This window comes from Mesorhizobium sp. IMUNJ 23232, assembly GCF_044326205.1.
GTDB lineage: Bacteria > Pseudomonadota > Alphaproteobacteria > Rhizobiales > Rhizobiaceae > Kumtagia.
The window spans coordinates 54,421-108,743 of record NZ_JBIRCY010000016.1; the positions used below are offsets into that span (position 1 = coordinate 54,421).

At 64.2% G+C, this 54,323-nt stretch carries 60 protein-coding genes and 1 riboswitch (2 of these 61 only partly in view); of the genes, 27 read left to right on the top strand and 33 right to left on the bottom strand.

From position 1 onward, the window contains the following. On the bottom strand, positions 1-208 hold the 5' end (the start) of the coding sequence (locus ACH196_RS14140; protein WP_396647541.1) for a globin domain-containing protein. 233 nt of this gene lie to the left of the window's left edge; the window shows 208 of its 441 coding nt (coding positions 1-208); it begins with the start codon at positions 206-208; its stop codon lies off the left edge, out of view. Positions 209-392: 184 nt separating this feature from the next. Between ACH196_RS14140 and ACH196_RS14145 the strand changes: the two genes are divergently transcribed. The 8 genes from ACH196_RS14145 (at position 393) to ACH196_RS14180 (ending at position 10,212) form a co-directional block, all read left to right on the top strand. Beyond that, complete coding sequence (locus ACH196_RS14145; protein ID WP_396647542.1) at positions 393-1,277, top strand: LysR family transcriptional regulator; 885 nt, start codon at positions 393-395, stop codon at positions 1,275-1,277. Positions 1,278-1,313: 36 nt separating this feature from the next. Then, entirely contained in the window at positions 1,314-1,784 is a 471-nt protein-coding gene (locus ACH196_RS14150; protein ID WP_396647543.1) for a globin domain-containing protein, read from the top strand. Positions 1,785-2,099: 315 nt separating this feature from the next. Further along, complete coding sequence (locus ACH196_RS14155; RefSeq protein WP_396647544.1) at positions 2,100-3,932, top strand: calcium-binding protein; 1,833 nt, start codon at positions 2,100-2,102, stop codon at positions 3,930-3,932. A 73-nt stretch (positions 3,933-4,005) separates the two neighbouring features. Beyond that, positions 4,006-4,083, top strand: a riboswitch (SAM riboswitch). Between the two features lie 54 nt (positions 4,084-4,137). After that, complete coding sequence (metA, locus tag ACH196_RS14160; RefSeq protein WP_396647545.1) at positions 4,138-5,079, top strand: homoserine O-succinyltransferase; 942 nt, start codon at positions 4,138-4,140, stop codon at positions 5,077-5,079. A gap of 151 nt (positions 5,080-5,230) precedes the next feature. Beyond that, positions 5,231-5,524, top strand: a complete 294-nt coding sequence (locus tag ACH196_RS14165) for a hypothetical protein (RefSeq protein WP_396647546.1) — start codon at positions 5,231-5,233, stop codon at positions 5,522-5,524. Between the two features lie 77 nt (positions 5,525-5,601). Beyond that, positions 5,602-6,768 carry an acetyl-CoA carboxylase biotin carboxylase subunit family protein gene (locus ACH196_RS14170; protein WP_396647547.1) on the top strand — a complete coding sequence of 389 codons (1,167 nt, stop codon included), beginning with the start codon at positions 5,602-5,604 and terminating at the stop codon, positions 6,766-6,768. Positions 6,769-6,771: 3 nt separating this feature from the next. Next, positions 6,772-7,548: an esterase family protein gene (locus ACH196_RS14175; RefSeq protein ID WP_396647548.1), complete on the top strand. Its 777-nt coding sequence runs from the start codon at positions 6,772-6,774 to the stop codon at positions 7,546-7,548. Between the two features lie 237 nt (positions 7,549-7,785). Next, positions 7,786-10,212 (top strand): EAL domain-containing protein, encoded by a 2,427-nt coding sequence (locus ACH196_RS14180; RefSeq protein WP_396647549.1) that lies wholly within the window; start codon positions 7,786-7,788, stop codon positions 10,210-10,212. A gap of 93 nt (positions 10,213-10,305) precedes the next feature. Here the strand turns inward: ACH196_RS14180 and ACH196_RS14185 are convergent, their stop codons facing one another. Further along, positions 10,306-11,094, bottom strand: a complete 789-nt coding sequence (locus ACH196_RS14185; protein ID WP_396647550.1) for a DUF1194 domain-containing protein — start codon at positions 11,092-11,094, stop codon at positions 10,306-10,308. Positions 11,095-11,223: 129 nt separating this feature from the next. Then, positions 11,224-11,976 carry a methyltransferase domain-containing protein gene (locus ACH196_RS14190; RefSeq protein WP_396647551.1) on the bottom strand — a complete coding sequence of 251 codons (753 nt, stop codon included), beginning with the start codon at positions 11,974-11,976 and terminating at the stop codon, positions 11,224-11,226. 108 nt (positions 11,977-12,084) lie between these two features. On the opposite strand from ACH196_RS14190, the gene gloB reads away from it, so the two are divergent. Continuing rightward, positions 12,085-12,852, top strand: coding sequence for a hydroxyacylglutathione hydrolase (gene gloB, locus ACH196_RS14195; RefSeq protein ID WP_396647552.1), 768 nt, complete (start codon positions 12,085-12,087; stop codon positions 12,850-12,852). A gap of 26 nt (positions 12,853-12,878) precedes the next feature. Here gloB and ACH196_RS14200 read toward each other — a convergent pair whose 3' ends face one another. The 4 genes from ACH196_RS14200 to ACH196_RS14215 all read right to left on the bottom strand — a co-directional run bounded on the left by ACH196_RS14200 (position 12,879) and on the right by ACH196_RS14215 (position 16,087). Next, positions 12,879-13,550 carry a lysoplasmalogenase family protein gene (locus ACH196_RS14200; protein ID WP_396647553.1) on the bottom strand — a complete coding sequence of 224 codons (672 nt, stop codon included), beginning with the start codon at positions 13,548-13,550 and terminating at the stop codon, positions 12,879-12,881. Continuing rightward, positions 13,547-14,440, bottom strand: coding sequence for a DMT family transporter (locus tag ACH196_RS14205; RefSeq protein ID WP_396647554.1), 894 nt, complete (start codon positions 14,438-14,440; stop codon positions 13,547-13,549). The genes ACH196_RS14200 and ACH196_RS14205 overlap by 4 nt, the downstream gene beginning before the upstream one ends. A gap of 26 nt (positions 14,441-14,466) precedes the next feature. Further along, positions 14,467-15,243 carry a DUF3108 domain-containing protein gene (locus ACH196_RS14210; RefSeq protein WP_396647555.1) on the bottom strand — a complete coding sequence of 259 codons (777 nt, stop codon included), beginning with the start codon at positions 15,241-15,243 and terminating at the stop codon, positions 14,467-14,469. 88 nt (positions 15,244-15,331) lie between these two features. Then, a complete protein-coding gene (locus ACH196_RS14215; protein ID WP_396647556.1) occupies positions 15,332-16,087 on the bottom strand; it encodes an adenylate/guanylate cyclase domain-containing protein in 756 nt (251 codons plus the stop codon). 179 nt (positions 16,088-16,266) lie between these two features. On the opposite strand from ACH196_RS14215, the gene ACH196_RS14220 reads away from it, so the two are divergent. From ACH196_RS14220 to ACH196_RS14240, 5 genes are all read left to right on the top strand, one after another. Next, positions 16,267-16,572, top strand: a complete 306-nt coding sequence (locus ACH196_RS14220; protein WP_396647557.1) for a hypothetical protein — start codon at positions 16,267-16,269, stop codon at positions 16,570-16,572. A 173-nt stretch (positions 16,573-16,745) separates the two neighbouring features. Continuing rightward, positions 16,746-17,048 carry a 50S ribosomal protein L28 gene (gene rpmB, locus ACH196_RS14225; RefSeq protein ID WP_396647558.1) on the top strand — a complete coding sequence of 101 codons (303 nt, stop codon included), beginning with the start codon at positions 16,746-16,748 and terminating at the stop codon, positions 17,046-17,048. 127 nt (positions 17,049-17,175) lie between these two features. Next, entirely contained in the window at positions 17,176-17,856 is a 681-nt protein-coding gene (locus tag ACH196_RS14230) for a queuosine precursor transporter (RefSeq protein WP_396647559.1), read from the top strand. Further along, on the top strand, positions 17,853-18,527 hold the full coding sequence (locus ACH196_RS14235) for a hypothetical protein (protein ID WP_396647560.1): 675 nt from the start codon (positions 17,853-17,855) through the stop codon (positions 18,525-18,527). The genes ACH196_RS14230 and ACH196_RS14235 overlap by 4 nt, the downstream gene beginning before the upstream one ends. Positions 18,528-18,699: 172 nt before the next feature. Beyond that, on the top strand, positions 18,700-19,593 hold the full coding sequence (locus tag ACH196_RS14240; RefSeq protein ID WP_396647561.1) for a DMT family transporter: 894 nt from the start codon (positions 18,700-18,702) through the stop codon (positions 19,591-19,593). A gap of 21 nt (positions 19,594-19,614) precedes the next feature. Here the strand turns inward: ACH196_RS14240 and ACH196_RS14245 are convergent, their stop codons facing one another. The 7 genes from ACH196_RS14245 to ACH196_RS14275 all read right to left on the bottom strand — a co-directional run bounded on the left by ACH196_RS14245 (position 19,615) and on the right by ACH196_RS14275 (position 26,035). After that, the gene (locus tag ACH196_RS14245) at positions 19,615-19,995 is read right to left on the bottom strand and encodes a nuclear transport factor 2 family protein (protein WP_396647562.1); all 381 of its coding nucleotides are present in this window, start codon (positions 19,993-19,995) and stop codon (positions 19,615-19,617) included. Between the two features lie 54 nt (positions 19,996-20,049). Beyond that, complete coding sequence (locus ACH196_RS14250; protein ID WP_396647619.1) at positions 20,050-21,048, bottom strand: esterase-like activity of phytase family protein; 999 nt, start codon at positions 21,046-21,048, stop codon at positions 20,050-20,052. Between the two features lie 230 nt (positions 21,049-21,278). Beyond that, complete coding sequence (gene cobT, locus ACH196_RS14255; RefSeq protein WP_396647563.1) at positions 21,279-23,177, bottom strand: cobaltochelatase subunit CobT; 1,899 nt, start codon at positions 23,175-23,177, stop codon at positions 21,279-21,281. A 14-nt stretch (positions 23,178-23,191) separates the two neighbouring features. Next, positions 23,192-23,593 carry a hypothetical protein gene (locus ACH196_RS14260; protein WP_396647564.1) on the bottom strand — a complete coding sequence of 134 codons (402 nt, stop codon included), beginning with the start codon at positions 23,591-23,593 and terminating at the stop codon, positions 23,192-23,194. Between the two features lie 72 nt (positions 23,594-23,665). Next, positions 23,666-24,067: a hypothetical protein gene (locus tag ACH196_RS14265; RefSeq protein WP_396647565.1), complete on the bottom strand. Its 402-nt coding sequence runs from the start codon at positions 24,065-24,067 to the stop codon at positions 23,666-23,668. Positions 24,068-24,175: 108 nt separating this feature from the next. Further along, positions 24,176-25,162, bottom strand: coding sequence for a cobaltochelatase subunit CobS (gene cobS, locus ACH196_RS14270; protein WP_396647566.1), 987 nt, complete (start codon positions 25,160-25,162; stop codon positions 24,176-24,178). Between the two features lie 255 nt (positions 25,163-25,417). Beyond that, entirely contained in the window at positions 25,418-26,035 is a 618-nt protein-coding gene (locus tag ACH196_RS14275) for a J domain-containing protein (RefSeq protein WP_396647567.1), read from the bottom strand. 138 nt (positions 26,036-26,173) lie between these two features. On the opposite strand from ACH196_RS14275, the gene ACH196_RS14280 reads away from it, so the two are divergent. Continuing rightward, positions 26,174-26,476: a BolA family protein gene (locus tag ACH196_RS14280; RefSeq protein ID WP_396647568.1), complete on the top strand. Its 303-nt coding sequence runs from the start codon at positions 26,174-26,176 to the stop codon at positions 26,474-26,476. A 109-nt stretch (positions 26,477-26,585) separates the two neighbouring features. After that, positions 26,586-27,350 carry a DUF4239 domain-containing protein gene (locus ACH196_RS14285; protein ID WP_396647569.1) on the top strand — a complete coding sequence of 255 codons (765 nt, stop codon included), beginning with the start codon at positions 26,586-26,588 and terminating at the stop codon, positions 27,348-27,350. Positions 27,351-27,353: 3 nt separating this feature from the next. Here the strand turns inward: ACH196_RS14285 and ACH196_RS14290 are convergent, their stop codons facing one another. Both ACH196_RS14290 and ACH196_RS14295 read right to left on the bottom strand, forming a co-directional pair. Further along, complete coding sequence (locus ACH196_RS14290; RefSeq protein ID WP_396647570.1) at positions 27,354-28,970, bottom strand: GMC family oxidoreductase; 1,617 nt, start codon at positions 28,968-28,970, stop codon at positions 27,354-27,356. A 12-nt stretch (positions 28,971-28,982) separates the two neighbouring features. Then, on the bottom strand, positions 28,983-29,417 hold the full coding sequence (locus tag ACH196_RS14295) for a sugar dehydrogenase complex small subunit (protein WP_396647571.1): 435 nt from the start codon (positions 29,415-29,417) through the stop codon (positions 28,983-28,985). A gap of 159 nt (positions 29,418-29,576) precedes the next feature. On the opposite strand from ACH196_RS14295, the gene ACH196_RS14300 reads away from it, so the two are divergent. Further along, positions 29,577-30,464, top strand: a complete 888-nt coding sequence (locus tag ACH196_RS14300) for a DMT family transporter (protein ID WP_396647572.1) — start codon at positions 29,577-29,579, stop codon at positions 30,462-30,464. A gap of 16 nt (positions 30,465-30,480) precedes the next feature. Here ACH196_RS14300 and aroE read toward each other — a convergent pair whose 3' ends face one another. Then, positions 30,481-31,326, bottom strand: a complete 846-nt coding sequence (aroE, locus tag ACH196_RS14305) for a shikimate dehydrogenase (RefSeq protein WP_396647573.1) — start codon at positions 31,324-31,326, stop codon at positions 30,481-30,483. A gap of 269 nt (positions 31,327-31,595) precedes the next feature. Here aroE and ACH196_RS14310 point away from each other — a divergent pair, with 269 nt between their 5' ends. Further along, positions 31,596-31,985 carry a hypothetical protein gene (locus ACH196_RS14310; protein WP_396647574.1) on the top strand — a complete coding sequence of 130 codons (390 nt, stop codon included), beginning with the start codon at positions 31,596-31,598 and terminating at the stop codon, positions 31,983-31,985. A gap of 95 nt (positions 31,986-32,080) precedes the next feature. Here ACH196_RS14310 and ACH196_RS14315 read toward each other — a convergent pair whose 3' ends face one another. The 3 genes from ACH196_RS14315 to ACH196_RS14325 all read right to left on the bottom strand — a co-directional run bounded on the left by ACH196_RS14315 (position 32,081) and on the right by ACH196_RS14325 (position 36,321). After that, positions 32,081-34,675, bottom strand: a complete 2,595-nt coding sequence (locus tag ACH196_RS14315; RefSeq protein ID WP_396647575.1) for a TIGR02302 family protein — start codon at positions 34,673-34,675, stop codon at positions 32,081-32,083. Positions 34,676-34,799: 124 nt separating this feature from the next. After that, positions 34,800-36,065 carry a diaminopimelate decarboxylase gene (gene lysA / locus ACH196_RS14320; RefSeq protein ID WP_396647576.1) on the bottom strand — a complete coding sequence of 422 codons (1,266 nt, stop codon included), beginning with the start codon at positions 36,063-36,065 and terminating at the stop codon, positions 34,800-34,802. A 46-nt stretch (positions 36,066-36,111) separates the two neighbouring features. Continuing rightward, positions 36,112-36,321 (bottom strand): hypothetical protein, encoded by a 210-nt coding sequence (locus tag ACH196_RS14325; RefSeq protein ID WP_396647577.1) that lies wholly within the window; start codon positions 36,319-36,321, stop codon positions 36,112-36,114. Positions 36,322-36,611: 290 nt separating this feature from the next. Between ACH196_RS14325 and ACH196_RS14330 the strand changes: the two genes are divergently transcribed. Beyond that, entirely contained in the window at positions 36,612-36,914 is a 303-nt protein-coding gene (locus tag ACH196_RS14330; RefSeq protein WP_396647578.1) for a hypothetical protein, read from the top strand. Between the two features lie 51 nt (positions 36,915-36,965). On the opposite strand, the gene argH is transcribed toward ACH196_RS14330, so the two are convergent. Next, positions 36,966-38,366 carry an argininosuccinate lyase gene (gene argH / locus ACH196_RS14335; protein WP_396647579.1) on the bottom strand — a complete coding sequence of 467 codons (1,401 nt, stop codon included), beginning with the start codon at positions 38,364-38,366 and terminating at the stop codon, positions 36,966-36,968. 34 nt (positions 38,367-38,400) lie between these two features. Here argH and ACH196_RS14340 point away from each other — a divergent pair, with 34 nt between their 5' ends. Together ACH196_RS14340 and ACH196_RS14345 are read left to right on the top strand one after the other, a co-directional pair. Then, entirely contained in the window at positions 38,401-39,120 is a 720-nt protein-coding gene (locus tag ACH196_RS14340) for a TlpA disulfide reductase family protein (protein ID WP_396647580.1), read from the top strand. Between the two features lie 231 nt (positions 39,121-39,351). After that, positions 39,352-41,178 (top strand): hypothetical protein, encoded by a 1,827-nt coding sequence (locus ACH196_RS14345; protein WP_396647581.1) that lies wholly within the window; start codon positions 39,352-39,354, stop codon positions 41,176-41,178. Between the two features lies 1 nt (position 41,179). Here the strand turns inward: ACH196_RS14345 and ACH196_RS14350 are convergent, their stop codons facing one another. The 5 genes from ACH196_RS14350 to ACH196_RS14370 form a co-directional block, all read right to left on the bottom strand. Then, the gene (locus ACH196_RS14350; RefSeq protein WP_396647582.1) at positions 41,180-42,058 is read right to left on the bottom strand and encodes a 3-hydroxybutyryl-CoA dehydrogenase; all 879 of its coding nucleotides are present in this window, start codon (positions 42,056-42,058) and stop codon (positions 41,180-41,182) included. A 268-nt stretch (positions 42,059-42,326) separates the two neighbouring features. Next, positions 42,327-43,256, bottom strand: a complete 930-nt coding sequence (locus tag ACH196_RS14355; protein ID WP_396647583.1) for an electron transfer flavoprotein subunit alpha/FixB family protein — start codon at positions 43,254-43,256, stop codon at positions 42,327-42,329. A 24-nt stretch (positions 43,257-43,280) separates the two neighbouring features. After that, complete coding sequence (locus ACH196_RS14360; protein WP_396647584.1) at positions 43,281-44,030, bottom strand: electron transfer flavoprotein subunit beta/FixA family protein; 750 nt, start codon at positions 44,028-44,030, stop codon at positions 43,281-43,283. 316 nt (positions 44,031-44,346) lie between these two features. Further along, on the bottom strand, positions 44,347-44,613 hold the full coding sequence (locus tag ACH196_RS14365; RefSeq protein ID WP_396647585.1) for a hypothetical protein: 267 nt from the start codon (positions 44,611-44,613) through the stop codon (positions 44,347-44,349). A 48-nt stretch (positions 44,614-44,661) separates the two neighbouring features. Further along, positions 44,662-45,432, bottom strand: a complete 771-nt coding sequence (locus tag ACH196_RS14370; RefSeq protein WP_396647586.1) for a rhomboid family intramembrane serine protease — start codon at positions 45,430-45,432, stop codon at positions 44,662-44,664. Positions 45,433-45,536: 104 nt separating this feature from the next. On the opposite strand from ACH196_RS14370, the gene ACH196_RS14375 reads away from it, so the two are divergent. Further along, positions 45,537-45,902 carry a type II toxin-antitoxin system HicA family toxin gene (locus ACH196_RS14375; protein ID WP_396647587.1) on the top strand — a complete coding sequence of 122 codons (366 nt, stop codon included), beginning with the start codon at positions 45,537-45,539 and terminating at the stop codon, positions 45,900-45,902. Further along, on the top strand, positions 45,899-46,240 hold the full coding sequence (locus tag ACH196_RS14380; RefSeq protein WP_396647588.1) for a type II toxin-antitoxin system HicB family antitoxin: 342 nt from the start codon (positions 45,899-45,901) through the stop codon (positions 46,238-46,240). The genes ACH196_RS14375 and ACH196_RS14380 overlap by 4 nt, the downstream gene beginning before the upstream one ends. A gap of 17 nt (positions 46,241-46,257) precedes the next feature. On the opposite strand, the gene ACH196_RS14385 is transcribed toward ACH196_RS14380, so the two are convergent. The 3 genes from ACH196_RS14385 to ACH196_RS14395 are packed head-to-tail and all read right to left on the bottom strand — an operon-like array spanning position 46,258 to position 47,971. Then, complete coding sequence (locus ACH196_RS14385; protein WP_396647589.1) at positions 46,258-46,839, bottom strand: cob(I)yrinic acid a,c-diamide adenosyltransferase; 582 nt, start codon at positions 46,837-46,839, stop codon at positions 46,258-46,260. A gap of 43 nt (positions 46,840-46,882) precedes the next feature. Further along, the gene (locus ACH196_RS14390; protein ID WP_396647590.1) at positions 46,883-47,083 is read right to left on the bottom strand and encodes a twin transmembrane helix small protein; all 201 of its coding nucleotides are present in this window, start codon (positions 47,081-47,083) and stop codon (positions 46,883-46,885) included. Positions 47,084-47,104: 21 nt separating this feature from the next. Continuing rightward, entirely contained in the window at positions 47,105-47,971 is an 867-nt protein-coding gene (locus ACH196_RS14395) for an SDR family oxidoreductase (protein ID WP_396647591.1), read from the bottom strand. A 60-nt stretch (positions 47,972-48,031) separates the two neighbouring features. On the opposite strand from ACH196_RS14395, the gene ACH196_RS14400 reads away from it, so the two are divergent. Continuing rightward, positions 48,032-48,883, top strand: coding sequence for a YihY/virulence factor BrkB family protein (locus ACH196_RS14400; protein ID WP_396647592.1), 852 nt, complete (start codon positions 48,032-48,034; stop codon positions 48,881-48,883). Here ACH196_RS14400 and ACH196_RS14405 read toward each other — a convergent pair. Then, positions 48,850-49,737: a DMT family transporter gene (locus tag ACH196_RS14405; protein WP_396647593.1), complete on the bottom strand. Its 888-nt coding sequence runs from the start codon at positions 49,735-49,737 to the stop codon at positions 48,850-48,852. The two genes, ACH196_RS14400 and ACH196_RS14405, sit on opposite strands and share 34 nt — an antisense overlap. A 202-nt stretch (positions 49,738-49,939) precedes the next feature. Between ACH196_RS14405 and ACH196_RS14410 the strand changes: the two genes are divergently transcribed. After that, positions 49,940-50,227 (top strand): DUF6958 family protein, encoded by a 288-nt coding sequence (locus ACH196_RS14410; protein ID WP_396647594.1) that lies wholly within the window; start codon positions 49,940-49,942, stop codon positions 50,225-50,227. Between the two features lie 68 nt (positions 50,228-50,295). On the opposite strand, the gene ACH196_RS14415 is transcribed toward ACH196_RS14410, so the two are convergent. Then, positions 50,296-50,907, bottom strand: a complete 612-nt coding sequence (locus ACH196_RS14415; protein ID WP_396647595.1) for a thioesterase domain-containing protein — start codon at positions 50,905-50,907, stop codon at positions 50,296-50,298. 228 nt (positions 50,908-51,135) lie between these two features. Then, positions 51,136-52,020, bottom strand: coding sequence for a tRNA glutamyl-Q(34) synthetase GluQRS (gene gluQRS, locus ACH196_RS14420; RefSeq protein WP_396647596.1), 885 nt, complete (start codon positions 52,018-52,020; stop codon positions 51,136-51,138). Between the two features lie 72 nt (positions 52,021-52,092). Here gluQRS and ACH196_RS14425 point away from each other — a divergent pair, with 72 nt between their 5' ends. After that, complete coding sequence (locus ACH196_RS14425; protein WP_396647597.1) at positions 52,093-52,752, top strand: DNA-3-methyladenine glycosylase family protein; 660 nt, start codon at positions 52,093-52,095, stop codon at positions 52,750-52,752. Positions 52,753-52,863: 111 nt separating this feature from the next. Further along, complete coding sequence (locus tag ACH196_RS14430; RefSeq protein WP_349007281.1) at positions 52,864-53,421, top strand: HNH endonuclease; 558 nt, start codon at positions 52,864-52,866, stop codon at positions 53,419-53,421. Between the two features lie 325 nt (positions 53,422-53,746). Here the strand turns inward: ACH196_RS14430 and ACH196_RS14435 are convergent, their stop codons facing one another. After that, positions 53,747-54,323, bottom strand: the 3' portion of a protein-coding gene (locus ACH196_RS14435) for a GNAT family N-acetyltransferase (protein ID WP_396647598.1). Its footprint extends 83 nt past the window's final position; the window shows 577 of its 660 coding nt (coding positions 84-660); its start codon lies off the right edge, out of view; it ends in the stop codon at positions 53,747-53,749.

The window sequence follows — 54,323 nt, forward strand, 5'->3', positions numbered from 1 at the left end:
CCCAATTGCCGATCTGGCCGACGATCACCTGCAGCGTCTGCGCCAGCTTCGCGCCCTGCCGGGCAGAGGTTTCCACGAAGAGATGTTGCGTCTCAGGCTGGATGCGGAACAGGTGCCGATAGAAGCAGGCCGCGGCGGCGGGCGAATCCACCGCCAGCGCGCGAAAGCTGCCGACGATCAGCGCCTGCTCCTCGGCGTTTAACTGCATGAGCCTGCCCTCTCCGGCCTGCTGGCGACCGGCCTCCGGGCACAGCATGGCGCAATCCCGCTTCCCTGCCAAGCCGCCGCCCAGGAACGAGTTGAGCGCGCGCTCTCGGCATGCCACACGCCAATCGGGCTTTGCGAAGCGCGCGCGGCGATGCATTGTTGCGCATGGCAGTCGGGGGCGGCCGATGGAGGCGAACTGGGACGATCTGAAAGTGGTGCTGGCGGTGGCGCGCTCGGGCTCGTTGACGCTTGCGGCGGAAACGCTGGGCATGGACCAGTCGACCTGCAGCCGGCGGCTAGGTTCTATCGAGGCGGGCCTCGGCACCATCCTGTTCCTGCGCTCCAAGGGCGGCCTGACCGCCACCGAGAGCGGCGAGATCGTCATCAACCGCGCCGCCGAGATCGAGCGGCGCATGATCCGCATGGCCGAGGATCTTTCGCGCGGGCCAGACGGCCCGGTGGGCGCCGTGCGCCTGGTCGGCAACCCGTGGACGCTGGAACGACTGGCCGGCGCGCCAGCGATGCGATTGCTCGAGAGCCATCCGCGGCTTGACCTGCGATTAATCCCCTATCATCCACGCGCCGCCGCCCGCGCCGATCCGACCATGCAGCTTTGGTTCGAGCAGCCGCCGCGCGACTTCGAATTCGCGGTCAAGCTGGGCGAGGTGCCCTATGCATTCTATCGCGGCCGCGACCACGATCCGGAGCGGCTGCCCTGGGTCACCTTCAGTGACGAGGACTCGCCAAAACTCGCGCATTTGCAAGCACTGGAGCGGGTTCGCCGCAGGGGCGACAAGATACGGCTCACTTCGGGCGACAACCGCGTGCTGATGACGGCCATCGCCGCCGGCGTGGGCAAGGGCCTGCTGCCCATGTGCCTCGCGGCGACGCATCCGAGCCTCGTGCGGCTCGAAGCCGGTCCTCCGGAGCTGGTGCGCATACTGGACCTCCATCTGCACCCGGACACCGTGCAGACCCAGCGCGTGCAGGCGGTGACCCGCTGGCTGCGTGAAATCTTCGTGCAGACCTTCGGAAACCCCGAGATTGCGCAGGAACCCGACAAACTGTAGTATTTGTCTTCAATATCGCGGGGTCGGGGCACCCAAATGGCACTGTCGGACGACGAGGTCGATCAGCTTCATCTTGGATTGCGGCTGATGCAGGAGCGCAAGGAGCTTGCGGCCGCGCTTTTTTATCCGCGTCTCTTTGCGATCGCACCCGATACACGGCCATTGTTCTCGGACGACATCGTCGGCCAGACCGAAAAGACACTGTTCGCCTTCGGCGCGGTGGTAGCGCGCATCCATGAACTGGAGAATGAGGATTCGATGAGCCGCGACCTGGCGCGGCGGCACGTCGCCTATGGCGTGAAACCGGCGCACTATCCGCAAGTCGGCAAGGCGGTGCTGAGCATCCTGGCCGAGGTTCTGGGCGACGAATATTTCACGCCCGAGATGGAGACGGCCTGGCGCAAGGCCTATGACGAGATCGCCCGATCAATGGTGAAGGCCGCCTACGGGATCGAGGTCGAGAACCTGGCCGACCTCGACGAGCCGGTGCTGGAAGCCGCGCAGTAGCGGCATCGCCGGGTCCTTCTCGCAGCGGTATTTCTGCCTGCCGGCGGGACCTTTCCGGAAAATCCGCATGAAGACGATGCAGTTCTGCGGGTTCGCAGGATTCGCCGATAGGGCTATCTCTCGCCCCCGACCGGCTGCGGGCCTTCCGACACTCCGCACCGAATAATCTTAATCAATCCATTTGGGTCGGTGAAACGCTCCGCGGTTCGAGCGAATCGCGGGCGAAACCCTGCGCGCCGAAATTTTCCGGGGCGCGAAACGCCACCGCGACGGTCCAGGCCCGAGAGGTCGGCCCGAGCAATGAGGAGAAATGACATGAGCGACAACAACAATGAATACAGGTCGATACTAGGCACGAAGGGCCACGACACGGCAATTCTCACCCACGCGGCGGTTGCGGATTGGGAGCACACCGAATGGGATGCGGGGTCGTCGGGGACCGTCCAGATATTCTGGGACGGCATCTATGAGGCCCGGGAAGGCAACGACGTGATCATCCGCGATCGGCCCGGACTCTACCGGCTGAACAACGGCGTGGATGGCAACGCCCACATGTTTGGCGGCTCCGGTACCGATACGATCGCCTACGAGCACTACACCGGAGCGATCGACATCGATCTTTCCGTTCCGGGGGGCTATGGCGTCGCCAAGTGGAAAGGATTGTCCGGACAGACAATCTTCGGTGACGACCATCTTTACAGCATCGAGAACGCCATCGGCACCGCCTTCAGCGACGTGATCCGCGGCAGCAACGGCGCCAACACGCTTATCGGCGGCAACGGCGAAGACGTAATCCACGGCGAGGGCGGCAATGACAAGCTCTTCGGCGGCAGCCACAACGACAGGCTCTACGGCGAGTCCGGCAGCGACACCATCAAGGGCGACAGCGGCAACGACTACGCCTTTGGCGGCGCCCACAACGACACCGTCGAAGGCGGTTCCGGCGACGACAGGCTCTACGGCCAGGACGGCAACGACTTCCTGTACGGCGGCACCGGCCACAACGTGCTGTTGGGAGGCGAGGGCAACGACACGCTGCTGATCGAAGGCAGCGGCCTCGCTTTCGGCGACGCCGGCGTCGATGTCCTGGTGGGCGGCGCGTCCGCCGACGAACTGCATGGCGGAACCGGGGACGACACGCTCAACGGCCTCGCCGGCAACGACGAGATCCGTGGCGACGAAGGGCATGACAAGATGCTTGGCGGCGACGGTAACGACGAGCTTTACGGCGGCACCGGCCTCGACGTGATCTATGGCGGCAACGGCAATGATAGGATCGTCGGCGGCGCCGAACGAGACGACCTCAGGGGCGACAATGGCAACGACTTCCTCTACGGCAGCGCCGGTCTCGACGTGATCAACGGCGGCAACGGCAACGACACCGTTGTCGGCGGCGCCAACAGCGACACCCTCAGGGGCGGCGACGGCGTCGACACGGCCGTGTGGGAAGGCTTCGCGCGCGTGGTGATCGACATCGGCCGCGCCAGCATGGGCACGGCGGTGCAGTCGGGCTTCACCGACAATATTGCCGGCTTCGAGAATTTCCGCACCGGCTCAGGCAATGACTTGATCAGCGCCAGCGCCGCGGCGAACGTCATCGACTCCGGCAATGGCTCGGACTGGGTCAACGCGAAAGCCGGCAACGATGCCGTGCTTGCCGGGAACGGCAATGACACGGTGCTGGGCGGCCTGGGCAACGACAGCGTTCTGGGCGGCAACGGTGACGATTTGCTGAAGGGCGAGGGCGGCAACGACACGCTCTCCGGCGGCGACGGCGAGGACTATGTTCGCGGCGGCGCCGGGACGGACATCCTGTTCGGGGGCAACGACGCTGACCAGTTCGCCTTCTCCGGTGGCGACACCGGTACCGATTCCATCCGCGATTTCGTGCTTGGCGAAGACATGATCCGATTCAACGATTTTCTCGCCGACGAGCCGGAGATCGGAGAAAGTTATGTCGGCCGGGTGCTCGCGGTGGAGATGGACAATTCGGTGGCGCTGCTCGCCATGACAGACGACGGCTGGCAGGCCTTCGCCAAGATCGTCGGCAACGGTAACGTGGCGGCGTTCAACCATGCCATTGCCGACGGCACTTTGTTCAACCCGTCGCTGCTCAATGGTGGCTCGCCGGACTGGATCGAATTCTGACGGCAACGAGCCGCCGCCATTCGTGGCGGCGGCTCCCCATTGACGCCCTTGACTGCCGGCAGTATGTCAGCCGTCGAACTTCCGTGGTGATTTGGCCGGTCGGCTTGCAGCCACGTTAAAAAAGTCGCTAAAGGGCCGTCGGCAAATAAGCCGTTTGGACCGGGCGCGACTTTCGCGGCCGGTTTTTTGTTTTGGAGGCAGCGCCATGCCGATCAGGATCCCCAACCAGCTTCCCGCCCGCGACGTGCTGGTGCGCGAGGGCGTCTCGGTGATGGACGAGCGCACGGCTATGCGCCAGGACATCCGCCCTATGCAGATCGGGCTGCTCAACCTGATGCCCAACAAGATCCGCACCGAGACGCAGTTCGCCCGCCTGCTCGGCGCCACGCCGCTGCAGGTCGAGCTGACCCTGGTGCGCGTCGGCAACCACAAGGCCAAGAACACACCCGAGGACCACCTGATTTCCTTCTACCAGACCTGGGAGGAGGTGGCGGACCGAAAATTCGACGGCTTCATCATCACCGGCGCGCCGATCGAGCTGCTGGAATTCGAGCAGGTCGACTATTGGGACGAGCTGACGCGCATCCTCGACTGGACGACGACCAACGCCCATTCCTCCTTCTTCATCTGCTGGGGGGCGATGGCGGCGGCCTGGCACTTTCATGGCGTTCCCAAGCACACACTAGACAAGAAGGCGTTCGGCGTGTTCCGCCACGGCAACAATGCGCCGGCCTCGCCTTATCTCGCCGGTTTCTCCGACGATTTCGCTATTCCTGTCTCGCGCTGGACGGAGGTGCGGGCGGCCGACATTCCCGTTGGTTCGGGGCTCGAACTGCTGATGGAATCGGATGAGACCGGGCCCTGCCTGCTTTCGGAAAGGACCGCCAACCGTCTCTATATCTTCAACCACATCGAATATGATTCCACTTCGCTGAAGGAAGAATACGACCGCGACGTGGCCGCCGGCACGCCCATCGAGGTGCCGCACGACTACTATCCTGACGACGATCCGGCACGCCCGCCGCTCAACCGCTGGCGCTCGCACGCGCATCTTCTGTTCGGCAACTGGATCAACCAAGTCTATCAGACCACGCCTTACGAACTGGAGGAGATCGGCAGGGCCAGCGCGGAGTCTGTCATACAGTAGCCGCCCGCCGGACGGGCCACGCCGCGAACTTTGCTGGCAGGCAAGCGACGTTGTTGCGCGGGCGGTACCTTTGCCTCGAATTTCATTCGCTGCACGCTTGCGTCTGATCGGCAATTCGCTACTTTGACGCGAAATGTCGGGGGACATGGTCTTGAAACGAATCGCAATAATTGCGGTCGCCGCGGTCGCCGCTCTGTCGGGCTGCATGCAGACGCCGAAGACGGCGGCAGAATACATCCCGTGGTGTAGTAAGCGGGTGGCCGGTTGGCGCAGCGAATCGCTGACTGAACTTTCGCAGCTCATGCGCGTCAGCAGGGACAAGGTGCCAGAACTGTTCTGCAAGCGGGTCCTAGCCGGCGTGCAGCAGGGCCGGATCACGGGCAAGGATTTCATGGACGCGCACAGGGCCGGCACGCCACTTTGGAAGGTCATCAAGGGGCAATAACCGCCCCTTCCGCGCCGCCCAAAAATACACGACACTCGGTTTGCCGCGCCCCTTGCGCGGCACGTGGAGGGCGTCGCATGAATTTCGTCTTCTTCTCCCCGCATTTCCCGTCGACGGGGGCGGATTTCTGCGACCGGTTGAAGAAGGCCGGCGCAACGGTGCTCGGCATCGGCGACGCACCCTATGACAGTCTCGATCCGATGCTTTGCGGGGCCCTGTCGGAATACTACCGTGTCGCTGACATGGAGAACTACGACCTGACGCTGCGCGCCATGGGCCATTTCATCCACAAATGGGGCCGCATCGACCGTTTTGAATCGCTCAACGAGCACTGGCTGGAGCTGGAAGCCGGCATCCGCACCGACTTCAACATCTACGGAACCAAGCTCGATTTCGTGAAGAATTTGAAGAAGAAGTCGCGCATGCGGGCCTTCTTCCGCAAGAGCGGCGTCGACACCATCCCGCAACGAAAGTGCTCCGACCGCGCCGGCGCGCTGACCTTCATCCGCCGCGTCGGCTATCCGGTGGTCGTCAAGCCGGACTCGGGGTCCGGCGCCAGCAACACCTTCAAGATCTCCAACGCAAAAGAGCTCGACGCCTTCTTCCGCGACCGGCCGGAGGACGTCACCTTCGTCATGGAGCAGTTCATCGACGGGCTTGTCGTCACCTATGACGGGCTGGCCAACCGCGACGGCGAGGTGGTGCTGGCGGCCAGCACCCGCTACGACCACAGCGTCATGGACGTGGTCAACAAGGACCGGCACCTGAGCTATATCTGCTATCCCTCGATCGACCCGGCGATCGAGGCGGCAGGGCGAAAGATCCTGAAGGCCTTCGATGTGCGCGAGCGTTTTTTCCACCTGGAGCTTTTCCAGACTCGGGATGGTCGCGCCATCGCACTGGAAGTCAACATGCGCCCGCCAGGCGCCTGGATGACCGACGCCATCAACTTTGCCTACGACATCGACGTTTATGCGGAATGGGCGGAGATGGTGGTCAACGACCGCAACCGCGGACCTTTCGAGGGCAAATATTTCACCGCCTATGCCAGCCGCAAGAACCACATCCGCTATCGCCACGACCATCAGGCCGTGCTAGCCGCGCTCGGCGGCAAGATCGTCCGCCACAACGCCATAGAGGACGTGTTCAGCCGCGCCATGGGAAACTACGCCTACCAGTTCCGCTCGAAGGATCTTGCCGAGGTCCGCCAGGCGATCGACTTCATTCACGCGGAAGAGGCGTAAGCGATGCGCATTTCCTACCATAGCATCGACAGCCGCTTTCTTGACCGGCCGATGGAGCACAAGCGCTACGGCCATGCCGGCCGGCCGATGGTGGTGTTCCCGACATCGAAGGGACGCTTCTTCCAGTTCGAGGATTCCGGCGCGGTCAACGCCCTGTCGGAGTTCATCGAGGCGGGCCGCATCCAGTTGTGGACGCTGGACGGAATCGACTGGGAGACGTTTTTCTCGACCGAACCCGATCTCCAGGCGCGCATCGGCCGCCACGACGAATATTTCCGCTACGTCCGCGAGGAGGTCTTTCCGCAGATCACCGAGGAAGCAAAAACCTCGAATGCGGGAAAGCAGTTGAGGCCGATCATGGCCGGCTGCTCGATGGGCGCCTTCCACGCCTCGAATTTCGTGTTCCACTATCCGGAGATGGTCTCCGGCGTAATCGCGCTCTCCGGCGTCTATTCGACCCGCGATTTCTTCGGAACGGCGCTAGACGGCGGCATCTACTACAACTCGCCGCTCGATTACCTGCCCGGGCTGAGCGATCCTACCGCACTCGCCCGGCTGCGCGACTGCCGGCTGGTCTTCTGCTGCGGCCAGGGCGCCTGGGAGGAGCGCATGCTGGCGGAGACCCGCGAGCTTGAACAAATCCTGCGCGAAAAGGACATTCCGGCCTGGGTGGACTATTGGGGAACCGACGTCAGCCATGACTGGCCGTGGTGGCATCGCCAGTTGCAGTATTTCGTCGGCCATTGGCTCGACGATGATGTCCGGGCTCCGCGCGGATGAAGCTGCCGCACGTTTCGCGCGCCCATGCCGTCATGCGAGCGGTGGTCGGCGCCTAGCCCACCAAAATCCGACTTCGGCCGGCATTCACCGATTGTTAGCATAAACGGCAACCAAACCGTGCCTCATGCACGGTAGTTAAGGCAATACATTCCAGGTCGGATAGACTAGCATTCCGCCTACAACAGAACCGGCGCGATGCGGGAACCCTCGACACCGAAACCGACGAAACCCCGCCGGATGCGCCGGGCGCCGAGCCTGCTGGGCCTCATCTGGCCTTTCATCGTCGTTGTCCTGATCCAGACCGCCATCGCCGGCTTCAGCATCTACACGCTGTCAGCCGTGCGCGCCTATGTCGGCGGCGAAAGCCACTGGTCGAAGGGCCAGAAGAACGCCATCCACTTCCTCGGCCTCTACGCCGAGACCAGGAACGACAGCTACTTCCAAGCCTATCAGGAAGCGCTTGCCGTACCGTTGGCCGACCGCCAAGGGCGCCTCGCGTTGGAGCTGCCGGAACCTGACTTCGAGGCGGCGAAGCGCGCCTTCGTCGCCGGTGGCAACCATCCGGATGACGTGGGCGGCATGGTCTGGTTGCTGCATCATTTCGGCGAGGTCAGCTACCTCAGGGAGGCCGTCCGGCACTGGAAGGCCGGCGACGAAATCATCCTCGAGCTCGAGCGGCTGGGCAACGAAATTCGCGCGACGGTCGCCCGCGGAGGGGCCACGCCCGCGGCGATCGCCGCGTGGAAGACCGAGATATTCCGCTTGAACCGGCAGCTTGCCCCGTTGGCCGAAGCTTTCTCGGCAAGCCTGGGCGAAGGGTCGCGCTTCATCAAGAACCTGCTGATCGCCGCCAACGTCGTGACCGCCGCGCTGCTCATCCTGCTTGCGTTCTGGCGCACCGACAAGCTGCTCTCGCAACGGCAGGCAGCAGAACGGGCGCTGAATGCCGAGCGCGAACGCGCCCGCATCACGCTGGCGTCCATCGGCCAGGCGGTTATCTGCACCAACAATTGCGGCCTGGTCGACTACATGAACGCGGCCGCCGAGCGGCTGATCGGTCGGCGGTCGGCCGAGGTGGCGGGCGCGCCGCTGTCGCTGCTGTTCGGTATCGCCGACGAGGCAACCGGCAAGGATTGCATGGCGCTGGTAGACGGCATCGTCTCCGGCAGAGCGGCGGAGACGGACAGCGGCCCGTGCCGCCTGCGACGTCCCGACGGAACGTCGGTGACCGTCTCCCTCGCCGGCCGTCCGCTGCAGGTGGATGGGCGCCCGGCCGGCGCGGTCATCGTCTTCCACGACATGACACGCGAACGCGAATTCATCGACCGGCTGTCCTGGCAGGCGTCACACGACTCGCTGACCGATCTTTCCAACCGTCGCGATTTCGAGACGCGGCTGGAAAATGAACTTGGCCGCCTCGCGCCGGAGGGCTACGGGCATTCGCTGATCTATCTCGACCTCGACCAGTTCAAGGTTGTCAACGACACCTGCGGCCATGCGGCGGGCGATGAGTTGCTGCGCGAGATTTCGGCTTGCCTGAGGCGCCATATCCGCGCCAGCGACATTCTTGCCCGGCTGGGCGGCGACGAGTTCGGCATCGTGCTCGTCGACTGCGGCCCGGATGAGGCGCAAGCCATCGCCGAACGGCTGCGCCGGGGCGTCGAGGAACTGGATTTCCTGTGGAACGGGCGGCGCTTCTCGACCAGCGCCAGCATCGGGCTGGTGCACGTCGCCGATCCCGGAACCTCGCTGGAAGAGACGCTGCGTTCCGCCGACATCGCCTGCTACATGGCCAAGGAGAAGGGCCGCAACCGCGTCCAGGTGCATCGCCCCAGCGACACGGAGGTGCAGGCGCGCTTCGGCGAAATGGACTGGGTCCGCCGGCTGCGGGCGGCTCTCGAGGAGGACCGTTTCTGTCTGTTTGCCCAAGAGATCGCGGCGGTTGGCGCCTATGGGCGGGATGGCGCGCATATCGAAGTGCTGCTGCGCCTGCGCGACGAGGAAGGCCGGCTCGTGCCGCCGAACAGCTTCATCCCGGCTGCTGAACGCTACGGGCTGATGCCGCAGATCGACCGCTGGGTGGTCCGCAGAACCTTCGCGACGCTTGCCGAGCGGGCCGGGCAGCTCGTATCGATGCAGGTCGCCGCTTGCGCCATCAACCTTTCCGGCGCGACCTTCAACGACGAGAGCTTCGTCGGCTTCGTGCGCGACGAATTCACCGCCCACGGCATCGCGCCGGATCTGATCTGCTTCGAGATCACAGAGACGGCGGCGATCGCCGACATGGCGAGCGCCATCCGCTTCATGGACGCGCTGCGCGGCCTCGGCTGCCGTTTCGCACTCGACGATTTCGGCGCCGGCATGTCGTCCTTCGCCTATCTGAAGCACCTTCCGGTCGACTACCTCAAGATCGATGGCGGCTTCGTCAAGGACATGCTGGACGATCCGATCGACCGGGCCATGGTCCAGATGATCAGCCACATCGGCAAGGTGATGGGCAAGCGGACCATCGCGGAATTCGCCGAGACCGACGCCATCGTCGAGGCGCTGCGCGACATTGGCGTCGATTTCGTGCAGGGCTATGCCATCGCCCGGCCCATCCCTTTCGACGCCGCAACTGTGCTGAAGGGGGGACATGACATCTCCCGGCGGCGGGTGGCCTGAAGCGCGACACGCTTCGGGATGAGGCAAGCACCAGTCCCACCGGCCGTTTCGCCGCGCCGAGGGGGCACGGCAAACAATTCCCGGTGCACGTTTCTACCGATCCAGCTCCGGAAAATACGGATCGGAATAAAACCTCCGGTCACGCTCGCCCTTCAGGCAGTCGACCGGCCCGTCCGTGGCGGGGATGATGGTTGCCGGCGGCGACGCTCCGCTGACTTCGAGGATCAGCTTGCGGCGGATCGCCGTGGCGAATTCTTGCGCCGAGCGGATCGGCAGCATGAACGAGCCCGGCCCGCCGATGACGCATTCGGCGTAGTAGCGGTCAATGTCGGGGAAGGTCGGCGACGGCCGGATGACGATCGGCAGGCCGTTGACGACGATGCCCGCAGAGACAGCGCGGTCGCGCGCGCCGGTGACCGGCAGCCCGATATTGTTCGGCCCGTCGCCGGACACGTCGATGACGCGGCGAGACCCGTCCACCGAATTGTTGTCGAACAGCCCATTTCCAAAATCCAGCGCGCCGGAGATCGACGTGCCCGTGTAGCCGCCGAAGGGTCGCGTCGCGAGCAGGGCGGCGAAGGCCCGCGCGCTTTCCGGTCCGTCGATCACCTGCCACGGAACCAGCGATTCGGCGCGCACCGTGCCCGCCCATTCGAAATAGGTGATGGCGATGCGGCCGTTGAGCCCGGCCCGCACGGCGGCGATGAAGTCGGGATGGCGGATCGCCTCGACATAGCCTGCCCGCTGCAGCGAAAACTCCTCGGTGTCCATCGAGCGCGATACGTCGACCGCCAGCACCAGTTCGACGTCGACCGGCATGACTGCCGCCGCAGGCCGCACGTCGCAGCCGAGACAGAGCAGCACGCCGAGCAAGGACAGCATGGGCCGATCCCCATAGAGATGCCGCAGCCGAGACCAGAAACATGGCGGAATCGCGGGCGCGCGGCCGGCCCTCCGCTTTCGCTTCGGGCGTTCGTCACGCGAAAAGCCAAATCTTTGGCTTTTCGTCCGCTACGCGGACCGCTCTTCACTCCTCGCCGCGCGCGCACCCTGTGGGGTGAGCACCGGCACGAACACCCGGCGCGAGGCGCGCTGCGATACCGGGATGCCCTGGTAGAGCCGCTTCTGCGCCTCGGCGATGATCACTCCGGAGAAGATCGGCCAGAAGCGCCGCCCGGCGCGTTCCAGCATCGGCTGCAGCCGCATCATGAAGTTCCGCCGCGACGGCGGGAACAATAGTGCTTCCGACGCGGCCGACGGCGTGAAATTGGCGTCGCGCAAAAGTTCGTTGAGCTGGCTGCGCGAGAACGGCCGGCCGGTGCCGAACGGCGTGTGTTCGAACCGCGCCCAGACGCCGCGCCGGTTGGGCACGACGATGACGACGCGGCCGGCCGGCGACAGCACGCGCCAGATCTCCTTCAGGGTCTCGCGCGGATTTTCCGCATGTTCCAGCGAATGCACCAGAATCATCCGGTCGATCGAGGCGTCGACCAGCGGCAGTTCCTCGTCGAACACCAGCACGGTCGACGACGGCGCCTCGAGCGGCCAGCGCACCGCGCCTTGCGTGCGGGGCATGAAGGCGAAGACCCGCTCGGCATCGGCGCCGAAGCGTTCCAGCCAGGGCAGGGCGTAGCCAAGCCCGACCAGCCGCTCGTTGGGCAGGTTCGTCCACAGCGCCGACAGCGCGACGGTAATCGAGCGCTCCGCCACCTGCCCGAGCGGCGAGGCATAGAAGGAGCGGAGGTCGACGATATCCGAATTCATGGGCGGCGACGGTAGCGGGCTCGCATGACGAGTTCAACATGGACCATCCTGCGGGATGACACCGCCCACACGGCGCTCTATCTAAGCCCACGAAAAAGGAGAGTTTTGATGACGATCGACATCGACCAGTTCATGTGCCGCACCGACAATTTCGGCGTGCTTATCCGCGACCGCAAGACCGGCGACACCGCGCTGATCGACGCGCCGGAGGAGAAGCCGATCCTGGACGCCATCGAGCGGACGGGCTGGACGCCGACGTTGATCCTGACCACGCATCACCATCCCGACCATGTCGAGGCCAATCTGGCGCTGAAGGAACGGTTCGGGCTGAAGATCATAGGCCCGGCGAAGGAGAAGGCGAAAATTCCGGGAATCGACGAGGCGGTCGACGGCGGCTCGACTTTTCGCTTCGGGGACGAGGACGTGCGGGTGATCTTCACGCCGGGCCACACGCTGGGCCACGTCTCCTACCATTTCCCGCACTCGAAGGTGCTGTTCGCGGCCGACACGCTGTTCGCGCTGGGCTGCGGCCGGCTGCTCGAAGGCACGGCGGCACAGATGTGGCAGTCGCTGAAAACGCTGTCGGCCTTGCCACCCGAAACAGCCGTCTATTGCGGCCACGAATACACGCAATCCAACGCCCGCTTCGCGCTCAGCGTCGACCCGGACAACGAGGCGCTGAAGGAGCGCGCCGGCGAGATCGACCGGCTGCGCGCCGACGGCAAGCCCACCCTGCCGACGACGATCGGCCGCGAACTGGAGACCAACCCGTTCCTGCGCCCTCACGATCCAAAAATCCGCCGTACGCTCGGCATGGAAAACGCATCCGACGAGGCAGTGTTCGCGGAGATCCGCAAGCGCAAGGACAATTTCTGACGACGGCGGGGGCCCGCCCGACCTGCTCAGAAACTGATCAGCCCCAGCGTGATCGCCATCTGGCCGAGATAATAGCTTGCCCACACCGCGTAGCGCATCCAGTCGCGCTGGCGCGAGATTGCCGGCAGCAGGAATTTTTCGGTGGCGAGCAGCGTGTCGGAGGCTATGAACAGCAGCGCGCCGGCAATCACCAGCGGTGCATCCAGCGTCAGCGCGGAAATACCCATACAGAGGATCGCGACGATGTAGACCGTTACCGGTCCTCGCAGCGATGGACCGATGCGCCGCATCAGCAGCACGAGCATGATCAGTCCATAGACGACCAGGACTGCGGCCAGGGCACCGCGCCAGGGTGCGGCGACAAGCACGCCCGGCCCGCCGCCGATCGACGCCAACAGCGCGATGTAGGCGAGATGCGCGGCGAGAAAACTCGCCAACCCGGCGAGCAAGGCTCTTTCGCCCGGCCGCGACAGGAACAGGTCGCCGGCGGCGCTCAGCGCCAGCGCAAGGACCAGCAGCCAGTGGCCTTGCTGCATTCCGGCCAGCACCGCCAGCAGCGCAACCGCCAGAGTCTTGACTGCCGAGGCGACGAAGCGCGGCGGCGCGGCAGCCATGGTGCCGTAGAGCAGGGCGGCGGCGCAGGAAAAGATGAAGGTGGCGTTGCCGGGGCTTTCGACCCCGCCCTCGAACGGCATCATGCGCCGGCCTCGCTCCGAGCCCCGCGCGCGCTGGAAAACAGTCTCGGCCGCGCCGCCAGCACGGCGCCCGCCGAAATCAGCAGGCAGGCGCCGATCACGTTCCAGGTCGGCTCGGCGAAGCCGGTGGCGATCAGCACCAGCGTCGACAGCAGCGGCGCGGCGTAGCTTGCCGCGCCCAGCACCTGGATGTTGCCGCGCTTGACCCCGAAATCCCAGGCGTAGAAGGCGGCGCCCACCGGCATCAGCCCTAAGCCCAGCACCGCAAGCCATTGCCCCGCATTCGCCGGCAGCACGGTCTGCTCCAGCGCAAGGTGGCAGATGAGCGACAGGATCGAGGTGGCCGCGCAGAACCAGGTGACGATGCTGGTCGGCACCTCTGCGAAACGCCGCGACAGCAGCGAATAGCTCGACCACAGCAGCGCGCAGACGGCGGCCATGGCGTAGCCGAAAGCATAACGGCTCTCGAACGACAGCCCGCCGCCCTTGGCGATGATCAACACCGTTCCCGCAAGCCCCAGCACCGCGCCGGCCACATGGTTCCAGCGCAGTTTTTCGCCGGGCATCAGCGCCGAGCCGACGACGATCAGCAGCGGCCAGAGATAGGCGATCAGGCTGGCCTCCACCGCCGGCGCGTTGCGCAGTGCGGTGAAGTAGAAGAAGTGGTAGCCGAACAGCCCACCAATGCCGATCAACCAGACAACCGGCGGAATTTTTGCCGGCGCGGCGGGTTTCGGCATCACAAGCCGGGCGCAAAGTCCGACCGCCGTGCCGATGGCAAAAGTGATCGCCGACAGCAGGAAGGGAGGCACCTGGCCCGACGCGTCGGTGAGCAGCGCCAGCAGCGCCCACATCGCCACAGCGGAAAAACCGATCAGCGTTGCCCGTGCCATAGATCCTCCGGCGCGGGCGCGTCCCGCTACTTGTTCGTGTCGAGGCTTTTGGACCTCACGGTCACGGTTCCGATCTGCGTGCCGACGGTCGCGTGGACGGGCGCATATACGCCGGTCGAGCCCAGCGGCGCAAACGCGATCATGATCCTGCTCTGCTTCTCCAGATAGTCGAGCGATTTCCGCCCCTTGCGGTAGCCCGAGACCGGCTTGACCGTGACGCGGCAGGTGACGACGCCGTCACCATAAGCCCTCGCCGCTTCCGAATTCGGCGCGGGATGCAGCGTGGCATTCATGCGGAACTCGCCGTCGAAGAGTTTGAGCGTGCGTCCGCACACTTTGTCCGGGCCAGAGGCCTTGATCATGCCGGCCGACAGCGGATCGCTGACGCCATCGAGGTCGCCGGGCTTCAGCGGCACCCAATGCTTGCGCTTCTTCAGCGGCGGCACGTTTTCAGTGCTGACCACATCGCCGTCCCGGAATTTCAGCGCCGTCATCTGCTTCCGCTTGCCCTCGGTATAGTCCATGCGGAAGGCGTCTGGCTGCGTACGGTCGCCGGCGAAGCCGCCGGAGGCCGAACTCCTGCCCTTGGTGCGGTCGAAGATTTCCGCGATGCCGGCGCTGGCAACCGTACCCTCGACCGAGAACTTGCCGTTCTCGAACCGGCTCTCGAAGGTCGAGCGGGCGATGGTGAGGCCGAGATAGGAGACGGTGTATTCGCCCTTGAATGTTTCGACCTCGGCCCGCGCCACGCCCGGCGCCGCAAGCATCAGTGCAAGCGCGGACAGCGCGGCCCGCCGTGCCACTCCAGTTGTTTTTCGCATCCCGTCGGTCATGCCGATCAGGAAGGCGACAAATCCGGCAGCAATGTGGAGGGGCAGGCGTTCCCGGTACTCAGTGCACGGTCAGCACATGCGCCGGGACCGGCTGATTGATGCCCTTCAGCGAGAGCTTGCGGATAGCCGTCGCCGCCAAAAACTCCGGCGCTTCCGCGGCAGCCTCCGCCGAAACGAGGATTTCGCCGGCCGCCGCCTGTGACTCTAGCCGGGCGGTGAGGTTCACTGCACCCCCGATCGCCGTGAAGTCGCTGCGGAAGGTGGAAAACTCGCCGATTTCCACCTGGCCGGTGTGGACGCCGACGCCCACGCCGAGCGCTCCTGCCTGTGTGTCGATGCCGCGCGCCGCCAGCTTTTCCAGTGCCTCGCCGCAGCGCCGCTGCACCTCGATCGCTGCCTGGATGGCGGCCGCCGCATGGCGTTCGTTCTTGATCGGGAAATTGAAGATCGCCATCAGGCCGTCGCCCATCTGCTTGTTGACGATGCCGTCATGCTCCCAGATCGCCTTCGCGCACTCGTCCTGGAAGATGCTGACGATGTCGCTCAATGCGACCGGATCCAGCCGTTCCGACAGAAGCGTGTAACCGCGGATGTCGGCGAACAGGATCGAGGCCGTGGCAGAGATGTGGCGCTGCTTCTTGACGAAGGTGAAGGCGCGCTCGCAGATCGTGCAGATGTTGGGGTTCATCTTGCTGCGGGTGATGCCGAAGGCCTGGAACGGCAGCGCCAGCGGACCCCGGATCGGGATCGGCATATGCATCTGGTCCCAGCAGCCACGGCAGATGCGGGCAGGGTTGTGGGTGCTCGGTTCCATTTGAGACCTCCCAGCCTGAACGGCAACAGTGTCGCGTCGGCCGACGTTTGGCAACTGCCTAGGAGTAGGTCAGTTCGAAAGTAGGCATTCAAACGGCCCGTCTTTAATCGGGGCGATGATCTAGGCGAATGAAGCGGAAAAGGCGATAGTGCGGTGACCGTTTAAGGGGTGCGAGTAGTATGAGAACTTTGGTCGAGCGTTTGATTGGAAAGTCGATCAAAAGCATCGAAAATGGCGAGCCTGGATATGGCATCGTCATAACCTTCTCGAACGGAGACGCGCTTACGGCAAATACCGAAGTGACTGCGTGCCTGCCTGATGACCACTCGAAACTAGTCGAGCGAGCCACGATCACCAACGAGAAATTGATTATGCATCTAAGCGGAAACGGTTTCGTTGCGGTCTCGGTCGACCGTGACCGCTTCCCGAAGGTGGTTGAAATGTTCGTCTATGGCGACGACGAAGGCTTGGTCGTTGAAAACTAGTCGGCCGGATCAAATGCCAAACTGACTTGCCACGAGGCCGAGCTTTGCCTTGACGCATCGGCCAAATGCCACTATGGAACGCCGACTTTTCCAAGAGGCCGCTCGATAAGACCGCGCGCCAGTGCTGGCGAAGACGATCTGTTGGCCCGATAAGAGAACCGAAGGTTATAAAAATGTCCCGTGCTTGCGAACTGACCGGCAAGGCCGTGCTCACCGGCAACAATGTCAGCCACGCCAACAACAAGACCCGCCGCCGCTTCCTGCCGAATTTGGTCAGCGTCACCCTGATCTCGGAAGCGCTGAACCAGAACGTGCGCCTGCGCATTTCGGCCAACGCGCTGCGTTCGGTCGAGCATCGCGGCGGCCTAGACGCCTTCCTGGCCAAGGCCGACGAGCACGAACTGTCGCAGCGCGCCCGCCTGCTGAAGAAGCAGATCGCCAAGAAGACCGCCGAGCAGGCCGCGGCCGCCGCCTGAGACTTGACGTTTCTTAGGCGGGGGACACCGCCTTCCGGAAGCCCGGCGTCATGGACGGCGGGCTTCGTTTCATTGGGGCGGCCGCATGCTGCGGTCAGCCACTGGTTCCATTACCCAGGATAAAAAAATGCACTTTGGAAAGACCTATCTGCCCTTCGTGGCCGCCATGGCGCTCGTCGTCGTCGCGTCGAACATCCTTGTCCAGTTCCCCGTGCAGGGCATGCTGGGCCGCCTGTCGCTGGCCGATATCCTCACCTGGGGCGCGTTCACCTATCCGGTTGCCTTTCTGGTCACCGACCTCGCCAACCGCCGCCACGGTCCGCTGTTCGCGCGAAAAGTCGTGTTCGCCGGCTTCATGGTGGCAGTGACATGCTCCATCATCGTGCCGCCGCTGCTCTATCGCCTCGGCCTGATCGAGTTCGACACCGCAGCCGGCCGGCTGGTGCGCATCGCCGTCGCATCGGGCGCGGCCTTCCTCACCGCCCAGCTTCTCGACGTCACAGTCTTCAACTGGCTGCGCCGGCAGAGCTGGTGGCGGGCGCCGATCTTCGGCACGCTGGCCGGCTCGGTTGTCGACACGCTGGTCTTTTTCTCCGTCGCCTTCGCCGCTGCTTTCGCCTTCGTCGGCCCGAGCGACGGTTTCGCACTGGAAACTGCTCCGCTGCTCGGCGCGTTGCCGGCGGAAGCGGCGCGCTGGGTGTCGTGGGCGCTGGGCGACCTGTCGGTCAAGCTGATCATCGCGATCTTCGCGCTGATCCCCTACCGGCTGATCGCCGCGCGCTGGAGCCAGCCGACGGTCCTCGCTTGATTCCCTGGGTCCAGCTCGACAGTGCGCCGGTCCCCGGCGGCGGCGAGCTGCGGCTGAAGCAGCGCGGAACGGAATTCTCTATCATGCTCGGTACCAACGAGCTGATGAACAGCCGGCTCAGCGGTTCGGAAGAGACGCTGGCGAAACTGTCCTGCGAACGCATCCGCGGGCGGACGGCGCCAAAAATACTGATCGGCGGGCTGGGCATGGGGTTTACGCTGCGCGCTGCTCTTGCCGAACTCGGCGACGATGCGCGCGTCACGGTAGTGGAACTCGTGCCGGCGGTCGTCGCCTGGGCGCGCGGGCCGATGGCGCCGGTGTTTGGCGGCTGCCTCGACGATCCGCGTGTCGCCGTCGGCGAGGGCGACGTCGGCGACTTGATCCGCTCCGCACGGTCTTCTTGGGACGCCATCCTGCTCGACGTCGACAACGGCCCGGAAGGCCTGACCCGGCAAGGCAACGACGCGCTCTACGACCTGCCGGGCCTGAGCGCGGCGCACGCTGCCTTGAGGTTGGGCGGTGTGTTTTCGGTCTGGTCGTCAGGGCCTGATGCCGGCTTCACTCGGCGGCTGCGTCAGGCGGGGTTTTCGGTCGAAGAGGTCGCAACGCGGGCACACGGAAAGCGCGGCGCCCGCCATGTGATCTGGATTGCGACGAAGCGGGCAGTTTAGTCCGGCGGTCTCAAGCCGCGATTGTCGACATGTTTTGAGCACCCGCTTCGGCCCTTGCTGGACGGCTCATGCCCGGACGCGTGGCGCTATCCACTCGCCCCGCAAGATGCTGGAAAGCGCCGGAGGCAAACGACCCATATCGGGCTGGGACGCCTCTCGGAAAGCGCCCCGCATGGCCACATCAATCGCCGCAACGCACTCGACGTCGGACACGACCAAGGGCATCGTGCTGATGATTGTCGGCGTGCTGACCGTGCAACTGGTCGACGGGCTGGCGAAACATCTCTCCGCCACCTATTCGCCGCTGTTCATCAGTTCTGCCCGCTACGCGATGGCCTCGCTGATCGTGCTGCCCATCGCCTTCGCCATGCATGGACGAAAGATCTTCCCAGCCGAGCAGATCGGCGCCAATGTGCTGCGCACCGTCTTCATCATCGGCGCGATGACGTTCTACTTCCTGGCAATCGCCCGCATTCCGCTGGCAACCGCCATCAGCGCCTATTTCGTCGCGCCGATCGTGGCGGTCATCCTGTCGATGCTGATCCTCAAGGAGCGCATGACGGCGCCCAAGGGCATCGCCCTTGTGCTCGGCTTCGCCGGCTCGATGGTCATCCTGCGGCCGGGCGGCGCAATGGAGCCGGGCATCCTTCTGGCGCTCGGCTCCGGCGTCTTCTTCGCCTGCTACATGATCGCCAGCCGACGCGCCGCGCAGGGCAGCGAGGTGATCAAGATGCTGGCCTTCCAGTGCGTGATCGGCACGGCGCTGCTCGTCCCGCAGGCGATCGTGTTCTGGCAGACGCCGGCACTGGCCGACCTGCCGCTGTTCTTCCTGATTGGGGTTCTATCCACCGTCAGCCACATGCTGACCCTCTATGCCTTCCGGCTGGCCGACGCCTCGACGCTGGCGCCGCTCATTTATGTGGAACTGCTTGGAGCAGCACTGATCGGCTATCTGTTCTTCGGCGACATTCCCGGCCTGACGACGATTTTGGGCGCGGCTCTGATCGTCATTGGCGGACTGGCGCTGCTGCAGCGCCGCCGTGCGCCGATCGTGCCGGCGGTGTAATGCTCCTCGCTTCCGCAGTTCCTACGGCTGCACCAAAGGCGGCAGCGGACCGAAGAATCCGACAATCCGCTCTATCAGCGAACCGTCCTCGTTGAGGAAGACGATGTCTATGCCTTCCGGCAGCGGCGTGCCGTCGGCCTCGACGAGGCGCCAGCCGAAGCGAGCGATGCCATGATGGAGGTCGACGGCGCTGGTCCGCACGATTGTCGCGCCCGGCCGGCTCGCCCGAACCTTCGCGATATGAGCAAGCAGTTCGGCCGGGCCCCGCGTGTCGGCGCGCGGGTCCGTATAGGCCGCGCCGGAAGCCCAGACGGCAGCCAGGAGCGCGGCGCGGCGCTCTGCATCGGGCTCGTTCCAGACTGCGCAGTAGCGGTCGACAAGTTCTGTTACGTCTTGCGGCATTCATTGCTCCCTGCGTTGCGGGCCGACGACACCCTGGGCAAGACGATATGCCGTTCAATCCGCGTGCAGCACGAATTCCAGATAGAGATTGCGCTGCAGGATCGAGTGGTTGTCGTCGGATATAATCGAAACCATGGTGGCGCCGTCGGCGCGCTGCCAGACGTCCAACCCCTCCATATTGTCGATCTGGTAGGCCATGTCGGCGGTGAACAGCACCGGTCCGTCCGCCACCTGCCCCTTGGCGACGCTCTCGCCATAAATGCGCCTCAGCCGCATTTTTACGCCGTCGGCGATGCGGTAGCTGCGCTCCAGAAGCAGCAGGTCGCCGTTCGGCAGGAAGGCGCCGTCGGTGATGTCGAAGTCGCCGCTGCGCTTCACGGTGAAGACGCCCTTGTTCGGCCCCTCTATGATCGCCGCAAAGATGTTGCCTTGCTTGTCCAGGCTCTTTTCCGACACCACCACCAGGCCGCCTTCATGCTGGCCGAAGGGATGCGCGCGCGTCACCGTCTCGAAACCGCGGTTCTGGCGCAGCTCCCTTTCCGGCACCAGGAAATCGAGCTGCCGGAACGGCGCCTTCATGTCGGCGGGATCGATGCGAAACTGCGAGATGCGGTGATCGCGCTCGAAGCCGACGGTGGCGATGCCGTCCTTAACGTCGAGCCCCTCGGCATCCACCAGCCACTTCTCGCTGATCGGATGGCCGGTGTCGTCGACCATCTGCACCATGCGGAAATTCTCGACGCCGCTCGGACGGCCCTGAGCATCGCGCGCGATCGAGCCGAAATACCAGAAGCCGGTATCGGCGACACCGACGAAATCCTTGCCTGGTGTGACGAAGCGGAAGGCCGACAGCGCCCCGAAATCGTTGGCCGAGGCGGTCATCTCCAGCCCGCCGACGAACTCCAGCGGCCCGAACATTTTTTCATCGCGGCCGATGTGGAATTTTTCGATCGGCCGCACGGTGATTTCCATGCGCTCGACGGGCGCGGGGTCGGCGTGGGCTGGCGCGAGAGGCAGGAGGCAGAGCAGAGTTGCGAAGAATGACGCGGCCAGTGTCGCATTCCTTCGCACCCCCCTCTGTCCTGCCGGACATCTCCCCCGCAAGGGGGGAGATTCGCCGGCCGTCTCGATTTCGCCAATCGCCAACGTTGCAAGAGAAGCGTAGGCGGTGAAGCTGCCAATCTCCCCCCTTGCGGGGGAGATGTCCGGCAGGACAGAGGGGGGTGCGAAGGAACGCGGCCTAAGTCGTCCCCAAAACGCCGCCACCCGCAGCAAGCGCATCCTCATCCCGCCCGCCGAAAACCGCCGCCGCGGCGCAGGTCGCGCGGCGTTTCCTCGCCGAACAGCGAGGCGAGCTGCTCGGTCATGGCACCGGCGAGTTCCTCCGCGTCGACGATGGTGACGGCGCGGCGGTAGTAGCGCGTCACGTCATGGCCGATGCCGATGGCGAGCAGCTCGACCGGCGAGCGTGTCTCGATCAGTTCGATGATGGCGCGCAGATGCCGCTCCAGATAGTTGCCCGGATTGACCGACAGGGTTGAGTCGTCCACCGGCGCGCCGTCCGAGATCATCATCAGGATTTTTCGCTGCTCCGGCCTGCCGATCAGGCGGTTGTGCGCCCACAGCAGCGCCTCGCCGTCGATGTTTTCCTTCAGCAGACCTTCGCGCATCATCAGGCCGAGATTGCGGCGGGCGCGCCGCCACGGCGTGTCGGCGCTTTTGTAGATGATGTGGCGCAAATCGTTCAGCCGGCCGGGGTTGGCCGGCTTTCCGTCCTTCAGCCATTTTTCGCGGGCCTGCCCGCCCTTCCAGGCGCGGGTGGTGAAGCCGAGAATCTCGACAGAGACGCCGCAGCGCTCCAGCGTGCGGGCGAGGATGTCCGCGCAGGTGGCGGCGACCGTGATCGGCCGGCCGCGCATCGAGCCGGAATTGTCGAGCACCAGCGTGACCACCGTGTCGCGGAATTTGGTGTCGCGCTCCTGCTTGAAGGAAAGCGGCTGCATCGGGTCGATGACGACGCGCACCAGCCGCGCCGGATCAAGGTAACCCTCCTCCAGGTCGAAATCCCAGGAGCGGTTCTGCTGCGCCATCAGCCGGCGCTGCAGCCGGTTGGCCAGCCGCCCGACAACGCCTGACAGGTTGGCGAGCTGCTTGTCGAGGAACGCCCGCAGCCGGTCGAGTTCTTCCTCATCGCACAGTTCCTCCGCGCCGACCGTCTCGTCAAAGGCGGTGGAAAAAACCTTGTAGTCGATCTCCTTCGGCAGGTTGGTGAAGGGATTGTCCTTGCGCTTGGCCTCGCCCGGCGTCTCGGCATCCGCCTCGTCATCGTCGGCGACGTCGTCCGCGTCCGCATCGGTCGCCTCCATCTCGCCGGCCTGCTCGTCCTCGGAAGAGGCTTCCGTGTCCTCCGGCTGCGCCTGCTCGCCGGCGGAATCGTCCTCGCCGCCTTCCTCGCTGTTCTCCTCGCCCTGCGGCTCGTTGTCGTCGCTGTCGGCCTCGTCGTTCTGCTGGTCGTCGCCGAGTTCCTCCGCCATGTTCATGGAGGCAAGCATGTCGCGCACCAGCCGCGCAAAAGCCTGCTGGTCGTCGAGCTTGCTGGCGAGGTCGTCCAGCGCGCCTTCGGATTTCTCCTCGACCCAGTCGCGCCACAGCGAAACGAGCTTTTCGCCGCTCTTCGGCACCGGCCGGCCGGTCAGCTTTTCGCGCACCATCAACGCCAGCGCCTCTTCGAGCGGCGCTTCGGATTGCTCGCGCACGTCGGCGAGGTTGGCCTTGAGATATTTGTCCTCGAGCATATGGCCGATATTGTCGGAGACACCAGTCATCCGGCGCGAGCCGATCGATTCCACACGCGCCTGCTCGACGGCGTCGAACACGGCGCGCGCCTGCTTGCCTTCCGGCGCCAGCTTCAGATGCACACGGCTGTCATGGCAGGCGCGCTTCAGCGCCATCGAATCGCCCAGCCCGCGCGTCACCGCGATGTCGGTGATGGTCGGCTTCTTCGGCAATTCGGGAAGCCGCGCGCGGCTGCCGGCCAGCGCCGGCTTGTCCTTGGCGAAGCCGACCTCCATCTCGCGGTCGCCGGAAACGGCGCGCATGCAAACCGTCACCGCCCGCTTGAACAGGTCGGTGTCGGCGCCGGTCTTCGGCTTCGAACGTGTATTGTCTCCGGGTCCGGCCAAGAGAACCTCTTATTCTAAATTACGGACACGGCGGTCGCGCCGTTACGGGCCGCATAGGCGTTCTGCAGACTATACAGGTGATATGGCCCGCAGCCACTCGCGATCTCATCGAGTTTTGGCGGCCGCTCCGTCCAGGTCGTCACCCTGTGGCCTATTCTCCAGACCAGGATCTTCGGCCGCGCATCGACACAGTACGCATAGGCGCAGCGAGTCGCCGCCTCGCCCGGCCGCGTCGAGCAGGACGCGCCGTTGCGCTCCAGCATGCCCACCACCCAGCCGCGCTCCTTGATGTCATAGCCCGGCTGGAAGAAGCCCGGTTGGGTCGTGCTGAGCAGATAGTCGCCATTTGTAGCGGGGTAATAGGTGGTGCACCCGCAGGCCAGCAGGCCGATGAGGCTCCACCCAAGCCGCTTCACCGAACGCTCCCGTTCAATTCGGCGCCACGTTCGCCGCGCTCTCCACGTAGATTTTCGCCAGGGCCTGCCACGTCAATTTACCGAACTCGGCATGAATTCCGTGCCACCACGGCTGAGAGCAAATTCACGCTGCCTTTGTCGAAGCGTGTCTTTGTTACGGCATGTGCCGGTCTCGGCAAATGTGTAGTCGATGTACTCGGCTTTTGCGCCATAGGCCCGCCGGTAGAATTCAGGCTCGCTCTGCAAGGCAGCATCGCTTTCGGCAAAGAGCCAGCTAAGGTGCTGCAACGCGTTTCCTTTGCAAAAGAAATAGAGGCACTCGTAGATAGTCGTGTTTCGCTTTCCAGTGTTTAGACCGGTGATGCACGTCGCGCCACGGCGGACCAATTCTTTGGCAATTGCGTTGCCGTTGCCCTCATGCTTGGCTTTGAGGGCTTCCAGGTCAGCCCGCAGATCGGGGCCAGTTTGTATCATCGAGAAGCCGGAACCCTCGGCATGCCAAACAGCGCCAGCGGCGCAGCTAGCTGATATGCTCGCAGCGCAAGTCAATACCAGAACGCCCTTTGACCCTCGCCCAGTCAATCAGCTCAGCACCACATTCGCCGCGCTCTCCGGCAGTTCCTGCCCGAACGAGCGTTGGTAGAACTCCGCCACGATCGGGCGTTCCAACTCATCGCACTTGTTCAAAAAGGTCAGTCGGAAGGCCCAGCCGATGTCGGAGAAGATTTCCGCGTTCTCAGCCCAGGTGATCACCGTGCGTGGGCTCATGACGGTCGACAGGTCGCCGTTCATGAAGGCCGAGCGCGTCATGTCGGCGACCCGCACCATCTTGTTGACGATGTCCTTGCCCTTGGCGTCGCGGTAGTGCTTGGCCTTGGCCAGCACGATGTTCACTTCGTTGTCGTGCGGCAGGTAGTTCAGCGTGGTGACGATCGACCAGCGGTCCATCTGCGCCTGGTTGATCTGCTGGGTGCCGTGATAGAGGCCGGTGGTGTCGCCGAGGCCGACCGTGTTGGCAGTGGCGAACAGGCGGAAGGCCGGATGCGGGCGGATGACGCGGCTCTGGTCGAGCAGGGTGAGGCGGCCCGAGCTTTCCAGCACGCGCTGGATGACGAACATCACGTCGGGGCGGCCGGCATCGTATTCGTCGAAGCACAGCGCCACATTGTGCTGGTAGGCCCAGGGCAGGATGCCGTCGCGGAATTCGGTCACCTGCTTGCCGTCCTGCAGCACGATCGCATCCTTGCCGACCAGGTCGATACGGCTGACATGGCTGTCTAGGTTGACGCGCACGCAGGGCCAGTTTAGGCGCGCCGCCACCTGCTCGATATGGGTCGACTTGCCGGTGCCGTGATAACCCGACACCATGACGCGGCGGTTGAAGGCGAAGCCCGAAAGAATCGCCAGCGTCGTCTGCTTGTCGAACAGGTAGTCCGGATCGAGATCCGGTACGTGCTCGCTGGCGGACGAATAGGCCGGCACGACCATCTTGGAGTCGAAGCCGAACTTGTCTTTCACCGAAACGGTTGTGTCCGGCAGGTTTGCTATGTCGCGGTCGACCTTGTTCATAACTTCTCCACGGGCGAAGCCCCGCTTCGCCGGCACACTATTTATCCGCGCGCGGTCTTAGAGCCTTTTCCAGCCGGAAGAAAGTTGGAAAAAGGTCCCGGCGAGCCACCTTGCCACTTCTGGCCCAACATCTATCCCGCCGGCAAAAACCGTCAGGACGAACCAAAGTCGAACATCGGCGCGCAAGCAGCCAAAATACGTATGAACCTGAGGCGCGAAGACCGCCATTTGCGGCCCGTCCTCACGAACCCTTCATCAGCAGCGGCCCGCCTGTTTCAGCATCTTGTACGCCTGTATCACTTCGCGGAACCGGTCCTCCGAGCCACGGTCGCCGCCATTGGCGTCGGGATGATGGCGCTTCACCAATTGCTTATAGCGGGCCTTGATCGCGTCGCCCTTGGCGCTGGCGTCGAGGCCAAGCGTCTCCAGCGCCTTGGCTTCCAGCGGCCGTGCCCGGCTTTCGGCACGCGGCGCTTCGGCGCGCTGCTGCGAGAACAGGTTGAACGGGTCGCGCACGTTCTTGTAGTAGCCGGCCCGGCCCGAGCGTTTCTGCGAAAAGTCCGGGGCGAAGCGGGTATTGCCGTTGGAGGCGACGGTCCAGGTCGGGCGATGGCCGGTCAGCGCCTCCTTCTGGAAGCGCGCGATCTCGGCCGCCGGCGCGCCGGCGAAATAGTTGAAGCCCTTGTTGTATTCGCGCACATGGTCGAAGCAGAAGCGGAAATATTCGCCCTCGCGCATCCGGCCGACCGGCGCGCGGTGCGTGCCCGCCTCCTTGCAGCCGTCCCACTGGCAAAGCGGCGCTTCCACCTTCGCCTCGGCCATCGGGTCGGGGCGCACGCGGATCTTCTCGAAATATTTCGAAAACGTGCTCATTCGGTCAGTTATGGGGCGTTCGCAGATGCGAAACAAGAATTGACATTTCGGGAAGGATGGCCCTAACCGCTGAATCGCGGATTAATTTTGGCCCTCGGCACCCCTCGCGGTGCCGGTTTGGCGCCTGGAGCTGATATAATGTCCCTGCAGACCGATATCGAGGCCAAGCTGACCAGGACCTTCGCGCCGGAGCGGCTGGACGTCATCAACGAGAGCCACCAGCACGCCGGCCACCACCATGTCGAATCGGGACATCACGCGACTTTCGACGGCACCGGCGAGACGCATTTTCGCGTGCGCATCGTGTCGGCCGCCTTTGCCGGCAAGAGCCGCGTCGAGCGCCACCGCGCCGTCAACGAGCTGCTTTCCGACGAGTTGAAGCGCGGCGTCCACGCCCTTGCCATCGAGCCGGCGGCGCCCGGTGAGAAGACCCGGTGGTAGCAGGTTTCGCGCGCCAGGCCGATGCGATAGCGACAGGACGCGTGGAGGCGGCATCGCCTTCCCCGATCCGATGCGATAGCTTGCGCCGCGTATCTTCGGGGGCCGCGCTTTGACTTCACTTGTGCTGGGCGGAATCGTCTTCTTCTGCCTGCTTGTGGCAGCGCTGTTTGGCATTTGGCTGCGCGGGCGGCTTCCGGTGCATCACCTGAGTTCCGATTCGAAGGATGCGATACGGCTGTCCACCGCCATCATCGGCACGCTGGCCGCGCTGGCGCTCGGCCTGCTGATCGCCTCCGCAAAGAGTGCCTATGACGACGCAGAGAGCGAGTTGAGGACTTCGGCGGGGCGTATCGTGCTGCTCGATCGGGTTATGGCTCACTACGGTCCCGAGACGGCCGCAGCCCGCAAGCAAATGCGCGGCTTGCTGGAGGCCCGGCTGCGCCAGAGCTGGACGGTCCGCGATGTCGGCAGCGACCCGCTCGACATCATCGGCGACGATCGTGATGTGGAAAGCATCCAGGATGCGCTGCGTGCGCTGGTTCCGGCCAATGACGGCCAGCGCTGGCTACAGGCGCGGGCGCTCAGCGTCAGCGGCGAGGTCGCCGAAGCCCATTGGCTGCTGGTGGCATCCGAAACCGAGGGCCTGCCGGGCGCCTTCGTCATCGTGCTGGTCTTCTGGCTGGCGCTGCTTTTCGTGTCCTTCGGCCTGATGGCGCCCGGCAACACGACGGTGATGACGACGCTGTTCCTGTGCGCGCTGTCGGTCGCAGGCGCAGTGTTTGTCATCGTCGACATGGATCAGCCCTACCTGGGCTTGATCTACATTTCCGATGCGCCGTTGCGCGAAGCGCTGGCGCTGCTGGGGAAGGGGTGAGAACTACCCCGCCAGCGCCGCCTTCACCGCATCGGCCGCGCGCAGGCTGAGCGCGGCAATGGTCAGCGTCGGGTTGGCGGTCGCCGAGGTTGGGAACACCGAGGAGCCGAGGATGAACAGATTGGCGTGGTCGTGGCTGCGCAAGTCGCGGTCGACGACGGAATTTTTCGGATCGTCGCCCATGCGCGCCGTGCCGATGATGTGGCCGGCTCCTTCCGCGCCGTCGCGGTGCTGAACCTGGGTCGCGCCGAGCCTGCCGAAGATCTCCGTATGCGCCTCGCGCGCCGCCGCCAACCCGTCCTTCACGTAGGCGTCGAGGCTGTAATAGAGGCGCGGCAGCGGCACGCCATAAAAATCCTTTTCGCCGGGGTCGAGCGTCACCCGGTTCTGCTGCTCCGGCAGTTGCTCGATCAGCGAGGCCATCCTGATGTGCCGCGAGGCCTGATCGCGAAGGGTTGAGTCCAGCGCCTTGCCGCGCAGTCCCTGTTGCGCGAGTTCAGCCGCCGTGGTCACCGGCGCGCCGGTCGGCCACGACCAGCCGTCATTGCCGATCTCGATGCGGAACGCCGGACGTTCCCTGCGGAAATCGCCGTCGCGCAGGTTCTCGATACCGGAGGTCGACAGCGGCCCGCGATACGGCCACAGCGGCTCAGGCGCCAGCGCCCAGCTCAATTGCGTCGGATGGTCCATCAGGTTGCGGCCGACCTGGTCCGAACTGTTGGCGACGCCGCCCGGCCGAACGTCGCTCGCCGAATTGAGCAGCAGGCGCGGCGTCTCGACCGCATGCGCGGCCAACACAAAAACCTTGCCAACCGCCGTTCCTTCGCTGCGGTCGCGGCGCTTGAAGCGGATGGCGGAAATCCGCCCGTCCGGGCCGACCTCGATCGAAGTGGCGGTGATTTCGGCGTGGATGACCGCGCCGCTTTTTTCGGCGCGTGCCACATGCACGGTCGCGTCATATTTTGCCTGGACCGGGCAGACCGGTATGCAGCTCGAATTGCCGCAGCAGGCGGGCCGGTCTTCGTGCTCGGCCGAATTGCGGCCCTGCGGCGTGGAGCGCACTTCGTATTTCGTGCCTGCCAGTGCCTTGGCATAGGCCTTGTCGAGAAAAGTCTGCGGGATCGCGGCCATCGGATAGTTTGCCGAACGCGGCGCGCCGAGTGGCTCGGCGGAATCGCCGGAGACGCCGATCTCCGTCTCCGCCTCGCCATAGAATTCTTCGAGCTCGTCATAAGCGATGGGCCAGTCGACGCCCCGCCCATAGGCGCTTGCGATACGAAAATCGTTGGGAACGAAACGCAGGCAGGTTCCCAGCCAATGCCAGGTGGTGCCGCCGAGCACCTTCACATAGGTGCTCTTGAATTTTTCAGGCCCCACCTGCCGGTACCAGTGGTCGAGATTGTCGCTGACGGGATGGTCCGCCTCGGGGCTGGCCGGATACGGGCACTCTGGCACCTTGATCAGCGCATCCCAGTAGCGCTGCACTGCGTCGGTGCGGTCGACCGGCGAGCCGGCCTCCAGCACGGCGACCTTGACGCCCGCCGCCGACAGCTTCGCCGCCATCAGCGCGCCGGAAACACCGGAGCCGACGACGATCACATCCGCTTCGATATCGGCCATCGGGAAACCTCGTCAGTTCTGCGGAGGGTCGGCCCAATAGCCCATCTCGCCGCCGCAATAGGCGAAGGGTTTTGTGAAATCGAGCGCGTTCCACATCAGCGCATCGGTGAAGCCGGCCAGCGCCTGGCCGTCCTGCGTATCGACGACGCCGGAATACCAGGCCGCCACAACGTCGTTCGCGACCGTACCCGTATCGACTTGCGTATCCGTGGCCAACAACGCCAGTCCCGGCCCGCGGCCATTGGCAAGGAAAGCCTCGAGCAGCTTTCCGGCCGTGGTCGTATCGAGGCTGGAGGCAGGGGTTTCGGTCAGCCGGGCCGACAGCGCGATGAACTGGTCGGCGGTGACGCTGTCCTGCGCAAAAGCGAAGCCCGGCAATCCGGTCGCCAGCGCGGCCATGCTGGCGCTGCCCAGGAAGAAGCTGCGACGTGTGACGGTTGGCTTCATGCGGTCCTCCCCGCCGTGGCTGGCGCCGATACTGCGCAGCCAAGGTTTAGAAATGATGAGCGCGGGCAACTGGATCATCTTCCCGCCGGGCCTATGGCTTGATTGTCGGCGGAACTTGGATGAAATCGGCGCGCAACCTGTTCGGACCGATCGCAGACCATGTCCCTCCACGCCCACCCTTTCCGCGGCCCGCTGTTCATGGTTCTGTCGACGGGCTCCTATGTCGTCAACGACACCATGATGAAGGTCGCGACGGAAGCGCTGCCGCCCTACCAGGTGCTGATGATGCGCGGCATCGCCGCCCTCCTGTGGGGCATGCCACTGCTGTTTTTGCTCGGCTACGGCCGCAAACTGCCGCAGATGTTCGACGGACGCGTGCTTATGCGCAACCTGTCGGAGACGGCGGCGATCCTGTGCTTCATCGTGGCGCTGGCCAACATGCCGATCGCCGACGCCACGGCGCTCGGCCAGGTGACGCCCTTGGTGGTGCTGCTCGGCGCCTCGCTGCTGTTCCGCGAGCGGATTTCGGGACTGACGATGGCGCTGATCTCTCTCGGCTTCGTCGGCGCGCTGATGATCGCACAGCCTTCCGGCCAGGGCATTTCCATTTATGCCGTGCTGGGCCTGGCCAATGCCGTGCTCTGCGCCGTGCGCGATCTCGCCGGCCGCCGCGTCGGCGCCGAAGTGCCGGGCATGATCGTCGCCATGTCGGCGGTCGTCGTGGTGCTTGCCGGGGCGGTCGTGGCCCATCTGGTGTTCGAGGAATGGCGTGTGCCGGACGCACGGCACATCCTGTTGCTCGCCGGCTCGGGCTTCTTCCTGATCTTCGGCCACTTTTTCATCTTCATGGCCTACCGCGTCGGCCCGACCAGCGCGGTGGCGCCGCTCTATTACTGCTTCACCGTCTGGGCGGTGATCTCCGGCCTCGTCGTCTTCGGCCATCTGCCCAACGCGCTAGCGCTTTGCGGCATCGTGCTGGTGGTGGGCAGCGGCCTTGCCATCGTCCTGCACGACCGGCGAAGGCGGCGGCTGGCGCCGGTAGCGTGACGTCTGTCGTAACGCCTCAAACGCCGAAAATCGCCTCGATCCGCCGCCGCATCACGCTCGCGTCGGCATCAACGCCGGTCCAGTATTTGATGTTGATCACCCCCTGGTTGACCAGCATGCCCAGCCCGTCCAGCACCGTACAGCCCCGCGCCTCGGCGTCGCGCACCAGCCGCGTGCGCGGCGGGTTCGGGATAATGTCCGCCACCACCATGCCGGGCTGCAGTGCATCGAGGTCGATGTCGAGCCGCGCCTCGACGTCCGGATAGAGCCCGATCGACGTGGCGTTGACGACGATATCCGAACCTGCCGGCACGGCGAAGTGCCCCTCCCATGGCAGGAATTTTGCCACGGCGCCGGTGCGCTCGCCAACCAGCCGCGCAAGCTCTTCGCCGCGTTCGCGACCTCGGTTGACCACGGTGATCGTGCTTGCGCCGGCCAACGCCAGTTCGACGCAGATGGCGCGTGCCGCGCCACCTGCGCCGAACACGACGACGCTCCGGCCGGCCGGATCGGCCACCTCCAGTAGCGATTTGAGAAAACCCTTGCCGTCGGTGTTCTCGCCGATCAGTTTTCCCTGTCGCAGCACCGCGCAATTCACTGCCTGCATGACTTCGGCCGACTCGCCCAGTCCGTCCAGATGGTCGATGACAGCCACCTTGTGCGGCAGCGAGCAGTTGAAACCGGCCCAGCCCATGGCGCGCGCGCCGCGCACCGCGTCGCCGAGCTTTTCCGGCGGCACCTCGCAATTGATGTAGCGCGCGTCGATGCCATGATGCGCGTAAGCCGCGTCCATCATCGCCACCGTCGGATTCTCCGCCGCCGGCATGGCAAAGCATCCGGTTATCAGGCTGAGAAAATTCATGCGGCCTCCTCTCTTTCCCGACGGCGCCCGCCAAAAGCACGGCCCGTGCCTGAAGCCATGCTAGCCCAGTCTGCTGGCCGCGTCAGGTATCCCGGCGTATTCAGTGCAAGTGAAACCGCAGGCATCGGCTGACCGGTTACGGCGGCTGCCCCGAAGCCGTCGCATCGGCCAAAATTTTGGGCCATTGCTATTACCAGCCGCCCCACGCTTTATTATGGTTCGTGCTGCCCGGAGACGGGCCGCGACGTGGCTGGAATCGGGAGCGTGTGATGAGAATATTTGCGCGTCTGGCGTTTGGGGGCGTCTCGGCGATCAGCGTTGTCGCCGGAGCGAACGCCGAGCCGCTGAGAACCATGGACGAGGTGGGCGCCGCGCTTGAGGCATGTTGGACGCCGCCGCCCGACATGCCAAATTCCTCGGTGACGCTGAGCTTCAGCTTCAACCGCGACGGCGCGCTGATCGGCACGCCGCGGCCTACGGAAATCAAGGTCGAGGGTGATGGGCAGGCGCGTCAGCAATTCGTCGAAGCGGCGATTGCCGCCGTCGAGAACTGCACGCCGCTCGACTTTTCGCCGGCAATCGCCGACGGCATCGGCGGCACCGTTTTCACCATGCCGTTCGGGCCGACGCCCGCTGTACCCACTGCCGAGCCGGGCTGAGCGCCGCAGCAGGTGCTGCCTCATGCTGAGGCGAGAGCCTGCCCGGCGTTGAAAGATGTGGACAATCGTCGGAGGGCGAGCCTCGAAGGACGCACCTATTCCAGCTTGAGCAGGCGCTCCAGGTAGCTGCGCTCGAGTTCGGGGCTGAGCGCGTTGCCCAGCCGCTTGCGGATCGCTTCCAGGATCTGGCGCGCGCGCTGCATGTCGATCTCGTCGGGAACCTTGACGGAACTGCCGTCGTCGGGACCGTTGGTGGCGCGGGGCCTGCCGAGCGGGTCGCGATCGGAGGTCTGCCTGCGGCCGCCTTCCTCGCCGCCGCCCTGGTCGCCTTCCATGGCCTGCTGCATCTGCTGCATCATGTCCTGAGCGCCCTTGCGCAGCGCCTCCAGCGCGCGGCCCTGCTCGCCGGTGGCGCGGCCACCGTCGCCGTCGCCAAGCGCGCCTTCGGCCTGGTCCATCGCTTCGCCAGCCTCGCCGAAACCTTCGCCCGGCTGGATGCCCATGCCTTCAAGGCCCTTCATCAGGGCTTCGAGATCGTCTCCAAGCTGGCCCTGGCCCTGCTGAAGCTGCTTCAGCGCCTCGGCGAACTCTTCCGGGGTCATGCCTTGCCCTTGCTGGCCTTCGCCCTGCTGCCCTTGCTGGCCCTGATTGCCACGCTGTTGCTGACGGTTCTGGCCGCGCTGCTGCTCGCCGCGCTGCATCTGGTCCATGCGGAACGTCTCGTTCATCATCTCCTGCTGGCGCCGCATGATCTCGCCCAGCTTGTTCATCTGCTGGCGCATCTCGCTTTCCTGGCCGCCTTCGCCCGGCCGTTGCTGGCGGCGCGCCTGGAGGTTGTTCATCATGTCCTGCAACTGCGACAGCAGTTCCTCGGCCTGCTGGCGGTTGCCTGACTTCGCCAGATTCTCGATCTGGTCCATCATGCGTTCCAGATCGCTCTGGCTGAGTTCCTGGCCGGGTTGCGGCTGCTGCTGGGCCAGGTTGGGATCGCGGGCGGCGCGCTCGGCGAATTCGCGCAGGAATTCGTTCATCGCCTGCCGCAGTTCCTTCATCAGCCTGTCGATTTCCTCGTCGCTTGCGCCGTCGCGCAGCGCCTGCTTGAGGGCCTCCTGGGCCTGGCGCAGATTCTTCTCGGCGGTCGACAGGTCACCGTCCTCGATCTGGAGCGCCATGTTCCAGAGATAGTCCGAAACGTCGCGCAAGGCGTCGTCGGTGGAGGCAAGCTGCAGCCGGGTGCGGCCGGCCATGATGCCGAGATAGTAGGAGGGGTTGTCGAATGTGTCCTCGGGCCGCAGCGTGATCGCGTCGATCAGGTCGACGACGCGCCGCTTCTGATTGGCGTCGAGCGACAATATCTTGCGCAGTTCGACGACCGCGCGGGCAAGCGGGTTGGTGAACGGCCGCTCGGGCAGGACGATGGTCTTCGTTTCGGTTTTCGCCTCCTGGCCGGCATCGTCCACGGTTGACAGTGTCAGCTTGATGCGGCTGCCGGCCCAGACGTGCTCGGTCAGGTCGCGCGTCGCCTTCATGGTGATATCGTGGGCGCCGCGGCGTGGCACCGACAGCGGCATTTCCGGCGGCCCGTAGAGTGGCCGGGCATCGGCCGCAGGCGTTTCCTCCAACGCGAAATCGGCCTTGGCGGAAGCCGCGCCGTAGTCGTCCTCGATCTCGTAGCGCAACTCGAAGGCGCCGTTGACCGCGCGCTTCGGCTCATCCGAGAAGCGGATGACCGGCGGCTTGTCGGGAACGACGGCGAAGGTCCAGCTACGGACCTCCTGCTCGCCGTCGCCGGCGCGCAGTGCCAGAACGCCGTCCGCCGTCAGCTTGCCTTCGAATTGCCGAGGCGCGGCCGGTATGTTGAGCGCCGAAGGCGTATCCGACGCAGGGGCCGGCGTTGCGGTATCGGCCAGCGCGACGTCGCGCACCGTGCCGTCCTTGCCGGTGAAGGCCAGTTGCTCGTCACCCGCGCCGCCGGTCACGCGCAAGGCGACGTCGCTGCCGGTGGGAACGGTGAACAGCGGCGTGTCAGCGTTGTTCTCGGCGGTGAGGAAGATCGGCGCCTTGCCGGTATAGGGGGGAGGCGTGACCCAGGCGTCGATGCGTGGCGGCAGCGTCTCGGTCAGCGCCACGGCGCGGAAACCGTCTTCCAGCGAGCCGCCGCGCGGGCCGAAGGAATAAGCGAAGGCGGTGACCAGCAGCAGCACCGCTATCGCCCGCAGGCCCCACGGGTCGCGCTCCGGCACGCCGGTGCGGGGCAGATCGCTGCCGGCGCCGGCCAGCTTCTCGGCCATCCGCTTCTGGTGTTCGCGCCACAGCGCCTGCGCGAAACCGGTCTCATTGCCGGCGGGACGGTCGGTCTGCGCCCGCAAGGGTGTATGGTCCAGCGCGTTCGCCGCCTCGATGCGCCGGTCGATCTCGTCAGGCCGCGGATTGCGGTAGAAACGCAGCGGATAAAGCGAGCCTAACGCGGCGAGGGCGACCACCGCCAGCAGGACGAAACGCGCCGTATCCGGCAGCAAGCGGAAGACGCCGAACCAGGATAGGCTGGCGAAAAGGCTGAGCGTGACGAGCAGCGGAAGGATCAGCGGCCAGAGGCGCTCCAGCATCATCGCCGCGCGCGTCACCAGCCTGGTTCGCTTCAAGCGTCTGGAAAAAATCGGCTTTTCCGGGTTCGCGAGCGTTTCCTTCATCGGACTTTCCGGTTTCGGCCGGGCACGAAGCCAAGCCTGTAGAGTCGGAAGAATACCAACAAACGCGGCAAAGGCGAGGCAGGTTACAGAATCGTGATGTCGCGGGCGGAAATGCGGGGATTTCTCAGAGCCACTCGGGCAGCGAATCCAGGCCGATCAACTCGTCAAAACTGGTGCGCGGGCGAACGACGTGAAAAGTGTCGCCCTTGACCAGTACTTCCGGCACCAGCAGCCGCGAATTGTAGGTTCCCGCCTGCACCGCGCCATAGGCGCCGGCGGTGCCGACGGCAATCAGGTCGCCGGAGTCGAGCCTGGGCAGGTCGCGCGACAGGCCGATGTAATCCCCGGTCTCGCAGACGGGGCCGACGACGTCGACCACCATGCGCGGCGCGTCGACGGGCCGGCGCACCACCGGGAAAATCTCATGGAAGGCGTCGTAGAGGGTCGGGCGGATCAGGTCGTTCATCGCGGCGTCGACGATCAGGAAATTGCGGGCGTCGCCTTCCTTCACATAGATCACCTCGGAAACGAGGATGCCCGCATTGGCGACGATCAGCCGGCCCGGTTCGAACATCACCTTGACGCCGAGATGGCCGGCGCGGCGGCGGATGATGTCGGCATAGGCGTCCGGGTGCGGCGGCGGGTCGTTATCGACCCGGTAGGGCACGCCGAGCCCGCCGCCGAAATCGATGTGATCGATGTGGTGGCCGTCGGCGCGCAGCGTCGCGACCAAGTCGGCGAGGATCGAGAAGGCGTCGTCGAAAGGCTGCAGATCGGTGATCTGGCTGCCGATATGCATGTCGATGCCGGTCACCTTCAGGCCCGGTAGTTCGGCGGCGCGCGCATAGACCGCGCGGGCGCGCTGGCGCGGTACACCGAACTTGTTCTCGGCGTTGCCGGTGGATATCTTCTTATGCGTCTTGGCGTCGACGTCCGGATTGATGCGGATCGATACCGGCGCGACCTTGCCCGCGGCGACGGCGCGCCGTGACAGCAGTTCCAGTTCCGGCTCGGACTCGACGTTGAAGCAGAGGATGCCGGCGGCCAGCGCAAAATCCATTTCCCGCGCCGTCTTGCCGACGCCGGAGAACAGGATTTTTTCCGCCGGCACGCCTGCCGCAAGCGCACGGCGCATCTCGCCTTCCGAGACGACATCGGCGCCGGCGCCGAGTTTTGCCAGCGTGGCAATCACCGCCTGGTTCGAATTCGCCTTCATGGCGTAGCAGACGAGCGAGTCGAGCCCGGTGAACGACTGCTTGAAGACGTTGTAGTGCCGCTCCAGCGTGGCGGTGGAATAGCAGTAGAACGGCGTGCCGACGGTGCGCGCGATTTCCGGCACCGGCACGTCCTCGGCGTGCAGCACACCGTCGCGGAATTCAAAATGGTTCATCGTCAGGATCCGCGAAGAAGAATGGCCGCAATCTTCGGCGAAAGGGTTACTGGATCAGCTTATCGAGAATGAACGGCTTGTCCTCGACCGGTTTCTGCGGCTCGGGCGGCAGTGGCTCGCCGGCCTTTTCAGCGTCCTTGCGTGCCTGCACGGCAGCGGCATAGGGCGTATCGAGATCGGATTTGCGGCCGCAGGCGGTAGTCGCGCCGAGGGCGGCGATCAAGGCAGCGGAAATTGTGAGGCGTTGAGCAGTCATCGAAGTGTCCAGTCGAGGAGTCGGACGCTCTTAGCGGAGTTTCAAGGGAAATGCACCCCGGAGCGCGCTCGCCTGCAACATCGTGTCGGGAGGGCCGTCGCCTCACGTTTGATACTCGGAGCAACTGCAGTCGATATCTCCAGCTTGCGGAAGCTTGCCTTTCTTGCCAGCCTGTTGCGGTAAAGGGAGCGACGTCGATGCGAAGGCTTGGTTGGGTTGCAATCGGGCTACTGGCTTGGCTCGTTACGCTGGCTGTCGCGTTGGGCCTTGGAGGCGCGGGCCATGGATGGATGGCGCCTTTCTGGCTCTCCACCGTCCTGATCTTCTTGTATCCGCTGGTATTCGTCAGGCTTTTCGCTTCATCGGCGGCGGCGATAAAGGTCGACCTGGCTATCTTGCTCGTAGCCGCGGTGATGGACATTTTCCTCCTCCATAATGCGCTCGTGGCGAAACGTGCATATTTTTTGAGGATTTGGGACTTTTCCGCCAGCGCCGTAAGCCTGTGGATCGGCTTGTGGGCGGGGTGGCAGGTTCTGGCGATTGTTTCGTTGTTGAAGAAGCGCGGCGGGGAAACGGCGGTGGAGACCTACTGATGTCCATCTTCCATCTGTAGCAGGGATCGAAAGCCTCTCGATCAGCGGCCCTTACGCCTTCGCCAGCCGCTTCTTCCAATACTTCACTTGGCGGCGCACTTCGCTCGGCGCGGTGCCGCCGAAGGATTTGCGGCTCTGCACCGATTTCGACACGGAGAGCACCGAGAAGACGTCGCCGGTGATGCCTGGATGGATCGCCTTCAACTCGTCCAGCGACAGTTTTGACAGCGTCGTCTTCATCGTTTCGGCCAGCGCCACGGCGCGGCCGGTGACGTGGTGCGCCTCGCGGAAGGGCAGGCCCAGCGTGCGCACCAGCCAGTCGGCGAGGTCGGTGGCGGTGGAATGGCCGGAGCCGGCGGCGCGCTTCATGGCTTCGGCATTGACGGTCATGTCGCCGACCATGCCGGTCATGGCCGTCAGCATAAGGTCGAGCGTCTCGGCGGCGTCGAAGACGGCCTCCTTGTCCTCCTGCATGTCCTTCGAATAGGTCAGCGGCAGGCCCTTCATCACGGTCAGCAGGCCGATCAGATGGCCGTTGACGCGGCCCGTCTTGGCGCGCACCAGTTCGGCGGCGTCCGGGTTCTTCTTCTGCGGCATGATCGACGAGCCGGTCGAAAACGAGTCCGACAGTCTTACGAAGCCGAATTGCGGTGTCGACCAGATGACGATCTCTTCCGCTAGCCGCGACAGGTGGGTCGCGCAGATCGCCGCGATCGACAGGAACTCCAGCGCGAAATCGCGGTCCGACACGCTGTCCAGCGAATTGCGCGTCGGCTCGCGGAAGCCGAGTGCCTTGGCGGTCCTGTGGCGGTCGATCGGAAAGCCGGTGCCGGCGAGCGCTGCCGCGCCCAGCGGCGATTCGTCCATGCGTTGGATCGCGTCGCGCACGCGGCTGAGATCGCGGGCAAACATCTCGACATAGGCCATGCAGTGATGGCCGAAGGTCACCGGCTGTGCCGACTGCATGTGGGTGAAGCCGGGCATCACGGTTGCCGCGTGCTCTTCCGCGCGGGTCAGGAAGACAGTGATCAGCCCCTTCAGTGCCTCGGCGACGCGAAAGAGTTCGTCCTTCACCCAGAGGCGGAAATCGACGGCCACCTGATCGTTGCGCGAGCGCGCCGTGTGCAGGCGGCCGGCGGCGGGGCCGATCAGTTCGGCCAGCCGCGCCTCGACATTCATATGGATGTCTTCCAGTGTAGTCGAGAAGGTGAAGGCGCCGGTCTCGATCTCTTTCAGAATCGTGTTCAGGCCGTGAGCGATTTTTTCTTGATCGGCAGCCGAAATGATGCCCGTTGCCGCCAGCATTTCAGAATGCGCCAGCGAGCCGCGAATGTCCTGGGCGTAGAGTTTCCTGTCGAAGCCGATCGAGGCGTTGATCGCCTCCATCACGGCCGCCGGACCCGAGGCAAAACGTCCGCCCCACATCGCATTGCTGGCCTTTTTGTCGTTCATCGTGCTACCCGGGCTCCGGAGATTTTTGAAAAGAATGTCGGACGGCAAGCAAAGAAAACTGATCCCGGCCTGGCGCGCCATCCTGACCGCCATGGTCGCCGGCGCGCTGGCCGGCGCGGTGGCGGTATATGTCACCGGAGGCTTCTCTGGCAACACGGCGCGGGCGCCTGCCGTGCCTAGCGAGACGCCGACCACAGCCGCAGCGCCCGCTGGGGAGCCGTCACCCGCAGAAACAGCCTGCGCTGCCAAGTCTGAGACAGCCAAGACGGTCGCTGCCGCGGCGACCGGTCAGGTCGCGGCGATGCTTCCCGCCGATCCGCCGCAGTCGCTGGCAAAACTTGCATTCAACGGCCCCGACGGCAAGCCGATGACGCTGGCCGACCGTGCCGGAAAGACGGTTCTGCTTAATCTATGGGCGACCTGGTGCGCGCCTTGCCGGGCCGAGATGCCGGTGCTGGATGCCTTGCAGAAGGAAGCCGGCGACGATGGCTTCGAGGTAATCGCGGTCAATGTCGACACCGGCGACGACACCAAGCCAAAAAAGTTCCTGGCGGAGACCGGCGTCGCGGCGCTCGGCTACTATCGCGACAACACGCTCGACCTGTTCAACGATCTGAAGAAACGCGGGCTGGCGCTCGGCTTGCCGGTGACCCTGCTGATCGATGGGGAAGGCTGCCTGCTCGCCCATATGAACGGGCCGGCCGAATGGGCAAGCGAAGACGCGAAGAAGCTGATCGCGGCGGCGCGCAACTAAAGCGTGTCGCACCCACTCGGCCTCATTCTACCGGGCCGGCTTGGGCCAAATCCATCGGGCTTCGTCTTGTCCGGGCCACCAGCCCGACGTGCGACGAAGCCCTCGACCTTGTCCAAAACCGTCACCGGCAGAATGACACCGATTGGGTGCAACACGCTTTAGACCCATTCCGCTCCCGCTTTACCGGATCGAAAGCGTTCCTCTCCTATACGGTCGGACAGAGGATGCCGCATGTCCGATGTCTCCGTGCCCGGTTCGAAATTGCGTGTCGGAACGATTGGCGATTCACCAGTTTTGCTCACCTGGCTGGTGGTGTCGCTGATCCTGTCCGCCCTATGGCTGGCCGGGCATTTTCCGAACGGCGACGTTGACGACCTGCTCAAGGCGCATGAGGTGCGCTTCCTGCTGGACAGCGGCAATATCTTCGACCGCACCTTGCCCGGCATCCTGCAGCCCGAACCTTTCGTGTCGCACTGGCCGTGGCTGGTCGATCTGCCCTATGCGGCGGTGGCCTTCGTCCTGAGACCACTTGTCGGCTTGGAGGCCGCGCTGTCGGTCGCATTCTTCACCGTCCCGCTGCTGCTGCTCGCCGGAATCCTGCTCTTCCTGCGCAGGCTCGTCGGCACCTTCGGCTTCGCCAATCCAGCACTGGTCTTCGTGGCCTCCGTGGTCGTCGCTCTTCGGGCGCTTGCGGAATTCGAGCCTGGCCGCATCGACTATCACAATACCCAGATGCTTTTGCTGGTGGCCATCGCCTGGCTCACGATCGTGCCCGGCCGCCGTTCCGCCTTCGCGAGCGGTGTGCTGGCGGCGCTTGCGCTGGCGACGGGCGTCGAACTCGCCGTGTTCCTGGTGTTGGCGTTTGCCATCCGCGCCTTCGATTTCATATCCGACGGGCGCGATGCGGGCGGGCAGCTCCAGGTGTTCGGTGCAGCTCTCGGCGCAACAGCCATCATCCTGTTCTTCGCCGTCACCGCGCCCGGCGACTACGCTGTACCGCTGTGCGACCGGTACTCCTCGCCATTGGCGCTCGGCCTGATCGCCGCCGGAGCAAGTTTCGCGCTTGTGCCGTTCTTCCTCCGCGATGCGGGCTCCGCGCCACGCTTTATCGTTCTCGCGGCCTGTGGGCTTGTTTCGGCCATCGCGCTGGCAACGCTGTTTCCCGGCTGCTTGGCCGGGCCTTATTCCGGCCTCTCCGACTATGTCCGCGAGCATTGGCTGGTCCGGATCTATCAGGAGGCGAGCCTGTTCGGCCGTCGCGATTTCGTGCTTTCGCCGGACCTGCTTTATCTTGCCGCGCCGATGGTCGGCGTGCTCGGCTCGGTGGTCGCGGCGTTTGTCGCCCGGGGACGCGACCGCGCCTGGGTCGTGATGGCGCTGTTTGCGATCGTGGCGATGGCACATACCGTGCTTTATTTCCGCTATCTGCGTTTCATGCCGCTCTTCGCAGGGCCTGGGCTCGCTTACGCGCTTCATTCGATCCTGCCGGCGAATCTGGCGCGCGGATTTGCAGGGCGTATCGCCGCTCCGAGGATGCGGCTGCTGCCGCTGCTGCCGGGAGTGGTCCTGATACTGGGGCTGGTCGGCTTTCATCTGGCCGACGTTCCACAGTCAGAAGGCCTAGAAGGCGTTGAAGTCGCCGAGACCTGCATACTCGACGGTCGCGAGCCTTATGTCTGGCCGGCCGGCGGCCGTATCCTCGCGCCGCCGCTGATCGGCATCCGCCTGATCTCCGACCCGGGCGTCACTGTGGTAGCCATCCCGTTCCACACCGGCAGCAAAGGTATCGAGCACGCGCTGCGCTTCTTCGATCCAGCCACGCCCGACCCCCGCGTGATTGCGGAGGAAGCCGAAGCAACCCTCGTCGCCACCTGCGCCTGGCGCGGCGGGCCGCTTCGGCGGATCGAGCAGGAATTTCCGCTTGCCGCCAGCCTCATCGAGGGGAGGCCGCCGGCCTGGCTTGCGGAATGTCCCTTGCCGGTCAGCGCGACGCTGCGCGTCTACCGGCTTGCGTCGGAACCTGCGGATGCCTGTCCGACGATCGGTTCTGGGAACTGATCTACCGCGTCGGCACCGGGTGCTCGCCGCGATAGTCGTAGAAGCCGCGGCCGGCCTTGCGGCCGAGCCAGCCGGCTTCGACATACTTAACCAGCAGCGGGCAAGGGCGGTATTTCGAATCCGAAAGCCCATCGTGCAGCACCTGCATGATGGACAGGCAGGTATCGAGCCCGATGAAGTCGGCAAGCTGCAGCGGTCCCATCGGATGGTTTGCGCCGAGCTTCATCGCCGTGTCGATGGCTTCCACCGAGCCGACGCCCTCGTAAAGCGTGTAGATCGCCTCATTGATCATCGGCAACAGGATACGGTTGACGATGAATGCCGGGAAATCCTCCGAAACCGTCGTCGTCTTGTCGAGCCGGCGGACATATTCCTTGGCGGTCTCGAAAGTGTCGTTCTCCGTGGCAATGCCACGCACCAGTTCGACCAGCTTCATGATCGGCACCGGGTTCATGAAATGAATGCCGATGAAACGCTCGGCCCGATCGGTTGCCGAGGCCAGCCGGGTGATCGAGATGGATGATGTGTTGGTGGCGAGGATGGCTTCCGGGTTCAGCACCGGACAGAGCTGCGCATAGATCTTTCGCTTGATGCTCTCGTCCTCAGTCGCCGCCTCGATGACCAGATCGGCGCCAGCGAGGTCCTTGAGATCCGGCGCGGGGGAAATCAGCGAGATCGCCGCCTGGCGCTCGGCCTCGGCCAGCTTGCCGCCGGCGACCTGGCGCGCCATGTTGCCGTTGACGGTGGCGATGCCCTTTTCGATGCGCTCCGGCGCGACATCGTAAAGCAGCACCTTATAGCCAGCCAGCGCAGAGACATGGGCGATGCCGCTGCCCATCTGACCCGCGCCGACAATGCCGACCGTTTCAATCTCGCTCATTCCTTCGATCCCGTTTCAGGCGTTTCGCCTGGTGCTTCCGGTTGAGGCGATGCTGGCCATGGCGGCCAGACCGTCGATCCCAACCTTATTTTCTTTTTGCAGTGCACACTAATGGGATGAAGCCGCTTTCGTCCAGTGCATTGCGCAAACTTTGTGCAGCGCTTGTATGCAACGTTAGAACAGGAACCGCATCGGGGTAAACGGGCGGGATGCAAAAAGCCGGAGCGGCTTTCGCCGCCCCGGCTACGATGTGGTTTCGAAGGAGAGCTTACAGCGCCTTTTCGAGTTCGGGCAGGATCACGAACAGGTCGCCGACGAGGCCGTAGTCGGCGACCTGAAAGATCGGCGCCTCCTCGTCCTTGTTGATGGCGACGATGACTTTCGAGTCCTTCATGCCGGCGAGGTGCTGGATGGCGCCCGAGATGCCGACGGCGATGTAGAGCTGCGGCGCCACCACCTTGCCGGTCTGGCCGACCTGCCAGTCGTTCGGCGCATAGCCGGCATCGACCGCCGCGCGGGAAGCACCGACAGCCGCGCCCAGCTTGTCGGCGACGGGAAGGATGACTTCCTGGAACTTTTCCGACGAGCCCAGCGCGCGGCCACCCGAGATGATGATTTTTGCCGAGGTCAGTTCCGGCCGGTCGCTGTCCGACAGGCGGTTCTCGACGAAGCTCGACAGGCCCGGATTGGCGGCGGCGGCGGCAATCTCGACCGGGGCCGAACCACCGTCAGCCGCCGACTGGAAGGAAGCGGTGCGCACCGTGATCACCTTCTTGGCGTCGCTCGACTGCACCGTCTGGATGGCGTTGCCGGCATAGATCGGGCGCTTGAACGTGTCGGGCGAGACCACTTCGATGATCTCCGACACCTGGGCGACGTCGAGCAGGGCGGCGACGCGCGGCATCACGTTCTTGCCGCTGGTGGTGGCCGGCGCGATGATCGTGTCGTATTGGCCGGCGAGCGAGACGATGGTCGCGGCCAGCGGCTCGGCCAGGCGCTGCTCGAGTTCGTCGGCCTCGACGAGCAGCACCTTGGAAACGCCCTTGAGTTTTGCGGCGGCCTCGGCGGCGAGTTTTGCGCCCTTGCCGGCGACCAGCACATGCACGTCGGAGCCGATCTTGAGGGCCGCCGACAGCGTCTTTGCCGTCTGGTCGGAAAGCGTCGCGTTGTCGTGTTCGGCGATGAGGAGAATTGCCATTTTCTTGTTCCTTTCCCGATCGCCTTAGAGCACGCCGGCTTCGTTCTTCAGCTTGTCAATCAACTCGGCCACCGACTTGACCTTGACGCCGGCCTTGCGGCCGCCCGGCTCCTCGGTCTTCAGCACCTTCAGCCGCGGCGTCACGTCGGCGCCGAAATCGGCCGGGCTCTTCTCGTCGAGCGGCTTCTTCTTGGCCTTCATGATGTTGGGCAGCGACGCATAACGCGGCTGGTTGAGGCGAAGGTCGGTGGTCACGATCGCCGGCAGTTTCAGTTCGATGGTCTGCAGGCCGCCGTCGACTTCTCGCGTGACGCTCGCCTTGTCGCCGTCGATCGCCACCTTGGAGGCGAAGGTCGCCTGGCCCCAGCCGAGAAGGGCGGCCAGCATCTGGCCGGTTTGGTTGGCATCGTCGTCGATCGCCTGCTTGCCGAGGATCACCAGGCCGGGTTTTTCCGCCTCGACCACGCCCTTCAGCACTTTCGCCACGCCCAGCGGCTCGACCTGTGCATCGACCTTGACCAGGATGGCGCGGTCGGCGCCCATGGCCAGCGCCGTGCGCAGCGTCTCCTGGGCCTGCTGCGGACCGATCGATACGACGATGATCTCCTCGACCTTGCCGGCCTCCTTCAGCCGGATGGCTTCCTCGACGGCGATCTCGTCGAACGGGTTCATCGACATCTTGACGTTTGCAAGCTCGACCCCCGATCCGTCGCCCTTGACGCGGATCTTCACATTGTAGTCGACCACCCGCTTCACGGGGACCAGAACCTTCATATTGCCTCACCTCTTTTAAAGTCAGTACCGATCGAGCCTTGCGCCCGCATAGCAGAGGCGCTGGGTTCGCGACTTGCCGTTCGCCGACATCCCGGGCGGAAAATCCGTCGCTTTGGCCGCAAAAATCGCGCGGACCCTAGTTAGCGTGACCATAAAGGTCAATATCGCGGCAAGGCGGCTAATCGGTTGAAATGGCGGGGCTGGTTTGCCGCGGACGGCTTTCCGCAGGCGTGGTTCGTCAATGCTGATCGAGGGCCGGCAGGTTCAGGTGCTGCTCTACCCTTCCGACGCGCGCTTCCAACTCGCTGATAATGATTCAGTGGCAGATAACAGACGTATGATATTCCATCACCGCGCGGCGCAAGCCGGCAATCTGGTCACCGACTTCTTTGCGGTTGACGATCATGTCCGATGCGACGTCAGCTCCCAGGGAGCGCATTTCGGATCGTAGTTCCGCCCCAAGCCCGTCGATCTTGGTGCTCAAGCTCGAACGGATCTCACTGATGTCGGTGCGCATATCACCCATCTCCGCGCGCATCTGGCGCAGCATCTGAAGGATAAGGCTTTCAGGTTCGTCGCTCATGGTGCGAGGCTATAACATCTGTTCGGCAGGCGGAATTGAGCAGCTTGCCTACTGCCGTCCCCAGCGCGGGACCGGTTTGGCCTCGACCGGCCGCACGGCGCTTTGCTGCTGCACTTCGACGGCGCGCGGCGTCACCACCTCGCGGTCGAAGAGCGGCACGGTCCGCCGCTTCAGGAGGAACACCAAAATGGCGCCGGTGATGATGCCGCCGATGTGGCAGGCCCACGAGACCTGTTCCTCGCCGGCCATGGCGAACATCACGAACTGGAAGCCGATCCACAGCGTCAGCGCGATCCAGGCCGGAATGCGCAGCGGAATGCGGGCGAAGGCCAGCACCCATATCTTCACGCGCGGGTGAAGGATCAGATAGGCCGCGACGACGCCGGCTATTGCGCCCGAGGCGCCGATCAGCGGGATGCGGGAATCCGGGTCGAGCAATCCGTGGAACAATGCGCCGCCGATGGCGCAGAGCAGGTAGAAGAGCAGGAAACGAAGATGGCCGAGCGCGTCCTCGATGTTGTCGCCGAACACCCACAGGAACAGCATGTTGCCGCCGAGGTGGAAGATGTCGGCATGCAGGAAGGCGTAGGTGAGGTAGGTGAAGTCCTCCGGGACGAAATACCATTCGGGCGGCAGGCTCACCAGGTCGAAGGCGACGGAAGGGATGTAGCCAAAGCCATAGGTCGTGGCGATCGCGAATTCCTCTGAGCCGAGACCCGTGAACAGGAAGACAATGATGTTGACCGCGATCAGGCCGAAGGTGACGTATTGAAACTTGATATGCTCAAGGCCGTTGGCATCATGGAGCGGGATGAACAAGGCGCGATCTCTCCACCCGGGTCGCTTGTCAGAGCCTGAAATAGCGCTGGATGTAGACCCGGTTGTCCGAAAGGTGTCAAGCGGATGGCTTTGCCGGAATATTTGTGGCGCTGGCAGACCTGTCGGGCTCGGTGAAATTCGGGCCTACGTCGCAAATGGACGCCCGCTATCGTCATTCGATTGCATTCAACGTGATGATAGCATATATTGCAATCATGAACAGCAAGCAGAGAAAGACTCTTGCGACCATCTTCAAGGACCCGGTTTCGGGCACCATTGATTGGGCCGACATCGAGAATCTGCTGATTGCCGTCGGCTGCAAGGTCGTTGAAGGAAGCGGGTCTCGTGTTCGCTTCAGCTACGAGAGCCATGTCGCCAGCTTCCATCGGCCTCATCCGGCCAAGGAAGCCAAGAAATATCAGGTGAGGGATGCCCGCGAGTATCTCACGCAGATAGGAGTCACTCCATGAAGGCTATGATGTACAAGGGCTATTCCGCCAAGGTTGAGTTCGATCCGGACGACGCTGTTTTCTTCGGTCGGATCGCCGGCATTCAAGATGTGATCGGGTTTCATGCCGACAACGTCAGCGATCTTATAGCGGCCTTCCATGAAGCGGTGGACGACTATGTCGAGACTTGCAGGAAGGTAGGGAAAGACCCGCAGAAGACCTATTCGGGCAATCTGATGCTACGCATCGATCCGGCGGTGCATTCAAAGGCGGTCATCGCCGCCGAACTGTCGGGCAAGAGTCTCAATCAATGGAGCGAAGAGGTTCTGGCTCGGGAGGCCGAGCGATTGGCCGGGTGAATGCCTCAAACAGGCTCTCAGCGGTTTTGTCCCGGCACCCATAGCACATCGGATTTTCCGTTGTCATTGACGACGCGGGCGGCGACGAACAGAAGGTCGGATGCCCGGTTGATATAGCGGATACCTTCCGGGTTGACGTGCTCGCCCTCGACCTGCGCCAGCGCGACCATCAGGCGTTCGGCGCGGCGGGCGACCGTGCGGGCGAGATGCAGCGCGGCGGAGGCCGCCGAACCGCCGGGCAATACGAAGGAGCGCAGCGGCTGAAGATTAGCGTTGAGGCTGTCGATGTCGGTTTCCAGGCGCTTGGTCTGCGACGCGATGATGCGCAGCGGTTCATAGCCTAGTGGCTTGCCGTCGTCCGGCGTGGCGAGATCGGCGCCGAGGTCGAAAAGATCGTTCTGGATGCGGCCAAGAATGGCGTCCAGCGCAGGGTGTTCGGCCCCCGTGTGCAACCGCGCCAGGCCGATGCAGGAATTGGCTTCGTCAACCGTGCCGTAGGCATCGACGCGCAGGTCCGATTTCAGCCGGCGTTCGCCGGTGCCGAGGCCCGTGGTGCCGTCGTCGCCGGTGCGGGTGTAAATCTTGTTGAGCTTGACCACATATCCTCCCGATCGTTGCCTAAGGCCGCTCGGAAGCCCGCCTTCATCCGCCGCTCTGCCGGTTGAACCACACCGCCAGCAGGATCAGGACAAGTGCGATGAACTGCAGGAAGACACGCGCCTGCATCAGCTTGTTCGAGGTGTTGCCGGAGCCGCCGCGCATCATGTTGACGAGGCCGCGGATCAGCACAATGACCACCGCGGCCATGACGATGATAGCTAAGATGTTAAAAACCGTGGCCATTTTCTATTCCGATGAAGCGGCTCACGCCTGCGAGGCGAGAACACGGTAAAGAAGCGAAGCCGGCAAAACGCGCTTCAGGATGACGCCGATCTTTGCCGGCAAGGTGACAGCATAGTGCGGCCGCGGGTTTTGCGACAGGAGGGCGTGACGCAGAACCGCATAGACGGCTTCCGGACCAAGCTTCAGCCGCGATTTCGAGCCGCCGCCGCGCATGCGGGCAAGTTGCGCTTGGTAGGCTTCATGGTGGACCGAGTTTTCGTGGTCTATGTTCTTGAGAAACCACGTCAGTCCGTTCGGCGCGATCTTTGAGGCAATCGGTCCCGGCTCGATCAGCGAGACCTGTATGCCTGACCCTTCCAATTCCGCGCGCTGGCACAGCATCAATCCTTCCAGCGCGTGCTTGGAGGCGCAATAGGCGCCGCGGAACTTCACCGGCGTCAGGCCGAGGATCGACGAGCAATGGACGATGCGGCCGTGGCCTTGCGCCCGCATCACCGGGACGATGCGGCGTGTGAGGTCGTGCCAGCCAAAAAAATTCGCCTCGAACTGTTCCCGCAGCGCCTCGACCGGCAGGTCCTCGACAGCCCCCGGTTGGGCGTGGGCGCCGTTGTTGTAGAGGGCGTCGAGTTTTCCGCCGGTGCGCTCCAGCACGGTTGCGACGAGCGCTTCGATCGACTCCGGCTCGCGATAGTCGAGGTAGAAGGCCTCGATGTCTTCGTCCTTCAAAGCCCGGATGTCCTCCGGCTTTCGCGCCGTGGCGAAGACGCGCCAGCCCTCGCTTTTCAGCGCCCGCGCGCAGTAGGCGCCTATGCCGGACGAGGCGCCGGTCACGATGATCGTGCGGGCGTACCCGGCTGCAGGATTCTCGGTGGGGTCGCGGCTTGCCATATGCCGAAAACCCTTCCCATATTCGCGGGCGCGAAACAATCGACGGAGAACGAAGAGCCCATGCGGAAGATCGTCGCCGTCCGGCGTGTGCTGACCGACATGCTCGGCCACTTCAACGACGACGACGGATGGTCCATGGCCAGCCATCTGGCAATCACCGCGCTGATGGCGCTGTTCCCGTTCCTGATCTTCGCCACGACGCTGGCAAGTTTTCTAGGCGCGCAGGCATTCTCCGAGACCGCCGTGCATTTGGTCTTCGACACATGGCCGGAGCAGATCGCGGCGCCAATCTCCCGGGAGGTGATCAATGTGCTCACCGTGCAGCGCAGCGACCTCTTGACCTACGGCGCGCTGCTTGGCGCGTTCTTCGCCTCTAACGGCATCGAGGCGCTGCGCACCTCGCTCAACCGTGCCTACCGGGTCACCGAGACGCGGCCGTTCCTCTACCGGCGCATCCAGAGCCTCGCCTTCGTGCTGATCGCCACGGTAGGATTTCTGGTCATCAGCGTACTCTTGGTGTTCGCGCCGCTGATCGTGCGGGTGGCGCTGGCGAAGGCCGCATGGATCGAACCCTATCTCGGCACGATCACGCTGTGGCGGTTCGTCATCGCCTCGGTCGTCATTGTGCTGGGGCTGATTGCCGTGCATGTCTGGCTGCCTGCCGGCAAGCGCCGCTTCACCCATATGGTGCCGGGCATCATCTTCACGCTGATCGGCTGGCTTGTCGGCTCGACGGTGTTCGCGGCCTATCTCGACCACTTCTCGTCCTATGTGACCACCTATGCGGGGCTAGCCTCGATCATGATCGCGGTGGTGTTCCTCTACATCGTCTCGGCCGTCTTCATTCTCGGCGGCGAGTTGAATGCGTCGATCCGCCGTTACCTTGATGCGCGGGCGCGGGTAGGTGGCTGAGATGTCGCCAGGCCGACGCCGAAGGTGGCCAGCGCCATGCCGGCGATCTGGACCCAGCTCAGGCTCTCGCCGAACAGGAGCCATGCCATGACGGCGGTGACCGCCGGCACGAGATAGAACAGCGACGACACCTTCGCCATCTCGCCCTCGCGGATCATGATCATCAGCAGGAAGATGGCGCCGATCGACAGCACGACCACCAGCCAGACCATGGCGAAGATGAGTTCGCCGGTAAGCACGATGGTGTGCGTCTCCAGCGCCAGCGAGCCGGCCGCCATCAGCACCGTCGCGCCGACATATTGCCAGGCGGTTCCCATCACGAGATTGCGGGCCGCGCCGAATTTTTTCTGCAGCACCGTGCCGGCGCTCATACCGGCGACAGCGAGGATGGCGGCGGCGAGCATCGGCAAGGTGACTGCATCCAGTCCGGAGCCAAGCTTCGGCAGGATGACGATCACCACTCCGGCGAATCCACCCGCCAGCCCGGCCCAGTGGCGCGGGAAAATCTCCTCGCCGAGAAAAATGCCGGCCAGAACGGCGGTGATCAGGGGCTGAAGCCCGACGATCAGCGCCGACAGGCCGGCCGTCAGCCCCTCACGCACCGCCCAGAACACGCCGCCGAGATAGACGCCGTGCATGAGCGCGCCGGCGGCCAGCGCATAGAGGATGTCGCGGCGCGCCATGCGCCACGTGCCCGTGGTAAGGGCGATGGCCGCCAGGATCAGGAAGGCCAGGCCGAAACGCGCTGCAAGGAAGGTGAAGGGCTCGGCCCAGGGCATGGCGTAGCGCGCGCCGATGAAGCCGGTGGCCCATAGCAGCACGAAGGCCGTCGGGATGAATTTTCTGGTCTGCATGGAAGCGGCCTGTTTCAGGTGCGTCCGCTCTATTGCCCCAGGAAGTGGCACGCAAAGGCGAAATCCTGAATCATTGGTTCAGAAGAGATGAAACGAAGGCGCAAGCCCAGACGGCAGTCACTTCGACGAAGTTGGAGATTTTCATACAAGATGTCGGCGTTGCCGCCACTGCGACGTCCTTGGCACGAACGGAGGAATATATATGGGCAAGATCCGCATCGAGAATGTCATCAGGCCGGGCTCGACCTATGCGGTCGACGAGACGAAATACGAGGCTATGAAGAAGGCGTATCTGGCGGTGCTTCCCGAGACGGAGCCCGGGCTGACGCCGGTGGAGATCCGGACCCGCCTGACGCCCCTCTTGCCGGAAGACCTGTTTCCCGGCGGCGCCAAGGCGGGATGGTGGGCGAAGGCCGTGCAACTGGACCTCGAAGCCAAGGGCGTCGTGGCCCGCGCCAAGGGCAGTCCGGTCCGGCTGTTCAAGCCGTAGAGCGTGTCGCGCCGATTTGGCGCGGCACGCGGACGCAATCGCTCAGTTTGTGGAAGCGGCACCGTAGCTTATGAGCGCGCAAAACAGTTGGCTTCGTCCGGAGACGACGCTATCTCGCGAACTTGATTGTCGCCGATCAGCGCGTGCTGAACATATTCAAGCGCGGCGGGCTCCTTCGACACGCCGAGATGGTCGTGGCGCCCATTCTTGTGCAGTTTTGACCAGTCCACGGTTTCCAGCCTTCCGGTGAAGGTTTTTTGCGGCCGCAGGCGCGACGACAGGCTGAACAGGCCGTCCGAGCCATACATATCGATCGCCCGGCGCACGTTGCAGGGCACCGGGGTCGGCTTGTAGCCCTCGAAGACGAGAAGCGTCTGCACCGGCACGCCGGCCGTCTGCAAACGGTCGGCGAATTGCGTGGCGGCATTGCCGCCCAGAGAGTAGCCGGCCACGGCGACGGGCGTTTCGGTTCGGTTCGGTTGCGCCAGGAAATTGTCCGCAGCCTCCTTCCAGTTGACGGGATTGTAGACATCGGCGCGGACACCGGCGGCGCGAATGTATTGCGTCAGGCTGAACATGCCGCTGCGCGCCATGTCGTCGCCGGTCGGCGTCAGGCCGGCGAACAGGTAAACGACACCTTTTTCGGAAAGCGGCGGATTGGCAAGCCCGCCTTCCTGCATGACCGGGGAGGTACATCCGGTTACGAATAACACGAGCAGAAAGGGCAGCAGAGCCAGGCGGACAGCGGGGGCGGATATGAACAAAGACACCTCGATTCAACATCGAAGCCCGCCCGCACGGACGCCATGTCTAAGGGCCGAGTGTGACGATGCCAACCTACCGGAGGTAGTGAACAGCGGCTGACCGGCAGAAACGCGGTCTGGCGAATCGGTCCAAAACCGCCGGGATCAAAAGGGATCGAGACCGATCATGCGCCTGATATCGCCCGGTGCTGCGCCATTTCCGCGCAGGGTGGCGATGCCGGTGTCGCGGAGGCTCTTCGAAAGTTTTCGACCATCCGGCCCGAGGATCAGCCGATGGTGGTGATAGAGCGGCGCGGGAAGGCCGAGCAGTTCCTGCAGCACACGATGCACGGCGGTGGCGGCGAAGAGATCGAGGCCACGCACGACCTGTGTAATGCCTTGCAAGGCATCGTCCGCCACGACGGACAGATGGTAGCTGGTCGGCGTGTCACGGCGGGCGAGGATGACGTCGCCCCAGTCTTGTGGCCGCGCTTCGACCTGGTTCAGGACGGAGAGATCGTCGGCTGAAAATTCTGTCCATGCAAGCGGCCGGCCAATACGCGCGAGGGCAGCCGCCATGTCCAGCCGCCAGGCGAACGGCCTTCCCTCGTCGATCAAGGCGGTACGCTTTTTCTCGGACAGTGCCTTGTCGAGGCCGGGATAGAGCGGCACGCCGTCCGGGTCGCGCGGCCAGTTTTTTCCCGATGCTTCCTGCTCGACGATGTAGGTGCGCATCTCGCCCCGGCTCATGAAGGCCGGATAGACAAGGTTTTCATCCATCAGCCGGCGCAGGCTTTGCTCATAGCCGGAAAAATGTTCGGATTGACGGCGTACCGGCTCTTCCCAGCGCATCCCCAGCCAATGCAGATCGTCAAAAATGCCGGCCTCGAATTCCGGCGTGCAGCGGGTGGTGTCGATGTCCTCCACCCGCAGCAGCAGTCTTCCGCCGGCAGCATCGGCGAGTCGCTGGTTCAGCAGCGCCGAATAGGCGTGGCCGAGATGCAGCCTGCCGTTCGGGCTGGGCGCGAAGCGAAAGATGGGCGGATTCATCGGCGCCGGAAACGGGTTGCGCAAAGATTCGATCGATTGCTACTTTGCCGGGCTTTGACGGACAAGGGCGGCATGCGGCGAATTGTTGGAATGGACGATGTTGCGGACGGGCTCGACGCGCTTTGCGCTGCCGATCCGAGGTTGCCGGCGGTGCGCCGTATGGCCGGCGAGGTGCCGTTGCGGCTGACCGAGCCGGGGTTTGCCAGTCTTGCCTCGATCATCGTCTCGCAGCAGGTGTCGCGCGCCAGCGCCGATGCGATCTTCGGGCGTTTCGTCAAACTCGTCGATCCGCTGACGCCGGAAGGAGTGCTCGGCGCGGGAGAAGCAGCGTTCCGCAAGGCCGGGTTTTCACGGCCAAAACAGCGGGCGATGCTGGCGGCGGCCGGTGCGGTGGCGGGTGGACTGGACCTCATCCACCTGTGCAGGCTGGAGGCCGAGGACGCCATCGGCCGACTCACCGCGGTGCCTGGCATCGGCCCGTGGACGGCGGAGGTCTACCTGCTTTTCGCCGCTGGCCATCCCGATATTTTCCCGGCCCGCGACGTGGCGCTGCAGACGGCGGTCGGCCACGCTCTCGGCATGGAAACGCGTCCCGGCGACAAGCAGCTTACGCGAATCGCCGAATCATGGTCGCCGTGGCGCGGCATCGCGTCGCGGCTTTTCTGGGCCTATTATCGCGAGACGAAGGGCAGGGACGCCGCGCCGATCCTCCAAACTCCGCAAAAAACCTGAAAATACGCGTGGTTTTGCGCCGCAATGTAGCCGCGAAGGCGCTTCACATCCCTGTCATGTCGGGCTTAGACTATTAGCATCGGTCCTGGACCTTCGACGGAGGTTTTTGAAGTGACGGTCGCGGTATCTCCAGATGGGCTGCCCGCGCTGGTGCTGAATGCGGATTACCGGCCGCTCAGCTATTACCCGCTGTCGCTCTGGTCCTGGCAGGACGCGATCAAGGCCGTGTTCCTCGACCGCGTCAACATCGTTGCCGAATACGAGCATTCGGTGTCGTCCGTGTCGTTCTCGATGCGGGTGCCGAGCGTCGTCAGCCTGAAGAGCTACGTCAAGCCGTCCCGCCATCCGGCGTTCACGCGCTTCAACGTGTTTTTGCGCGACCGCTTCCAGTGCCAGTATTGCGGCACGCCGGAGGACCTGACCTTCGACCATGTCATCCCCCGCCATTGCGGCGGCGCGACGACCTGGGAGAATGTGGTCGCCGCCTGCTCGCCCTGCAATCTCCGGAAAGGCGGGCACCTGCCGGCGCAGGCGAAGATGTGGCCGATGCAAAAACCGTTCCAGCCGACGGTGCACGACCTGCACAACAATGGCAGGCTGTTCCCGCCGAACTATTTGCATGAAAGCTGGATGGACTATCTGTATTGGGATGTCGAACTGGAGCCGTGAGTTGGGGCGTCGGATGTTTTTGTGTCCGACGCTTTGGCCTGCGGTGCCTGGGGTGCGTCCTTCGAGGCTCGCCCCTTCGGAGATTTCGCTCAACGGTCCGACGTCGTGCGGGCTCGCACCTCAGGAGGAGGACCGGCGTGGGTGCAATGCCAATCGCCAGTGTCTGGCCCTTCAAATATCTTGGTCGCGAAAACATATCGGATTGGCGTTGGGGCTCCGTCGGCCCTCATCCTGAGGTGCGAGCCCTCTTCTATCTTCGAAGACTTGGCGTAGAATCCAGAAGGGCGAGCCTCGAAGGACGCACCCAAGCGACGGTCGTCCTCAGCTATCCCGCACCGGCAAATCGCTTCACGACGTAGATGGCGTTTTCGGATGGTTCCAGAGCCGGCGACGGCCGGTATCCGAGACTCGCATAGAAGCGTAGCGCCTTGTGGTTGCGCGGATGGACTTCGAGCCAGAGGCCGGTGGAGCCTGCTTCGGCGAAGCGCCCTTCGAGGAAGGTTATGCACTGTCGGCCGATGCCCTTGCCGCGGGCTTGCGGCAGCAGGTCGATGTGGCCATGCGACGGATAGACTGCAAGCGCGGGCGGGATGGTGAGGCCGTGGTGGTGGATACGGTGCCGCGCCCAGTCGCTGCCCTGCCAGCGTGAAGCATCGGGGCCGGGATCGGTGACGCGTTGCTGAAGCGCCGGATACCAGCTTTCGGTGAGGCAGGTGTAGAAGGCAGCGGTGTCGGGTGCGCCGAGCAGGTAGCCGGCCACGCCCGAGGGGTTGTCGATGACAAACGCAAAATCCGGCTCGAAGACCTGATAGGGAACGGCGTAAATCTGCCCGATCAAGTCAGGATCATCCTCGCGCGCCGTCGCATCCTCGCCAGCGTCGCCGGTTTCCAGGCAGATTTTT

Bases quoted from the DNA above. Each gene is read 5' to 3' on its own strand.
- ACH196_RS14360 (WP_396647584.1), bottom strand. From the start codon at position 44,030: ATGAAGGTTCTGGTCCCCGTGAAGCGGGTGGTCGACTACAATGTGAAG.
- ACH196_RS14315 (WP_396647575.1), bottom strand. From the start codon at position 34,675: ATGAAGGAAACGCTCGCGAACCCGGAAAAGCCGATTTTTTCCAGACGC.
- ACH196_RS14200 (WP_396647553.1), bottom strand. From the start codon at position 13,550: ATGATGCCGTTCGAGGGCGGGGTCGAAAGCCCCGGCAACGCCACCTTC.
- ACH196_RS14425 (WP_396647597.1), top strand. From the start codon at position 52,093: ATGCGGCGAATTGTTGGAATGGACGATGTTGCGGACGGGCTCGACGCG.
- ACH196_RS14400 (WP_396647592.1), top strand. From the start codon at position 48,032: ATGCGGAAGATCGTCGCCGTCCGGCGTGTGCTGACCGACATGCTCGGC.
- ACH196_RS14245 (WP_396647562.1), bottom strand. From the start codon at position 19,995: ATGCCGCAAGACGTAACAGAACTTGTCGACCGCTACTGCGCAGTCTGG.
- metA (WP_396647545.1), top strand. From the start codon at position 4,138: ATGCCGATCAGGATCCCCAACCAGCTTCCCGCCCGCGACGTGCTGGTG.
- ACH196_RS14205 (WP_396647554.1), bottom strand. From the start codon at position 14,440: ATGGCACGGGCAACGCTGATCGGTTTTTCCGCTGTGGCGATGTGGGCG.
- ACH196_RS14390 (WP_396647590.1), bottom strand. From the start codon at position 47,083: ATGGCCACGGTTTTTAACATCTTAGCTATCATCGTCATGGCCGCGGTG.
- ACH196_RS14415 (WP_396647595.1), bottom strand. From the start codon at position 50,907: ATGCAGGAAGGCGGGCTTGCCAATCCGCCGCTTTCCGAAAAAGGTGTC.
- ACH196_RS14170 (WP_396647547.1), top strand. From the start codon at position 5,602: ATGAATTTCGTCTTCTTCTCCCCGCATTTCCCGTCGACGGGGGCGGAT.
- cobS (WP_396647566.1), bottom strand. From the start codon at position 25,162: ATGAACAAGGTCGACCGCGACATAGCAAACCTGCCGGACACAACCGTT.
- ACH196_RS14155 (WP_396647544.1), top strand. From the start codon at position 2,100: ATGAGCGACAACAACAATGAATACAGGTCGATACTAGGCACGAAGGGC.
- ACH196_RS14300 (WP_396647572.1), top strand. From the start codon at position 29,577: ATGTCCCTCCACGCCCACCCTTTCCGCGGCCCGCTGTTCATGGTTCTG.
- rpmB (WP_396647558.1), top strand. From the start codon at position 16,746: ATGTCCCGTGCTTGCGAACTGACCGGCAAGGCCGTGCTCACCGGCAAC.
- ACH196_RS14180 (WP_396647549.1), top strand. From the start codon at position 7,786: ATGCGCCGGGCGCCGAGCCTGCTGGGCCTCATCTGGCCTTTCATCGTC.
- ACH196_RS14150 (WP_396647543.1), top strand. From the start codon at position 1,314: ATGGCACTGTCGGACGACGAGGTCGATCAGCTTCATCTTGGATTGCGG.
- ACH196_RS14330 (WP_396647578.1), top strand. From the start codon at position 36,612: ATGGCGCCTTTCTGGCTCTCCACCGTCCTGATCTTCTTGTATCCGCTG.
- aroE (WP_396647573.1), bottom strand. From the start codon at position 31,326: ATGAATTTTCTCAGCCTGATAACCGGATGCTTTGCCATGCCGGCGGCG.
- ACH196_RS14405 (WP_396647593.1), bottom strand. From the start codon at position 49,737: ATGCAGACCAGAAAATTCATCCCGACGGCCTTCGTGCTGCTATGGGCC.
- argH (WP_396647579.1), bottom strand. From the start codon at position 38,366: ATGAACGACAAAAAGGCCAGCAATGCGATGTGGGGCGGACGTTTTGCC.
- ACH196_RS14175 (WP_396647548.1), top strand. From the start codon at position 6,772: ATGCGCATTTCCTACCATAGCATCGACAGCCGCTTTCTTGACCGGCCG.
- ACH196_RS14265 (WP_396647565.1), bottom strand. From the start codon at position 24,067: ATGATACAAACTGGCCCCGATCTGCGGGCTGACCTGGAAGCCCTCAAA.
- ACH196_RS14365 (WP_396647585.1), bottom strand. From the start codon at position 44,613: ATGAGCGACGAACCTGAAAGCCTTATCCTTCAGATGCTGCGCCAGATG.
- ACH196_RS14215 (WP_396647556.1), bottom strand. From the start codon at position 16,087: ATGGAACCGAGCACCCACAACCCTGCCCGCATCTGCCGTGGCTGCTGG.
- ACH196_RS14240 (WP_396647561.1), top strand. From the start codon at position 18,700: ATGGCCACATCAATCGCCGCAACGCACTCGACGTCGGACACGACCAAG.
- ACH196_RS14325 (WP_396647577.1), bottom strand. From the start codon at position 36,321: ATGACTGCTCAACGCCTCACAATTTCCGCTGCCTTGATCGCCGCCCTC.
- ACH196_RS14275 (WP_396647567.1), bottom strand. From the start codon at position 26,035: ATGAGCACGTTTTCGAAATATTTCGAGAAGATCCGCGTGCGCCCCGAC.
- ACH196_RS14350 (WP_396647582.1), bottom strand. From the start codon at position 42,058: ATGAGCGAGATTGAAACGGTCGGCATTGTCGGCGCGGGTCAGATGGGC.
- ACH196_RS14145 (WP_396647542.1), top strand. From the start codon at position 393: ATGGAGGCGAACTGGGACGATCTGAAAGTGGTGCTGGCGGTGGCGCGC.
- ACH196_RS14185 (WP_396647550.1), bottom strand. From the start codon at position 11,094: ATGCTGTCCTTGCTCGGCGTGCTGCTCTGTCTCGGCTGCGACGTGCGG.
- gloB (WP_396647552.1), top strand. From the start codon at position 12,085: ATGACGATCGACATCGACCAGTTCATGTGCCGCACCGACAATTTCGGC.
- ACH196_RS14290 (WP_396647570.1), bottom strand. From the start codon at position 28,970: ATGGCCGATATCGAAGCGGATGTGATCGTCGTCGGCTCCGGTGTTTCC.
- ACH196_RS14280 (WP_396647568.1), top strand. From the start codon at position 26,174: ATGTCCCTGCAGACCGATATCGAGGCCAAGCTGACCAGGACCTTCGCG.
- gluQRS (WP_396647596.1), bottom strand. From the start codon at position 52,020: ATGAATCCGCCCATCTTTCGCTTCGCGCCCAGCCCGAACGGCAGGCTG.
- ACH196_RS14230 (WP_396647559.1), top strand. From the start codon at position 17,176: ATGCACTTTGGAAAGACCTATCTGCCCTTCGTGGCCGCCATGGCGCTC.
- lysA (WP_396647576.1), bottom strand. From the start codon at position 36,065: ATGAACCATTTTGAATTCCGCGACGGTGTGCTGCACGCCGAGGACGTG.
- ACH196_RS14295 (WP_396647571.1), bottom strand. From the start codon at position 29,417: ATGAAGCCAACCGTCACACGTCGCAGCTTCTTCCTGGGCAGCGCCAGC.
- ACH196_RS14355 (WP_396647583.1), bottom strand. From the start codon at position 43,256: ATGGCAATTCTCCTCATCGCCGAACACGACAACGCGACGCTTTCCGAC.
- ACH196_RS14310 (WP_396647574.1), top strand. From the start codon at position 31,596: ATGAGAATATTTGCGCGTCTGGCGTTTGGGGGCGTCTCGGCGATCAGC.
- ACH196_RS14340 (WP_396647580.1), top strand. From the start codon at position 38,401: ATGTCGGACGGCAAGCAAAGAAAACTGATCCCGGCCTGGCGCGCCATC.
- ACH196_RS14395 (WP_396647591.1), bottom strand. From the start codon at position 47,971: ATGGCAAGCCGCGACCCCACCGAGAATCCTGCAGCCGGGTACGCCCGC.
- ACH196_RS14410 (WP_396647594.1), top strand. From the start codon at position 49,940: ATGGGCAAGATCCGCATCGAGAATGTCATCAGGCCGGGCTCGACCTAT.
- ACH196_RS14190 (WP_396647551.1), bottom strand. From the start codon at position 11,976: ATGAATTCGGATATCGTCGACCTCCGCTCCTTCTATGCCTCGCCGCTC.
- ACH196_RS14220 (WP_396647557.1), top strand. From the start codon at position 16,267: ATGAGAACTTTGGTCGAGCGTTTGATTGGAAAGTCGATCAAAAGCATC.
- ACH196_RS14380 (WP_396647588.1), top strand. From the start codon at position 45,899: ATGAAGGCTATGATGTACAAGGGCTATTCCGCCAAGGTTGAGTTCGAT.
- ACH196_RS14345 (WP_396647581.1), top strand. From the start codon at position 39,352: ATGTCCGATGTCTCCGTGCCCGGTTCGAAATTGCGTGTCGGAACGATT.